A 57671-nucleotide genomic window follows, 5' to 3' on the forward strand; every position below is an offset into this window, starting at 1 on the left:
AACGATCGCAATTATCATCCCCGAGCGTATCAACAGTTTTTTTGCGCAAGTGATGGATGGAATCGAAGAGATAGCACAGGAGCATGGCTATCATCTTTTAATCTACAATACGCATGAAGATATGGAGCGTGAGCGGAAGATCGTGAATTTGCTTCTGAATGGCAGGGCTGATGCGATCGCGATGTCTGTGACTAGCCAAACTAGTGACAACTCGCATTTGAAGAAACTACACGATAGAGGGCTTCCAATCATATTTTTTGATCGGATAAGCTCGGAGATTCCCACTACCAAGTTTATTACCAATGATTACGAAAGTGCTTATGAAGCTACTCAGCACTTAATAAATCAGAATTGTAAAAAAATTGCATTTTTTACCTTGTGCGTAGATTTGTCCATTAGTAAGGAGAGACAGCGTGGATTTAATGATGCTATCGCAGATGCAGGAATTGAATTGGACCCTTCCATGACGCTTTATTGCGGCCATGATGAACAGAGCAACATAGAGAAAATTCAGGAGTTACTCAATTCAGCAAATAGACCTGATGGGATAGTTACCTCGGTAGAGAAGTTAGCCTTTGCTACCTACCAAGCTTTGAAGCGAACTAATTTGAGAATGCCTAATGATTTAAAATTGATCAGTTTTTCAAATTCTTCTATTGCTGGCTTATTGAATCCTTCGCTAACTACGATCACTCAGCCTGCTTCTATGATCGGCAGCGAATGTGCAAAGTTGCTCATTAAAAAATTGACAAAGCCAAATCACTATGATTTAATAGATCAGGTAATTACAATACCCTCTAAAATAACAATCCGAGAGTCAACATGTCAGGAATAGCTTAAACCTGATGCTATCCTTAGATGCTGCTCCAAGTTTGGAGTAGCATTTTTTTTTGGAAAAAAGTAGTAGAAAAAAAACGGAGACCAGTTGTTGATTCTGGTCTCCGTTGGTTCATGAGTTGAAGATTGATTATTCTTCCGTTTCTATAGTAGTAAGTGGAGGAATGTTGTTTTCAAATCCATTGTATCCCTCATTTTGGTTGAGGTGACCTTTAGTATTAGAATTAATTGCATTCTGTGGAATAGGCCATAAAACATGATACGGACTCAGTGTATACGTATCCCCGTGTCTGGTAAAGACTCCTTTATTGTAATAGTCTGTCACTTCCATGATTCTATCATAGTAGAAGTTATCCTTAGAGAAGTTAGCCTCATTGTAGGTCTTGCCGTTGTAAGCAGCTTTACCAGTCATTGCAAATATTCTGGCAATTCTGGTTAACTCAGTTTTTCTAGGCTCTTCATAATACAGCTCCCGAGCTCTTTCATCCAATACAGTTCCAATGTTGATTTCTGATGCTTCATATGGTGCTGCACCTGCTCTAGTTCTTACTGCATTGATATCATCTGCTGCTCCAGCTAAGTCTCCTAACCAATATTTAGCTTCAGCTCTCAACAAATAAGATTCTGCCAATCTGAAAATATACCAATCGGTAGGCCCGCCTTGTGGCTGATTACGCTGTGCATCTGGGACGAATAGTTTGTAATGTGGCCATGAGAACCAACTTCTAATGGTATCTACTACTAGCACCACTCCATCTTCGTTTCTGAATTCCAGGTTTTGCCCGTAATATGGGTCATTTGAAGAAATATCAGGGTTGTTGTAAACCAAGTCTTCCATGTCCATCCAGTTACCAGGAGCGTGTCTCAAGTCATTTTCATCATCCCAAATCATGCTTTGGTGATACCAAGTTGCCCTTAATCTTCCGATTCCTCGACCGAATTCTGTTACCTGGTCAATAGGAATAGCTGATCTGTCCGAGGTTCCTTTGTTTCCGGTAGGTGTATTGATATTACTACCCCAGAATGGAACTGCATTACGCATCGTAATAATTCCGCCAGAGTTTCCATCTGTATCAACTCTGTCCATTACCAAAAGAATTGTTTCAGTGTTACTAACAGGAGACTTGTTTTCCGGTCTGTGAAGGTCCCAGATTACGTTTTTAGTAGGGTCATTGGCAGATACTCCAAATCGCTGTTTCATAAGGGCATAGGGACCGTTATTAATAAGACGATTTGCTACATCAAGTGCATCTTGAAATTCTCCTAGAGCTAGGTTGATCTTGATCAGCAGGTGTTGTAATGCTCCTTTTGGCACTCGCCCACGATCCATTACTTCTGGGATCCACTCTTCGCCCCATTCCAGATCTTCTTTCATTTTTCTCAAAATCACTGTACGTTCGGTAGAGTAGAAGTCAAGCTTTGGTTCTACGATTTCCTCTAGAATCAAAGGTATGTCACCAAATTGCTGAGTCAGTCTATAGTATCTTAATGATCTATGGAAATAGGCAGTGGCTAATAAGTGATTTCTTTCAGCCTCTGATTCATAATCCTGTGGCTCATCTATTCGGGATACTACCGTATTTGCATACTTTACTCCCTTATAGCCTTCATACCAGTACCATCCGATTCTATTGGTATTGACACTATTCAAATTTGCATCAGGAGTTATGAGCAAATTCATATCCTGAGCTGGGCCGGATTTATCTGTAGTGCCCTCTACCGCTACTTCGCTGAAAATATGCTCAGTAAGAATAGGAGAACCATCACCGGTGTATTCATGGCGCATATTACGCTCACATGCTACTAGAGCTGCCCAAAGGCCGCTAACTTCATTATAGGTGTTTTCTGGGGAGTAAAAGGAAAGAGGCTGAGGTTCTAGCCAGTCTTCATTACATCCAGAAGTGACAACTACAATCAATCCTGTCATAAGGATCTTTATATAATTTATTTTACTTCTAATTTTCATGTTAAAGTCTTTTAGCTTACAGTGTAACGTCGATTCCTAGGGTGAAATATCTCGGGATAGGACCAGAGTTTTCAGGATCCCAGAAGTCCCATTGTGGTGCAAAATGCCCAACGTTTCTGATATTACCGTACACACGTAAATTGGTGATATTTGCTTTTTCTGTCAGTTGCTTAGGGAAATTGTAGCCCATGGAGATATTTTCGAATCGAATAAAGGATCTCTTACGGTAAACACTAAATCCACCGGCTCCTCCTTCACTAGAGTTCAACCTTGCCCATTCGTTACTAGGATTTTCCTCCGTCCAATATGGTGTGATGTATGAGCTGGTTCTGTCCAGGAATCCATCTCTGTTTTTCATTTGGTTGAAAGAACCATCATGTCCCCAATAGGAGTAAACCATTACTGACACATCAAAATTGTTGAAAAGAACAAATTCATTTCTCAAACTCCAGCGGAACCTAGGCTGGGTAAAACCTTGAAACTGACGGTCTGCATTAGTAAATAAGCCATCACCATCTACATCTACTACTTTAAAATCGCCTGGTTTAACACCATAGTCAGCAGCAGCTTCAGATTCGTTTAATTGCCATATACCATCTGTTTTGTAATTCCAGATTTGATCGATAGCGCGTCCGATAAACCAGCCATTACTTGGGTCATCCAACTCTTCACCATTCTCATCAAGGTCTCCGTAAAGGCTCACAATTTCATTTCTATTCAATTGAAAATTAGCTGTAGACCTCCAGATGAAGTTGTTTCTCTCATAATTGGTAGAGTTTAGGGTAAGTTCAAACCCTTTGTTGTCCACCTGACCTAGATTGTCCCATACAAAGTTGAATCCTAGGAAATCTGGTAGGCTTCGCTCTACTAGTAAGTCTCTGGTGGACATTTTGTACATCTCAATAGTACCTGTCAGACGAGTTTTCAGAACTGAGAAATCAATTCCTAGGTTGAAGGACTCTGTTCTTTCCCACTGTAGGTTAGTGTTTTGCATTCTGTTTACATACAGTTGGTTGACCAAATACAGTTCTCCGCTAGGTCGCTCATAGAAATACTTTCCTGTATTCAAATCAGAAAGTGCTACATATCTACCTATATCACGGTTACCATTGCTACCCCAAGAGAAGCGCATTTTACCGAAATCTAACCAGTCAATGTTGATGAAGTTTTCGTCAGAGAAAACCCAGCCAACAGCTGCAGAATAGAATAGCGCTCTCGGGTTACTTTGACCAAAGGCGGAATAACCATCTCTTCTTACCGATATAGTGGTAGAATATTTACCGTCGTATGAGTAGATTAATCGACCCATCAATGCATCTCCAGTACTGTATTCATCATTACTGGAGATGATCGGATTGATACCACCACCAATATTGTGATAGCCTAAGCGGTCATGTGGTTCAAAACCATTATTGGTCATCGTATTGTCCCAAGACTGGAACTTCTCTGCGTTCACTAGGAAAGTTGCATTGAAATCATGCTTCTCAGCAAAAGTTTTCTGCCATGTTAGGATGTTATCCAGTTGCCAATAATAGGTCTTATTTTGTCTTCTGGATGCAATTCCACCTCTTTGACCCCATTCTGCATGGTTAGCAGATTGGTGATTGAAGTACTCGTAGTAAGTAAATCGTGGAGTGAAATTGGTTCGGAAATTGAAGCCAAATGGTAATTTGATATTGGCATAAAGAGTAGAATTTATATTGAGGTCTCTATCTACTCTATCGATATGGCTTCTGTCATAGAATGGGTGCGTTCCACCACTTTGCTCATCATTCGGTCTCCACTTGTACGTACCGTCTTCGTTGTATTCTGAACCCCAAGGAGAGAGCGTTCTTAGTAGATTCCAGTTTACTGTTACTTGACTTTCGTCCTGATGTGCAAATTGGATATTGGTACCTACCGAAAGCCAATCATTGACTTTTCCTTCCAGATTCAATCTTGTTCTGATGGTCTCAAATTCATCACCGATGATAATCCCCTCATTATTCAGATATCCAACTGACCAGTAGTAGTTGAAATTTTCATTTCTACCGGAAAGACTTACTGTGTAATCTTGGCGAAATCCAGTTTGGAAAATTTTGTCATACCAATCAACGGAATTTCCATTTTGGTAATTTTGGATTTCTGCTGGCTGCATGTTAAGTCTTTGTAGCCAAACGGTCACCGGGTCTCCTGAAGATCCATCATATGCCATCCACTGTTCCAAAGAAATATTACTTGGGAGTGTTCTTGGGTCAGAAAACTCAAACGGGTCATAACCACCTGCATTGATACTTTTGAAAACATCTTCTCTCCAACTTACAAATCCATCTGGGCCATATACCTCAGGGAAGGTTGCCATGGTTGCAAGGCCAGCATTTGCATTGAATTTGATTGTTGGTTTGCCAATCGTTCCTTTTTTGGTTGTGATCAGGATTACGCCGTTTGCTGCTTTTGCACCAAATACTGCTGCAGCACTTGCATCTTTAAGCACTTCGAGGTTATCGATATCATTTGGGTTGATATCAGCTAGCTCGCCGTAATAGATCGCTCCATCCAAAACCAGTAGAGGAGAGTTACCTGCATTTAGGGAAGTCTGACCTCTCACCTGAAGTGATCCGCCACCTTTTGCCGATGTACTCAATCCCACATTCAATCCCGCAGCATTTCCTCTTAGGATATCCTGAACAGAATTCGGGTTTTCATTTTCTAATTTATTTGGATTCACAGAGGATACCGCACCCGTGATATCCCGCTTTTTTGCTGTACCATATCCGATTACTACCACTTCCTCTAGATCGGAAGTATTTGGATTCATAGTCAAGTCGATTACCGACTGATTTCCGATCTCCATTTCTACAGGATCATATCCTATAAATGAGAATACCAATACACCATTTCGAGGAGCGCTTATAGAATATTTCCCATCGAGATCTGTAGTGGTGCCAGTTGCAGTTCCTTTCAGAAGGACCGTTACACCAGGCAGAGGCATGTCTGTTTCGTCTAAAACAGTACCAGTGATTTGTACTTCCTGTGCATGCGCCATAGTGACGCTGATGCACAGAGAAAATACAATCAACCAGAGGCTTTTGTAAATTTTGTACCGCATAAGTAGAGGGTTAATTGTTATTATATATATTGACTAAAGTGTTAATATTTTTAATTAAGAAACATTAACTTTCTAAAGTAAAATAATATGGAGCAAAGGCCCTATATCTTTGCTAGAAATTTACCGCAATCGATTTCGAAAGCGCTGGAGGCTATTTATAGGTTATTGTTGTACTTTGCTTTGATGAAGTGACATCAATAGAAGATGTTCTAATATGCATCCTGTAGTGTCATGTATATGGATTTGTTTATCCTTTCTAGGATGAAATTAGCAGCGAAATGCTTATGTTTTGAATAAGTGAGATGTCAAAAAAAGTATTTATTCTTTAGTAATTAGTGTGATTAAAAAAGTAATATTAGAATTGGCTAAATAATATTTAACCGGTGATTAATAAGAATTTCGCTTATTTTATTGTTTAAAAAAAGTTATTTAATACAAAACAAAAAAGAACTACCACGTATTCCATGGTAGTTCTTTACATATTATATTCTGTTTATTTAGAAAATACTTAATATCCTGGGTTTTGAGGGAATGCACTTGATGTACCTTCAGCCCGGTCAATTTGATTTTGAGGAATTGGTCTCAAGGTGTGAAATGCTTGAATATTTGGAGCTCCCTGAGGATTATACATCTTCACTCGCTCTACTAAAATTCCCCATCTTTTCAGATCCAACCACCTAGTCTGCTCGCCGATCAGCTCTCTTGCACGCTCTTCAGTAATGAATTCAAAAGTCAGTTCAGACTGGGTGATTTCCATTTCAGCTTCTTTGCCAGGAAATGCTGCTCTTCTTCTTACCATGTTAATGTTTTCAGTAGCCAATCCAAGTTTACCTTGTCTGAATTGAGCTTCTGCAAGAAGTAGGTATGTGTCTGCAAGTCGCATAGCAATGTAATCTCGTCCGCCTTCAAATTGCGTACGATCCACACGTCCCGGATCTTTATGTTTCTTCATAGGTGGGAACAATCTCTCTGTGTAAAAATCTGGAATCAACACTTGGTATGGATACTTTGCACGCTCAGCTTCAGACATATTGTAGCCTGGCAACCAAATGGTAGTATCTCCTCTGGCATAGGTTACTGTTGATTTGGATTTGTCGAACGTGGTATTAAACGTACCAGGATTGTTAGATAAGAAGACATCCTGGTAGGTGTTTTTGTATCTAGAATCATTTACACGGTCTGCAAAGATAGTATTCAGTGTGTAGTCAGTAGATTTATAACGTTTGAATGGTCTTCCATTTTCTATGTCTCTTATCATCCCCGGCTGCACATCGTATTCCATCAGGAAGAACACGTGAGAGTTATTTCCTCCTCCATTGGTCAAAGGATCTCGAGTATATTGAGTAGACCAAATTACTTCACTGTTTATCTCGTTTCCAAAGGCGTGAACGTCTCCAAAATCAGGAAGTAATTCAAAACCATAATTACTGATCACACTCTGTAGGTTGGACTCTGCTTTGGAATAATCGGCAGATTCGCCTGCTTCAGAAGTGCCTTTGGTAAGATAAACTCTACCTAGCAGATGTTCTGCTGCAGGACGAGTTGCCCGGCCATAATCTGTGGATCTTTCTTTATCTTCTAAATTAGGAATTGCCTCCTCTAGGTCTTTAATAATAGCAGCATAGATTTGTGCGACCGAAGCTCTAGTCACCTCCTTAGTAGGAACTGCTGTCTCTTGAAGTTGAAGATCTACACCTCCAAATAATTGTACAAGAATGAAGTAGTGGTGAGCTCGGATAAATTTAGCTTCGGCTACTCGTTGATCAATTTGAGCTTGAGGGATACCAGTAAGATTCGCAGATCTGTCTATTACGGCATTACAGGTATTTATTCCTCTATATAATTCATCCCATAATTCACGTATATGACCATTTTGAGAATCAAATTGGTTAGTATAGAAATTCATGAATTTCCAAGAACCATCTGCGCCATTAGTGAAGATGTCCGTACCGAAGATCGTAAGGTTATTTCCTCTCTCTGTACCATACCATGATCGCATTGTACTGTATGCAGCATTGATGCCGTCATTCATTCCTTTTGGCGTGTTCAGGTAATCGTTGCCGATCGGGGAAACAACATCTTCATCAAGGAATCCATCACAGGAAGCAGCGAATGAAAGTCCTACAATAAGGGCTGAAGATTTTGCCCAGTATTTTATATTTTTTGCTAGTTTTTTCATAATTGATTAGAATTTAGCATTGATACCAAATGTGAAAGAAGTGACAGCAGGGGATACATTAGAGTTAACTACACCTCCACCTACGCCTTGCTCGCCATCGATAAAGACTTCTGGATCAATCCCTTTGTGCTCAGAGCGATAATTAGCGAAGATAAATGGCTGCTGAATACTTGAGTAAATTCTCAAGGCTGTCATTCCTATTTTCTTAGCTGCTTCTGGTGAGAAATTATAACCAAAATTGATGTTTCTTACTTTGATGAATGTACCATCAAAATATTCCATTGAGCTTGCGTATTTCGCACTTTCCTGGTTCACATTTGGTCTTGGGTAAGAATTAGTTGGATTGGTTGGAGTCCAGTAATCAATATCCAAATTGTTATATCTACCCGCGAGAGAATTGTTTTGAGTATGGAACTGAGATCTAAGCATAGATCCAAATCTTCCATATAGGAAGAATGATAAATCAAATCCTTTGAAGTTAAATCTGTTTGTAAAACCCATTGCAAAATCAGCTACGGCAGAACCCAAGAATTGTCTATCAAGGGAGTTGATTACTCCGTCATTATTGAAGTCTTCAATTTTAATCTCACCCGGAACACTTCCGAAAGACTTAGCCTCATCCAATTCAGAAGTTTGCCAGATGCCTATCTTTTTCAAGTCATAGAATATCGTCAATGGCTGACCGATAAATCTTCCTGCGGAGATGTCATCACCGTTTGGTAAGGAAATAATTTCTTCTGTGTTTTTGGTGAAAATGATATCAGAAGACCAGGTGAAGTTTCCTTTTTCCACGTTTAGTGTGGAAATAGTCAATTCAATACCACGGTTTTGTGTCTCACCAATGTTAGTCGTAAACCCACCAAACCCAATAGAGTTTGGAAGTGGCTGAGGTGCTAGAAGATCACTTGTATTAGTGATGTAATATTCTAATGAACCAAATATTCTGCTGTTCCAAATCGCAAAATCCAATCCTAAATTGAGTGTAGTGGAAGTTTCCCATTTCAAGTCTGGATTACCAATTGTACTTGGTCTATAGCCAAAAGCGGCCGTATTGTCATAAGCGTAACTTGTTCTACCTAGCAAGGCTTGAGTTTGGTAAGGATTGATAGCCTGGTTTCCGATAGATCCATAAGATGCTCTAAGCTTCAACTGATCAAAAGTTGATGAGTTTTGCATAAATGATTCTGAATGAATATTCCATCCTAATGCAACTGAAGGGAAATAAGCAAATCTATTGTTGGCACCAAATCTAGAGCTACCATCAGCTCTAAGTGTAGCCGTTAAAAGGTATTTGTTTTTGAAGTCATAATTTACTCTACCCATGAACGACATCAGCGACCATTCTACAAGGTTGGTGTTTGCACCGGTAATTTGTGATGCATCCCCCAATCTATGGAAGAGCTGAGATTCTGCTGGTATACCTAATACGGAAATATTGCTTTGTTCAAATCTGTCTCTCTGGATGGACTGAAGACCGGTGATGTTTATGTTGTGAACATCATTAAAAGTTTTGGTGTAATTCAGGATATTTTCAAACGTATAATTGAAAGTAAATCGATCATCTACACTTCCTGTAGCAGCTCCACCACGTCTAGCATTAGTCTGAGAACCGGTGAATCGGCCATTTCTACTTATTGTAATATCTGGGCCAAATACCATTCTATAGCTAAGGCCTGGAAGAATATCATACTGAGCAAAAATACTGTTGAATATTCTGTAGTTTTTAGTCAAATCAGCTTGTGCACCTGGTACAATTTCAGCAAATGGATTAGTTCTTAATCCATCTTGAGTAGGGAGGAAAATTAAATTTCCTTCGTCATCATATGGTCTTCCAAGTGGGTTCTCTGCGAGAGCTCCTCCAAGTGGATTGAAGTTTTCTCCATTTCGCTCGCTGTATGAAACAAGCGTAGAAGTTCCGAATTTGATGTTTTTGGTAATCTTATGATCAATATTAGCTCTGAATGTGTATCGGGTATAATCCTGATTGATGATTACACCTTCGTCTTTAAAGTAGTTACCAGAAACGAAGAATGTGGTTTTATCACTACCACCACTAATACCTAATTGGTAGCTTTGAATAGAGCCGTTCCGTAATAGACCAGCAGGGTAATCTGTAGTTCTGCCTTGAGCAATTCCGTCAAGCTCAACGGGTTCAAAAATAGAAGCATCTATTTCTGGAGTTGTGGGACCTTCTGGGATTTCTCCACCAGCTCTACGTGATTCTCTCTTGTATTCAGCGAATTCAGGGCCATTGAATACATCAATTCTTCCCAACTCTTTGTTGATACCATAATAAGCATCTAGAGAAACAATAGTTTTACCAACTGACCCTCTTTTGGTGGTGATCAATACTACACCATTTGAACCTCTAGATCCATAAATAGCTGTGGCTGAGGCATCTTTCAATACTTCCATGGACGTAATATCCTGTGGGTTGATATCGTCAATTCCTCCCGCAAGAGGAATTCCATCTACTACATAAAGTGGCTCATTCGAAGCATTGAATGATCTTCTACCTCTAATTCTTACTTGTGGAGCAGATCCTGGCTTAGATCCTGGCTGTGTCACATCGACACCTGCCGCACGTCCTTGGAGCGCTTGTCTAGCATCCGTAATAGGAAGTTCTGCTATTTCTTTCGAGCCTACTGAGGAAATAGCTCCAGTTAATTGACTCTTTTTAGCCGTTCCATATCCTACAACGACTACTTCCTCCAAGTCTGATAGATCAGGAGTCAGATTCACATCGATTACTGTTTGGTTTCCTACTACTATTTCCGTGGCAGTGTAGCCAATAAAAGAGAAAACAAGGGTGCCATTAGCAGGACTTGAGATGGAATACTTGCCATCTAAATCTGTTGTGGTTCCTGTCGTTGTTCCTTTTACAAGGATGGTAGCACCTGGCAAGGGCTGACCTGTTTCATCGTAAACTGTACCACTAATTTGTGCATTTTGCGAATATCCATGGGTAATGGACAGCAGCACCAAAAGTAGTACACTTAAATAAGTGTAAAGTTTTGACTTCATAATTTTGGGTTTTATTAAAAGAAAATTGGCTTTTAGATTCTATACCAAAGAATTCATCCTTTTACAGATGAAACTCAGAATATACAATCTTCAGTTAAGGTATGGTATTACAGATAATTTCTCTTAAAAAACTTTCCTCTATTTACGCAATCGATTGCGCTGTTAAACGGTGCTAAAATTCTTTGTTTGGTTTATATCCGCGTTAATTGGGTGATTTTGACCTTTTTTGAGTGAAATGCATTCCTAGTTATGTTGTTCTTTAGGGCATATTTCCGGGAATTTATTTTTGAAAAAAATCTAATTTTTGACTGGCTTCGAAGTCTTCATACCCCATTTGCGAAGCTACTTATTTGTTGCAAGTTCTTAGGAAGACTTCCTATACTTTGCACTGTCTTACTTTGAGTTTAACTACAAAAAGGCCAGCATTAGCTGACCTTCTGTAGTTAAGTACATTAATAGTACTTAAAATTATAATTTATTGTTTATGCTAGAAATTCTTTATTAAATTTTTTAAAGATGAATCAAACCTTTGGTGGCTCCCAGCCTTTTTCATATGATCTAGTCCAAAGCGCTGATGCTTTTTTGGAGTTTTTAATATGACCATTGCTAGGGTCGCAAATCAAACTTTCACCTGTTCTATAGCTGATATTTGCCAAATGACAGAGTAGGGTACTGACTGCACCTTCTTCGATATTGGAGTTTTGCTTTTCCAATCCGCGTACTGCATTGAAGAAATTGACGATGTGAATTGTGCTCATGTCACCGCCACCGCCAAGTGCAGTTCCAGCTTCATTGCCGCCGGACATATTGCTTTTTACTTCTTTTCCGGATCTGTCAAATTGCTTATAGCCACCTCGATCTACATAGACGGATCCTTCTGTGCCGTAGATGATTGTACCACGATCTGATCCGTAGGTTTTATAGCTGTTTCTACTTTTGCCATCCCATTGGATCACAGAACCATTTTCGAATTTGAAAGTCGCGTCCATGGTATCATACATCACCCAGCCATCATCTGCATAGTGTCGCTTATCAGCAGTCACCTGTACTTCACTTGGGTAATCGACCTGAAGTGCCCAGCGAGCTACATCCAGTTCATGTGTGGCATTGTTTCCAGTCTCAGCAGTTCCATAATCCCATCCGTACCAGTGCCAGTTGTAGTCCCAAGTGTCGTGAGTATAGGCTTTTCTAGGAGCTGGACCTTGGAACATTTCCCAGTCCAAACCAGCAGGAGCTGCGGCTGCTACAGGATTTGGTACTGCGCCACGATTGTTGCTATAAAAAGCTTTTGCCATAAATGCTTTACCGATCGCCCCATTATGGATGGCGGAAATGATCTCACGGCTTTCTGGTGCTGAGCGCTGCTGATTACCCATTTGCACCACTTTATTGTACTTCTTTTGCAGAGCTATTAGCAATTCTCCTTCATGTGGATTGTGGGAGCAAGGCTTCTCCACGTATACATGCTTTCCTCTTTCCAAAGCCAGCCAAGTACCTGGTGCATGCCAGTGGTCAGGAGTTGCGATAATTATCGTATCTACTTCTTTATCATCCATCACTTTCATGACATTTTGCTCCAATTTGGGAGTATAGTCAATGTGCTTCTGGAAATTCTTAGCGGCTTTAGGCATCTGAGATTCCATGGCATCACAGAGGTACAGCAGGTTTACATTGCTGGATTTCAAGCCAATTGGCTCGTAGTACGCGCCAAGACGCCTTCCTAAACCTGCTATAGCGACGTTTAGTCGTTCATTTGCACCAATGATATTCGCATATGATTTTGCAGTAAAAGCAGCTGAACCTAATGCAGAAAATCCTATGGTAGCAGCAGCGGATTTTTTGATAAAGTCTCTTCTGTTATTTTTCATGGATTTTGGGTTTTAGTTTAAGGTTTTGATCTTAATGTTTTTGAAACTTACATCGTCTCCGTGGTCTTGAAGAAGAATGTGCCCTTCTTCAGCTTCGCCAAAGTTATCCCATTTCTCATATTTACTGATTGCTACCAAATCAAGGTATTCCTGAGATCCTCGTACATATTCTACTACTTTCACGCCATTTAAGTAATGTGCTACATTATTGTCTGGGGTGACTACTACACGTCCTTTGTTCCATTCGCCGACTGGCTTGATGAACCTAGCATTTTTGTCTGCTTTGATTAAGTCATAAAGTGAGGCCATCGTACGATTTCCGTCTCTTCCCATTTTGGCATCAGGGTGATTATCATCATCCAAAACTTGGTATTCTAGTCCAATGGCCGAACCTTTATTGCCCTCTGATAAAGTCACGAAATACTTAACACCCGAATTTGCTCCTTCGGTCAATTTGAATTCAAAAGCTAAATCAAAAGCCGAAAATTGCTCAGTAGTGACGATATCTCCAGCATTGGCAGATTCACGACCATCTGATGCAGCAATATTCAACTCTCCGTCTTTTACCGACCAACCTGACTCTGGGAAAGTTTCTTTGTATGCACCTCTCCAACCTTCAGAGTTTTGACCGTTGAAAAGTAATTTCCATCCATTTTCTTTCTCATAATCTGTCAATGAGTTTAAGCGATTGTTTACTACAAAAATATCTTTGTCAAACGCCATTGATTCCAGATTCTCAGTTTGAATTTTCACATTTTTAAATGTGGTTTTTCTCCCAGCATCCTCTGCGTTACGAATGCTGTGCACTTGTAAACCGATAAATCCTGTTTTGTCCATATCATCGACAACATAGGCTACAGGCTGACCATTTACCCAAGTTTTGATTTCATCACCAATAGCTTCGATTCTGTAATGATTGAATTCACCCATTTTGAAAGCAGTCTTTGCTGCTGGGTTGAGGTCCAACGGATATAACCAGCCTCTTCTGGCTTCGTCATATAATCCACCTGACCATGCTCTTTCGGAAGGATCTGCTTCGATTTGATAGCCATACACTAATCCATTTCCATCTCTGGCAGCCGGGTCAAATTGACCTCGTGCCATCACACCAGAGTTACTGGAAGAATGCTCGATTTTGAGGTCAAGCTCCAAAATAAAGTCGCCGTATGTTTCTTCAGTAATCAGGAAAGTATTAGGGGAATCAGCCACAGCAGAGCCTACAATAGTCCCATCTACCACTTCAAAAGTGGCAGTGCCTGCTACAGTTTTCCAACCGCTTAGGTCATTTCCATTAAATAAATCTTTCCAGCCATCGTCAACTTTTTGCTCGCCTGCACAGCTGACAAGGACCGCAGATGTAATTAAAACCGCGAGAATGTTTCGGGTATATTTCATAAAATTCAGGTGTTGTTGTTCAATATAAAAGTCAAGATTTAGTGCGATTGCAGCAAACGCAATTCTGTTAAGTTACGCAATCGTTTGCGAGTAGTCCTTTCAAAAATTGATGAATCAAGAAGCTGGAAGGAAGAATGGAAAAGAATCTTATGATCGTTGATTTCCTGATTATCTGCCTTTTAGTTTACTTTGGCTTTTCCCGATCTCGATTTGTGAACCTATCCCGAAGAATCAACGCCAGGTTTGAGAAGTACTTCTCATTGGCATTCATTACTTTTGCGCATGCTTGATTTTAATCTCAAAGGAAAAGTTTTTATCACCTGTAAGGATCGCTCTGTTTCTTACTTGGAAAAAGAAGTACGTGAACTGGGATTTGTGCCCGAAGCTGTCACAAGAACAGGAATAGAATTAAGAGCTACCATGGAAGAATGCATGGATCTCAATCTTCATTTGCGCACAGCCTCCCAAGTTCTGTATGAAATCAAGTCTTTTTACCTGCGAAATGCAGATGATATCTACCGCAGATTTAAAGCAATTCCTTGGGAAGATTATCTGGATGTGGATGGCTATTTCTCTGTAAATTCTGTTGCAGAAAATGAAAGTATCACAACTCCGCTAATTGTCAATGTCAAAGCTAAAGATGCTATTGTTGATCGATTTCGTGAGCTGAAAGGGCGCAGACCGGATTCTGGTTCGGATTTTAATGGCTTGGTTTTCCAGGTTTATTGGAAGGAAACCCAGTGCTCGGTTTACATCAATACTTCAGGAGATACACTTGCAAAGCATGGTTACCGTAAAATCCCAGGAAAAGCTCCCATGATGGAAGCACTGGCAGCCGCGACGATTTACGCTACGGAGTGGAATACCCGAGTTCCTTTTATCAATCCCATGTGTGGGTCTGGGACGCTTGCGATAGAAGCGGCATTGATGGCGACGAAGCGTTATCCGGGGCTTTACAGAGATCATTATTCATTTCAGCACCTATTGGGCTACGATGAGCAGGCTTTTCTGGCAAAGAAAAAGAAGCTTGAAAGTAAAATCATGGAGCTTCCTGACTTGAAAATTATTGCCTCTGATATTTCACTACAGGCGATTTCTTTTGCGCAAGAGAATGCGATTACTGCGGGAGTGGATCACATGATAGAATTCCAGGTATGTGATTTCGCGGAAACAGAAATTCCTGAGCGTCCTCGTGGCGTGATCATGTTCAACCCGGAATATGGCGAAAGGCTAGGTGAGAACGATGAACTGGAACTAACCTATAAGAGAATGGGTGATTTCCTGAAGCAAAAATGCGCCGGATACAGAGGGTATATTTTCACCGGAAATCTTGAATTGGCTAAAAAAATAGGACTAAAAGCAAGTCGTAGAATTGAATTTTGGAATGGAACTATTGACTGCCGCTTGCTGAAGTACGACTTGTATGAAGGTAAAAAAGAAGAATAAATTCAGAAAGCTAAAGTCAGAAGTCTGAAACTTTCAGATTTTTGACTTTAGCTTTCAAACTTTTATTGGTGTTCGTCCCGCAGCAGATCATTCACAGTCTTCACAGGGTTGAAGGTGATCAGAGGGACTTCCACGAAGATGGTATTCCATCCAGCCATTGCACCGTTCCAAAGCCCAGGTAATTCAAGCGCTTTGAGATCTTTCCCGCTTTTTGATTTCTCTGTGATAAATCCTGTCATCATATCTCTGTATTGCAACAGGTCAAATGACTCTCCTTTGTAATTTCTGGTAGCACATACCAAATCAACGGGGTTGAAGTGGGTAGCAGCTTTGAAATGTTCTTTTGCGGCTGGATCGTTCAAATCGATCTGGGCAGTTTCTAGGATTTGAAGTGATTGGAATCCATCTTCTTCCATTACCCAGAATGGGCCTCCTCCTGGTTCTCCAGTGTTTTTTACCATTCCACAAATCCGTATAGGACGGTCAAGTTTGACTTTCAAAAATGCAGCTTTAGCCTCAATGGAGAGGTGAGAAAAATCCTCTGGGACTTTCACCCCCAAATCATTTGTCAATACTTCTTCTGCTTTAGCTACGGATTGTTCGTTTTCTCTTTTATCTAAGTCACTAAGTGCGGCAAAGACTTTTTCCTGAGCTTCCAGAAGCATTCCGCCTATGGCCATTTTATAGGTTTTAGTCTCGCCTTTCAATCTATCAGGAACCACATTATCCACGTTTTTGATAAAGATCAGGTCAGCGGATACATCATTAAGATTTTCTAGCAGAGCTCCATGTCCAGCAGGTCTGAAGAGGATACTTCCATCTTCTTCCAAAAACGGTGTATTATCTGTGTTTACAGCGATGGTATCGGTAGATTTCTTCTGCTGAGAGTAGCTGATTTCGAAGTTTACTCCAAACTCTTTCTCTATTTCCGGAAGTATCTTTTCTATTTCCGCTTTGAATTTGGGAGCATGCTCAGGAGAAACTGTGAAGTGTATTTTGACTATAGACCCTTTCCCGACAGCATATTGCACTCCCTCGATCAGATGCTCATAGGCAGGAGTTCTTCTACCGTCTTTGTAGCGGTGAAATTTCAATAATCCTTTGGGTAGATTTCCGTAACCTAGCCCTTCATCCAAAAGTAGAGCAGCCAGAATGCTTTTATAATCTTTGGTGTCAAGCGCATGATATATGCTACTTCCCTGACCTTCTAAGACTTCATCAAGATCTTCATAAAAGGCAAACTTCTCGATGTTGTTCATGAATTTCTGAACAAAAGCAGATTTGCTGATATCGCCATCACCTTCCAGAAAAGCGAAAAGATCTTTAAACATTCGGGATGCCGCCCCACTGGCAGGAACAAATTTCAAGACTTCAACTTTGGATGCTTTTTCTGGATAGGTCATTAAGAAATGCCTTAGCTCCTTATCACTCAAAACTTTTATTCCATCTCCAGGTGTGGCTGGAGCTGTGATGTTGAGAAAAGGGAAGCCGTTTTCGAAATGTTGAATTTGTTGTGCTACGGTATCAGGGTTCATTCCCTGAGACAAAATCTTTGATTTTAAGCCTGCGTCCATAAGGTATCGGGTTCAGTGTAAAAGTGTAATATAATAGGCTTTCTGCCTTTCCTCAAGCAGTGGGCACGTTTTTTTTCAAAGTATTTTAATATCTGAAATGGGAGATTTCTGATGTTATTAGCATGGATGTTCAGCCCAATTTTTTTACACTGAATTTGATTTTTTCCTGTGGCTTTTTTTGAGCGATGAGCGAAATTGCATTTTCTGTGAGTTGCAGAATCCTGGGATATCCACCAGTTACTTGGGCATCCTTCATCAAAACCAATAATTTACCTCCTGAAGTAAGTTGGACTGTACCCGGAAATACAGGGGCCGTTGCCATCTCAGGGATATTGTTTGGAAGTAATTCCGTGAGTTGGATTGCCATTCTGTTTTTTAGATCCGAGATCGTAAACTCACTGGTTTCAAGCTTTTCCTGTGAATGTTTATCTAATAAGTCCCATTGCGGTCCTGGATACGCTGTTATTATTTTTTCCTGTAGCCAACTGGTATCTCGTTTTACTTTGGAAGCAGTAAATTTTGGAATTTCCTGATTGGTGAAGTAGGAGATTCGTTCTTCCTTTTTTGCAAAATCTGACTGGGTAATTCCTCCAAACCAACTTCTGGAGTTCATTATTTTTTCAGTCTGAAATCCATTTTTGATGCCTAAATAGAGCACTGCCCCAATTTCCATAGAGCCGATTTCCAGAAGATCATTTGCTTGAATAGGCAGTAAATTGGGATTAGAAAGAACGTTTCCATTAAGCTTTATAGCTACTTTGGCACCAGCAAGACAAATCAAAGTAGGTGATCCAAATTGCACTTTCAATCCCGGCTGGCAGATTTCCAAAGCTGCGTCTGATTCTTCGTTTTGAAGCAGATAATTTACCCAGGCAAACGAGCGTAAATCCAAAACCCCAGAATTGGGAACGCCAAACTGGGCAAATCCAACTCTCCCTAAATCCTGAATGGAGGTTCCAGGACCGGTTTTTAGGATTTTCATATAGCCGATATCCCGTATCATCTGAACTTTGGTGGTTTTGGATTTCTTTTTAATCGCTCAAACTCCTGAAAAGTAATTGGAGTGAATTCTATCCTCTCTCCAACTTCCGCAAATACAGGGATGTCTAGAGTAGGGTTAAATAAAGGTATGGGAGTTTGACCTACCAAGTGCCAGCCACCGGGACTGGAAGATGGATAGATTCCAGTTTGTTCGCCGCCGATTGCTACAGAACCAACAGGGACTTCTCGATCTGGAACGCTTTTTCTTGAAGTATAAAGTATTTCTGGAAGTCCATTTAAATACATGAATCCAGGCAGAAACCCATAGAAATGGAGTCTGTAAAGTGGCTTGGAATGCAGCGCTATGACTTCTTCTACGCTTATCTTTTTAGTCTTTGCTAAGGACTCCAGATCTCGGCCAGTCTCTGAAGCATAGCACACAGGTATTTCCCAGATTTTTTCTGGCAGCGAATGTGTTGATTTTTCCAAAGAAAAAGTTTCCAGCCAGTTTTTGATTTCAAAATCTATTCTCGGTTTTGAAAATAAAACCGATAAGGTTTTGAATCCCATTCGAAGCTCACATAGTTCAGTGCTGAAGTCTTTTTCAACTGCCGATTTTAAGCCTAGTTGCTCTCGTAGCAATTGATCTGACACGTTGGATTCCCATTCAAATTCACAAATCAAAGGAGAGATTTGTTTGAACTTCGGTTTCATGTCCAGAATTTTTTTCTGATTCTTGGCAAAAAGTCCTGTATTCCTGGATTGTCTCCATGGAAGCAAATGGTGTCAGGCTGGAAAGGTAGTTTTTTGCCTGAATCTGATAGCAAATAGCCTTTTTCAAGCAAAGATTTGAGCGGTGGTGAGATCTCACTTTCTGAAATTAAATGAGACCCAAATACTGACCTTGGTACTAACTGGTAATTATCCATATACCTTCTATCTCCAAAAACTTCAACTCGTTGGCACAAATTCTTCTGCTTGATGTACTTTTCCAGTTGAGAATGTGGGGGAGCAAAAATCGGGGTATTATGGAAATGACTAGCGATAAAATCTGTGAGACTATCCGCCATTTCGGCGTCCGCTGCGGCTTCATTGTATAAGGCTCCATGGAATTTGATGTGATCCATTGTGATTCCAGATTTCTCTGCCAATTGTTCAAATTTTAATATTTGAACCAATATTGACTTCTTAAGATCTTTATCAGAAATCTTCATAGTCTTCCTTCCGAAATTCTTTGGATCAGGATAGGAGGGATGAGCACCAACTTTTTTCTTGTAAATCAAAGCTAATTCCAAGCTTTCATTAATTGAGTTTTCATCCCCAAAGTGACCTCCACATGCAATACTGGCTGTATCTATGAATTGAAAGATCTGTTTTTCGTTTGGCATGCCTTCACCTAAATCACAATTTATGTCTGGCAGTTTCTTCATTATAGGGGTAAAAATTGAGTAAAATTCAAAATACAAAAAGTAAGCTAAGACAGCGCGTATTTACCATAACTTATTGTAATACTTTATCAACTCATTCAGTTGCTTGTAGTCTAACTTTCCTTTGACGAGTTTGAGATGATGAATAATTGCTAGTGCTTTCTTCATTCGACTTTCCGGATTTTTCACCTTTGTCACAGTATAAACCATCATTCGTTGCTTTCCTGGAGTTAAACTTTTGAAAAAGGTAGCACCTTCCTCATCCTGATCCATCAGCACTTGAAGTTCTTCTGGCATTTCATGGCCATATTCGCTGTGATCTCGATCTATTTTAATTGAAAAAGAGGTCTCTTCGGATAGGTTCAACCGCTTGCGCAGCTCTTGATTAATCAGGACATACCAATAATTCTTTGCTTTCATCAACGCCATATGAAATGGTCCTTCGTTTTTTATCCATATCAAAACCCGACGATGATTTTCATCCATCATTTGCTTGGAGATACCATCGGAAATTGGAATGTGGTATTGCCAATGGTTGAACTCAAATGCAGCTAATTTCCCTTGAAATTCTATCATTAAAAGTATTTTGCAATAGATAGTTGGAAGTCGATTTCACCCTCTCTTTAGGGTACTTAGATTATTTAACTCGGAATATTAAAAGTGATTAAAAAAGAAGTCCCTTTTCCTACTTCACTTTTTACGCGAATAGATCCACCATGACTTAAAATGATGTTTTGCGTATTGGTAAGCCCAAGACCGGAGCCGGCTGCTTTGCTGGTAAAGAATGGTTCAAATAGTCGTTCTAGATTTTCCTTGGGAATTCCTTCACCATTATCCTTGATTTCAATTCGGCATTGATTTTCTTTAATGGATGTTTTTAAAATGAGCTTACCTGCTTTTTCTGGAATGGCTTCTATTGCATTTACAATAAGGTTAATCAATGCGATTTTAATTTTTTCTCCATCTACACTTATGTCGCAGATATCAGTTTGATATTGTTTTTGAATGGTAATTCCCTTAAAATCTATCCGGTCATTGACATGCTCCAGCGCTTCATCTAAAAGGGTATTGATCGAATGATTTTTAGCATCCAATTCTGTGAATCTTGTGCTATCCAACAGTTGAGTGACCAGGTGATTTATTCTGTCGCAATTCCTGCGGATAACGTCAATCAAATCTCCACTTTCTACTAAAACTGACTCAGGTAGCTCCATATGAAGCTGGTCAGCGGAAAGGAGAATGGTAGTCAAAGGGTTTTTGACTTCATGTGCCAACAGCCTCGCTATTCTACCTGTAGAAGAGAATTTTTTAAGATTATGTTCTTCCTCTTCTTTCGCTTTGATGGCACTAAGATCTTTGATAAGAACTTGATAAATATTTACCTCTTGCTTGACTATACTTATCAAGCTATTGATGGAATGGCCATGTTCGATAGTCAAGAGGGCTTCCATATCGTATAGCTCCTCGCCATTTAAGAATAATTGCTCCAATTCTTGACGTGAAGATTCATCAGGCAATAAGTCTTTGAAAAAATAGGTTTCATCAGAATTTGGATCATGTGCTTTGAGTCCGAATTTTTTCTGAAAGGCAGGATTGACTTCTAAAATTTCACCCTCGTAATCCATTAACAGAAATGGATCAGTGGCGAGCTCGAATATTGATCTAAACTTAACTGCTGCACTAGAAAGAGACTCCATCAACTGCGCATCTCGAATAGCATATCTCAGCGTTCTATCTAGAGTCTGCGCATCAAATTCACCTTTAACCAGGTAATCTGAAACGCCAAGGTTGAGCGCTTCTTTGTCGATGTTTCCTGTACTCATACCCGTGAGCATGATTACAGGAGCGTGTTTTCTAACTAATTTTATCTCGCGGATAAGTTCTAATCCTGTGTCTTTACCTAATCTGTAATCGACTAAGAACAGGTCAAAGCTTTCATCCAGTTTTGGAATGGCTTCCTCAAGACTAGTAGCTCCCTCAACTTCATAGGTAGTATCAGTGATTTTTTTGAGAAGACTAGATGCCAACAAAAAATCATCTGGATCATCGTCTACATAAAGTACTTTTATATTTTTTCCACTAAACATATTTTTTGATTAGTCTGGTAACAATACAGTTTTCGACCAATAATTTTCAATTTCTTCTGTGACCTTCACTAATTCCTCAAAGGATCCAGGCTTGGTGATAAAGCTACTTGACCCCATTTTGTAGGTGGCCTGAATATCATCAATATTATTGGATGTAGTGAAGATTATGACTGGAATAGATTTAAGGTCTTCGCACCTTTTAATTTCAGCAAGCGCTTCTTTACCACCTACTCTAGGCATATTAAGGTCAAGAAGAATAATATCTGGCCTGGGGTATTTCAGCAGGTCATTATATGGAGCGATGCGCTTTAAATATTTCAAAAGAGCCTCTCCATCATCCACACAAGTAACTTTCTCCTTTGGTAAAGTTCTTTCAAAGGCTTTTAAGATTAATAATTTATCATCTTCATCGTCTTCTGCGACTAGGATTTGGATGGGTTTCTCGAAGGACATGAGCATAAAGTCTGTGACGAACAAGGGTTAGATTCTGATGAAAAGATAAGTATGATTTTTAGAAATAAACCTAGTACTAACAATTACGGTATTACGTACTGATAAATGGCAGGATTATATAGAATGTGGAGCCATTAGAAGGACTGCTCTCTGCAAAAATTACTCCACCATTTTTCTCGATGATTTTGCGAGTAATCGAAAGTCCAATTCCGGTCCCTTCATATTCATTCTTGCCATGTAACCGCTGGAAGATCGAAAAAATTCGATCCGAGTATTCTTTGTTAAACCCAATTCCATTATCTGATACTTTAATTAAATGATATTTCTCTTCTAAATCAAGAGTTGGGAATTTTTTCACAAGTTCAGTGCTCGCCTCTTGAGCCGTAATTGAGATTTCTGGATTTGTGTCTGGTTTGGAGAATTTGATTGAATTTGATATTAGGTTTTGAAATACCTGTCGGTATTCTGTTTCAGCACCATAGACATCAGGTAATTTTCCTACGGTTATTTTAGCAGATTTGTCCTGAATGGCAACTTCTACGTCTTCAAGGATCTCCGTGATGACTTTTGATAGTTCTACTTCCTTAATTTGGTCATTTTCAATTTTACCGGCTCTGCTGTATTCTAAAAGATCGGTAATTAACCGTCTCATCCGAGTAGAAGCTGCTGTGATACGGTTTAGGTATAGTTCTCCATCACCTTCTAGTTTATCTGCAAATTGTTCTTTAAGGAGGTCTGAAAACGCAGTGATTTTTCGTAGAGGTTCTTGCAAATCATGTGAGGCGACGTATGCAAATTGTTCCAGCTCTTTATTTGAGTGGTCCAGGAGGCTTATCTGATCTTTGAGCTTTTCCTGAAATAAAGTTCTATCACTATCTGCAGCCACTTGAGCTTTATTGTATTGGTAGATAGAGAAAAAAGTCACCAATCCAATAGTGATTGAGAAGATAGAAATAAGGCCTACTATAAAAGGTAACGCATTAATATTATTGATCAAGCTTTGGTTTCTTTCTTGGAAAAGATTGTTTTCAACTTCATTGATCCGTAAAACCACATTTTTGATCATTATATAGCCACTAAGGGCATTACTGGCTTTACTGGGATCTAGGAATCCGTCTAGGTCGCCATGTTCTTCGATGTAGTCAATGGTAGCTTCGAAGGTCCTGACTCTAGTGTTTATTAAGCCTCTGAGTTCTTCAATATTATTCTGTTGCACGCCATTGTCCACTGTCAAATTCTGCAATTGTGTCAACAAAAGATCTGCATCAATATTGGATTGCCTGTAGTTTGTCAAAAACTCTTCATTTCCAGTGATCACGTAGCCCCTGATGTTAGTTTCTCTTTCAATAATGCTGGAATACAACTCACCTGCTCTCTGCAGTACATTTGAGGTGTGCATGACCGCATTGGTATAAAATTCTATTCTTCCCGCTGTCCAATAGGAGATAGCACTTCCCACCACAATCAGGATTAGAGTCACGATCGAATATATTTTGACCTGACGGATGGATGGGTTTTCGTTTTTTGTCATATAGATTTTCCTTGAATTGGGGAATTTGTTACTCAAAAATACCGAAGGGTTTTTCTTAATTATTTAATCAATCGTGATTATTAGGCTATTTAGCGCATTTGGCGACGGTTTCATTGATTTGTGTTAAAAAGGCATACCACTTGAGTTAGAAGTTATAAACTAAATAACCAACCTAAACAACAACACTATGAGTTCTTTATTGTATTTCATCGCAGTCATTCTGGTTATAGGCTGGCTCGTAGGAGTCTTCGCTTACAGCGCCGGAGGATTAATCCATGTACTACTGGTAATAGCAATTATTGCTGTGATTTTCAGATTGATTTCTGGTCGATCAATTTAGATGCAAGCGAATACTTGCTAGCCCAAATAACTAAATTATAAAGGTCAAATGGAAACTCATTCGAGATTTGACAGTTATACAAGCAAAGGAGTTCAAGTTTAAGTTCGATTGCAAACAATTCAAGAGACCTTAAATTGAAAACTTCAAAGAAAAAAAATATTTAATCTCTAAACTTAAAAAACACTATGACTAAATCAGCAGTAAATAAAACACTATGGTTAAGCGGACTTATAACCGGAGCATTGGTAGGAGCATATCTTTATAAAAATAAGGATGATTTTGGACCGCAAAAAAAGAAATTGAATAACCTTATTGGTGACTTTCAATCCCTTCTTGGAGATATGAAGACAAAGTTTTTGGAAGTTAAGTCTGAAGGGGTAGAGGCAACTAAATCCGCTATTCAGGCAGCAAAAGAAAAAGTAGAAAAAGTGAAGTGAAAATAGGTTTAGAATTTGAAAAGGTGCGGCTTGTTGTTGCGCCTTTTCTTACATCTTTTCCATATGTAAAATTACTACCTGACAATTAAAAAAAATGAATGTACCTAGGATTGAGGAGCTAAGAAGACTACGTGATGAAGAATAAACTAATATTAGTTATAGATGATGAGCCTGAAATCAGATCGCTTTTATCCAGATTTTTAGGCAGAAAAGGTTTTTCTGTCCTTGTCGCTGGTACACTCAAAGAGGGAAGGAAATTATTCAATGACTCTAAGCCTGAATTAGTATTCTTGGATGTAAACCTTCCTGATGGCAATGGCTTGAATGAATTAAAACATATCAACTCCAGTGAATTCCGATCCAAAATAATCATGATGAGTGCTTTTGATCATAATGAAGTAAAAATGGAAGCTATTCAATATGGAGCATTAGATTTCTTAAGTAAACCCTTCAACATTGCTCGCTTGGATCAGGTAGTCCAGAGCCAGTTATTAAACACCTCCAACATCAAATAAATCATGGCTAAAATTCTCGTAATAGACGATAACATAGATATTTGTCAGCTTCTTGAAAGATTTCTGACTAAAAAAGGGTTTGAAGTAGAAACAACTATTTCAGGGAAAAATGGCCTTGACATGGTCAAAAAGACTTTTTTCGATCTTATTTTTTGTGATTTCAAGCTCAGAGATATGGAGGGTAGAGATGTGCTAATGAAAGTTAGAGAAATATCTCCAGGCACTCAAGTGGCAATTATTACAGGCTATGCTGATGTGAAAATTGCCGTTGAAGTGATCAAAAATGGTGCGTTTGATTACGTTACCAAACCTTTGATTCCTGATGAAATAATCAACCTAATTGAACGCGCACTAGCTGCATCTAAAGCAAATAAGTCAAACACAGAAACTTTTTCCAAAGCGAATAATCTCAAAAAAGATTCTAATTCGAAAGCTCAGAAAACAGAGTCCAAATTTCTCAAAGGTACAGGAGCTGAGTCAAAGAAATTATATAAAGAGGTGGCCTTGGTAGCACCGACTAGTCTTAGTGTGGTGATATATGGAGAAAGTGGAGCTGGTAAGGAAAATATAGCTCGTACGATTCATGATCAAAGTGAGCGTGCCGGTAAACCATTCATCGCGGTAGATTGTGGAGCCTTGACCAAAGAGCTTGCTGGAAGTGAATTATGGGGTCACGAAAAAGGAGCTTTTACCGGAGCCTTATCAGAAAAACCCGGACAATTTGAACTAGCTGATGGCGGGACAATTTTTCTGGATGAGATCGCTAATTTGTCTTATGAAACCCAAGTGGGTTTATTGAGATTAGTTCAGGAGCGAAAACTGAGAAGAATAGGAGGGACTAAGGATAAGTCAATTGATGTAAGAATACTAGTAGCCTCCAATGAAGACCTTCGAAAATCTGTTTCTGAAGGTAAATTTAGAGAAGACCTTTATTTTAGATTCAATGAATTCAGCATTACAGTGCCTCCTTTGAGACACAGGACTGCCGATATCGAAGCATTTGCCTATCATTTCCTTGAGTTATCAAATGCGGAGTTAAATAAAAAAGTATTTGGTTTTGAAGAACAAGTGATGGAGGTGCTGAAAGAATATCCTTGGCCTGGTAATCTTCGTGAAATGCTTAATGTGATCCGCAGGGCTACCTTATTAACTGACGGAGGTAAAATGTCTGTTTCAGCGCTTCCTCCAGAAATTGTTTACTCACAAAAGTTTAATTTCATAGACTCAGATTCTGGAAATTCAGTTTCTAAGCCAAGCAAAATGCCATTGAATCTGAAGGATGCTGCAGCTGAGGCCGAAGCCGAAGTTTTGAAAAAAGTATTAGAAGAAGTAAAATACAACAGGACTCAGGCAGCGAAGCAATTGGGAATAGATCGAAAAACCCTCTTTAACAAAATGAAGCAATATGATTTATAAGTAAAACATACATTTTGGCCCGGACTTAGTTCCGGGCTTTTTTTTGAAATTGTTTGCACTGCCAAAATACCAGAATTGAAGAAAGTTCTTATTCCAATAATCTTAATTTGAAGTTAAAGTAGTTGCCTATTCAGCATCTTTTTGAGTACACTTCTATAGTTACATACATACCTGATGAGCTAATTTTTCAACGGATTGGGGAATTTTTTTCGGGAAGGTTTTGAAGCTGATAGGGTTCTAATAAGCCTGTTTATAGATATAATTTGTCCCATGAAACGATTTTCCAAAGACTATTAGTCAAAGAGGTTAGTTGGCGTTAGTTCCTATGGGTGGGCTGATCATGGCACGCCCCTTGGATGATTAATAGTATAATTTTAAAACTTAATCTAAAAAAAGAATAACATATGAATACTCAAAAAGCAACACTCGGAAATCATTTGAAATTGGATAATAAAGCCATGAAAAATGTATCAGATAAAATGAATGATTTGCTGTCTGATTATCATATTTTCTACCAAAATGTGAGAGGGTTTCACTGGAATGTGAAAGGCGAGAACTTTTTTGACCTACACATCAAATTTGAAGAGCTATATACTCAGCTGTATGAAAATATAGATGAATTGGCTGAGAGAATTGTGACTATTGGATTCAAACCTTTACATGCATATTCCGATTATTTGAAAAACACCATTCACAAAGAGATCACAGATGTATCTAATGGTGATGAATGTGTGAAGCATGTAATTGATGGACTAGGAAGTTTAGCTCAATCTCATAGAAAAGCTGCTAAGGCGGCTGAAGAAGCTGATGATATCGCTTCAGCAGATTTGCTAACTACATTTGTAGGAGATCTTGAGAAGAGAATGTGGATGTTTACCATGTTTTCTAAGTAATACAGAAGAACTTTATACCCAAATAGTAAAAGCCACAGCGAGAGTTGTGGTTTTTTGTTTTTTAGGTATTTTCTCGAAGAAATTGTTGAATGAAACAGCTAGTTTTTAAACCAGGCGGCTATACTTTTTCTTTCCTTAGTGGATGATGGATGTACCTCATGTTCCATTTCATCACTTCGGAAAAATACAATCCTGCCTCCGATAGGAGAGATGTTTTGTACATTACCTGATTCAGGATATAAGGATAACTGCCCTTCATCTTCATCCTGCCAATCTTGATTTAGGTAAACGATAATAGAGAACTTTCTACCTTTCTCATTCTTGAATTGGTCTACGTGCCGCTTGTAAAAACTCATTTTCTCATAATTGGAATAATGGCTTTCAAAGCTTTTGATGGAAGTGAAACAGGTTTTGTTCAGGTGATCAATGAATTTCCTCACTTTCTTTAAATAAATGATTTCAAATGGATTGACACTGCTCTCCTGAATCCAATTTATTTTATCACCTCTTATTTCATTGTCTTGTTTATTAATGGTCGAATTTCCGACACCGGCAAGTTTCATTTTTCCAGATTCTGAGAGGATTTGAATGGTGTCTCTTAAGCCGATTACTGTGCTTGGTAATATGAAGTCATTGCTACATCCATATTTATTATCAATGAGGCCTTGTATTAGCTCTTCAAATTGATTTCGTTCGAGAATTTCTTCCTCTTCCATGTTGAACTAGTTTAATTATTAGCCAAGCATGTTGAGTTCCAAAATGAGCTGCCGAAAGTACACTATTAAAACCCTAATTCAATCTTATTTAAGATTAATAATCAAGTGTGTTACTCTCCAAAGGTTGAGAGAGGTCTTGATTGCGGGAAACCAAATTTATTAGACTTTGATTTTTCTTAAGGCAAACAAAAAGCAGCAGTGTAGACTGCCGCTTCAAAAAATAGTTTGAAAAGCTTAATATGGAAAACAAGATTTCATATCTAAGCTAGTGCTTTTTCGCAAAATTCAACACATTTCTGAACTTCCTTTACTGCATTAGACCCTTCTGGTACTTGGTACTCTAACTCTATGGTTGCCGGGAACTTATACTTGTTTTTAGAGATCATATTCAATAGTTCTGGAATAGGAGTGTTGCCAGTTCCCCAAGGCAAGTTTCCTTTCCCGTTTTCAGGCGTTTGCCTATCCTTTGTATGCATACTTAGGATGTGACTATGCTGTTTTTCTATCAAAGGAATCAGATCGGTATTTCCAGCAGCGATGTAATGCCCGGCATCTAGATTCAAGCCGTTTCTTTTGCTTTGTTCCAAAGCCGTATCCCAAAATGTGAAAGTCTCCTGCTCATGTCCATGATAACCGACCGACATCTTATATTTCTCTCCCAATTTCCCTAAGCGAAGTGTATGTTCATCATTCGATGGATGCTCTAATGTGACATGCGTAGCACCAAGAGCTTTTGCAGCTGTCATACCGTAAGCTATTTCCTCATCAGAGGCATTTCTACCGAAAGCATTTGGCTTAAATGCATAGATACTAACTCCTGCATCCTTGTACATTTTTCTCATTTTCTCAAACGGAGCAGTGCCTACTTTACTTCTCCACTCTGCTACCTCCTTGGAATAGGATTCTGCTTGAGCATTCAAATCAGCCATTTTCGCTTTCTCCTCTGCAGTTAATTCTTCGCCCCTTCTTTGCTTCGCTCTAAGTGGATACATTTCCTGCATATTGATAGGATTTATTGGCTTTCCAGCAAATGACTCCGCCGGATCTCCCATGAGCTCTATAGCAGATAGACCTGAATCCACCACATATTTTAGCGTTGCTTCTGCACTTTGATCCGGCATGGAGCGAAATGAATAAGTGATGCAGCCTAATTGTACTCCATTGATCAAAGAGTTTGGTTTGTTGAAGGACTTGATTATAGCTGGAGCACCTTGAAGCCATGATGGAGCTAAAGCGAGTCCACCTACTCCAAGTGCAGATTTTATCAGGAATTCTCTTCTATTTTTCATATGATTTATGGGTTTGAGTGTTAAGTGAGACTTCAAATTAGTATTTACTTTCTCTTTTTTAGTGGAAAGTTTACACCTAATTTCAATTTCAGGCTGATTGGTCAAATACTTGTTTGAAGATAGCTGTTGAAATAAATGTTAGAGATGGATTACAAAGAGAAAAATATAGATGAGCGAATAAAACGAGGTGACTTCCTTGGTGAGCTTCAGTTCATTACCTCCAGAAGCGGAGGAGCTGGAGGGCAAAACGTCAATAAAGTCGAAACCAAAGTCCAGTTAAAGTTCGATATCCCTAATTCTGGACTTTTAAGTGTAGAAGAAAAGGCAATGTTATTAGAGAAGTTGCGTACAAAAACTGACCAAGAAGGTGTGCTCCAACTCCAATCTCAGGAAAAGCGCTCTCAGATTCAGAATAAGGAACTGGTGATCAGAAAGTTTGAGGACCTGTTACGCAAAGCATTTTTTAAGAAACGCGTAAGAAAAGCTACCAAACCTAAAAAAGGAGCAATAGAAAAACGGCTAAAGGCCAAGAAAAATCAAGCCGAAAAAAAGGCTAACAGAAGCTGGAAAGCATAATAAAAGTGACTTCTTCTAACGAGTATAACGTATTAGAATTCTTTTATCAATAGCGTATAATTTTTGGTAGAATCCGGTTTATAGATCTGAATGGGGAAATTCCTTGTTGGTTTCACAATTCTCAAAGAATAAATCGGATCAGGATTAATGACTACTAGATTTTCGTCTTGTGTATAAAGGAGGTTATTATTTTTCTCGATTCTGTTCCGAAAATCATCTAAGTTTTTGAACTGCCTAAACTGAATTACTTCAGATGATTTGTTTGAGTCTTGTCCAAGTTCAAATTCAAGATCGCTTTCAAACGTTGGGAGATCTAAATTGAAATCGTATATCTGTGAGCTATTACTTTGAGAAAATGCTGAAACAAGGGTAACTGCAGTGAAGAATGTAAATAAAAATAACTTTTTCATTTTCAGTGATTTAAGTGGGATATCGGCCTTGTCTTAATACTTAGGTCATGATTTACGCTACGGGAAATTTTAGACTTTGGTTTCGGTCAGTTTGATTTTGAGCTTTATATTGATCTATTACATTTCCTAGATTTTTCAATAGTCAGCATATTAATCTGCCTTTAGGAACATATGAGAAATTGATTTTCATTTTGGACTAGCTTTTAACTAGCTATTTATCAATAAGTAATAGGGTTGCTTTGAAAGTGATTTAGCATTGAATGCTTAGTTCATTATGATTTTTCCCCAAACTATAATCATTCCTGTTAGAACTATGAACAGGACTGTGGCAAGAGGTTTTATCAGTTTTCAGTTTTGGTAATAAATCTGAGTAATGGTTCGATTTTCAAATTCAAGTCTTCTAAATATGAATACCGGTAGAGGCTGTTTATTGATAAAATTTAGTTCAATTTGTAGCTGCAAGCGAGCATAAAGAAGATCTTAATTTAAGATCAGGCAATTATTACAAGATAGTTGATGTCGGGTAATTTCTCATATTTCCAAACAATGCTTACTTGAGCGAGTTAAATTTGAATATCCTTACCAAAAGCTTTTTTTGTAAGTTTTTTATAAAAGAAATCTCATAAATGAAAGATCAAAAAATATTTATAGTTGGTGCGGGTGTAGCAGGGTTGGTTGCGGCGATTGAACTTGAAAAAGCGGGTTTTTCACCAGTTATATTGGAAGGAAGTGATAGCGTAGGAGGTAGAGTAAAAACAGATTTAGTAGATGGTTTTCTGTTAGATCATGGTTTTCAGGTTTTGTTGACGGCTTATCCAGAAGTGAAAAGGTACCTTGATCTGTCGAAATTAAATCTTAAGTATTTCGAACCGGGAGCGGTAATTTTTGGAGAGAATGAAACCTTCATTATTTCTGATCCTTTGCGTAATCCGCTGAAGGTGGTTAGCATGGCTTTTTCCCATGTTGGAAGCTTTTTGGATAAGGTCAAAATGTTTAACCTTACTCAGATGCTAAAAAATAAATCAATTGAAGATATATTCAATGAGCCTTCTGCAACTACCCATAAATATCTAATTGATTATGGATTTTCGGATCAGATAATCTCTAACTTTTTCAAGCCTTTTTTTCGAGGAATATTTTTGGAAAAGGACTTAAAAACCTCCTCCAGAATGTTTGAGTTTGTGTTTAAAATGTTTTCTCAAGGCCTTGGTGGCATACCGGAAAAAGGTATGATAGAGGTTCCAAAAATGCTCAAAAGGCAACTGGCTAGCACAGAATTTAGATTTAATACCAAGGTTTCTGATTTGGTTGGTAAAACAATTCAGCTTGAAAATGGCGAGACTTTGGAGGCTGATAGAATTATAGTAGCTACACAGCCAGATAAGTTCATGAAGCAGATGGAGGGGCAATTTGCACCTTCAAGGTCGGTGATTACCCTGTATTTCTCTCTGCATAAATCATTTATGAATAGAGCTATGCTGGGCTTGATTCCAGGGGAAAATCACCTGATTAATAACATGGTGTTTATGAGTGATGTATCGTCTGCTTATTCTACTACTGGTCGGGCATTGCTTTCTGTTTCAATTTTGGATTCTGATCTGAAAGAGAAGGAGTTGATCAAAGCAGTTCAGGCAGAGTTGGAGTCAATTTCTAGAATCAGTGCTGAATATTTCAAGTTTGTAAAGTCATATTATATCGATTATGCAATCCCTACTGTAGAAGATATGAAAGGCACTATTCCTTTTACTGAGAGCAAGATTTCTGATCACGTATTTTTAGCTGGAGATTATTTATTGAATGGCTCGATCAATGCTGCTATGGCATCCGGGCGAATTGCTGCTGAGGCGGTAGTTCATAGTTTTACGCCCGTTTATTGAGGTTCTGAGAATGTAGCTCTGGAGTGTAGCCCTACTTAGCAGATAGCTTTTTCTTCTCGGGTGAAGAAAATATTTTATCTTCGCCACATGGAAAATACACCTCCTTGCCCTGCATGTCAGTCTCCTTACGGTTATGAATTAGATGGTAAATTGATTTGTCCGGAATGCAGTTTTGTGTGGACTTTGGAAAATTCTAATGATGAAGAAGCTGAAGGACTAGTAGTTAAAGATGCGAATGGAACTGAATTGTCAGATGGGGATTCTGTGACTATTATCAAGGATCTACCGGTAAAAGGTGCACCCAAACCAATTAAAGCCGGCACTAAAGTGAAAAGTATTCGTCTGGTAGAAGGTGATCACAACATCGACTGCAAAATCGATGGGTTTGGATCTATGGCGCTGAAAAGTGAATTTGTGAAGAAAGCGTAGGGATTTACGATTTCGGAAGTACGATTTGGGATTGCTGGAATAGACTTAGACGCTTGCTTATCATTCACTCTCAGGTTCTGGGGCGGTGTAGTTATAGACTATATCTCCGTCTTCTGATTCGAACAAAAACTGGATGTTTTTTTGCTGAAAAGTTTCTCTCATATCTAAATCAAGCTGCTCACAGACTGTCAATGAATCAAAATGATGATTATCAACAGCTTTTACTATTTGCCCAATTCTAACACCCGCCTCATATGCTTTAGATGCAGGAGATACTTCAGTTACTTTATAGTCACGATACTTGAAGTCAATTGGTGAACCATAGACTAAGTTTGCATTTTCGTATGGTTTTAAATAGAATTTATCGCGGACCAAATCTAGAACAATTACAGCCTTAGCTAGGATAGCCGCTCCAAGGTTTGAATTTCCTTTTGAATCGAATGTTTGTGTAGTAAGGTTATCAAAAGTTGTGTTTCCAATAACCAACTTTGAAATATTAACTGTATAATTTATGGTGTCTTTTTGGCCGCCGAAAAGCCCTCTGCCTTCATGAATGTAGGTTGTGTCTAGAATAGATTTTTGACTTAATTCACCATGTTCGAGCATTTGCTGAAAAGTGTTTTTGCTCAGTTTCAGAAAATCATTTCCTGACCCAGTATCGAATATGACATTTTCTTTTCCTTTTAACTCTGGGTATGAAATATTGATATGAGGTCTTTTTCTACCATGGTGATATTCCATTTCTAAAGGAATACCAAAATTTTCCTGTAAAGCTCCAATAGAATTTGCTACTATTATTTCTTTATTCCTTAAGTCTATTTTAAGCACTTTTCCATCGAAAAACTCAAGGCCTAAATACCCGTCTACATTTTTGTCGCAAGGGGTAAAACTTTGAATTGGGCGCATAATAGCTACTTCCATATTTTCAGTAACCATAGTTCCTAATTTTAACTCTGGCAACATTACTTCATCTACTATTGAAAAGTTATTATACAAGTCTAGCGAAGGTTGAGTACCAATGGTATCTAGCTTTAGCTTTTCCTGAAGTTCTGGAGAAATGGATGTTCCCGCACCGGTATCGAACTGAAAAGTGTAGGATTTTCCTTCAATTTCGACATTGAAAAATATGGACTGTCTGATGACTTCAAAAGGAATTACCTCGGTTACATTCCTCACATATTTGCTATAAAAGAAAGCGCCAACTGTCATTAGTATTATAGCTACAAAAAGTCTTTTTATCATAGTTGAAAAATTAAAAAAAAGTGAGAACTAGATCTTTCTACTTCTCACTTCATACTTTATACTTCTCATTTCTTACTTACCAATAGGCGTTTCATCTACTTTCACATCTCCGGCTACATACTGAAGGGCATCAAGGAAGTAGGCAAGGATATCGGCGTTTTCGAAGCTTTGGGCATTATGAGAAGTAGAGATGTACATCGCTCTTCCTTTGCCGTCTTTTCTGATCCAAGACACATAAGTTTTGCCTGAAGTCTTTTCTTGACCTTTACGCTGACCTTCAATCTCTGCATTATTGAAGTAAGTCAAGGGATGAAAATCCAGCTCGTCATAAGCATTCTTGTAGAAGTAAGGCTCATCCACGTGGTTGAATCCATCCGCTGGAAGCGACTTAGTCAATGGGTGAGTAGGATCTTCAATTCGTACCTGGAATGCCTGCTGCTTGGTGTGATAGTCGAAACTGCCTCCAGTAAGTTTGGAAAACTCCATAGAGTTATTTAGCATGGTATTTCCACCATGGACTACTAGAATTCCTCCTCCTTTTTTCACGTATTGGATGATGTTATTCTCTAATTCTTTTGCCTTTGCCCAAACGGCCACACTATCCATGGAAGCATCTTCGCTGAATACATCGACAAACAGATTTCTGTATTTAGGCTTAGAATTGGTATTGTCAAATACGACAGCATCAAACTCCTTAAGCTTGTCTTTTTCCATCATGGCAACGTCCGTGCTGGTAGTTACATCAAATGCACCGCTTTTTTCTCCAAGAATTTCAATCATTGCTGCAGTGTGAGGATTTACCCAGTGCCAAAAGCCTGTATGCAGAGAAAACACTAAAATTTTCTTTTTCTTTTTGAATGGGAAGTTGGCTTTTTCTGGTGCCAAATCGGTGATTTTGTCTTTCCAGTCTTGATCCAACGGGATCTCTGTAGGGTTTTGTGCAAGAGCGAAATTTACACTGGCTAGGAAAACGATTCCGTAGATAATAATCTTCTTCATGGGGTAATTGGATGAACGGGTTAGTCGATAATTGAGAATTCTATATCTTTAAAATTCAATCCCAATAACCTGAATTTTATATGATATTCAAAAGAATTTTCTGCGTACCAGTGTTTTACCTATGTTTAATGGGGCTGGCGTATGGGCAAAAAGTAACGTTAAAAGAGGATGATAACGGAATTGATTTCGTGATTGGTAATCAGGCTGTTCTGACTTACCAAACTGCCACAGAAGACGTTCCTGAAGGCATTAAAAAAGATTTTGCAAAATCTGGTTTTATACATCCTTTAACATCACCATCGGGGCAAGTACTTACACGAATCCAACCAAAAGACCATTACCATCACTATGGAATCTGGGGGCCTTGGACACGCGCTACTATCTCTGGAAGAGAGGTTGACTTCTGGAATTTAGGTGATGGAAAAGGAAGAGTCGATTTTGCCAAAGTACTTTCAAAAAAAGAAGCAGGTGGAGCAGCTGAACTAAACGTGAGGCAAAATCACATAGATCTTAAAGCTCCGGATTCTGAGCGAATCGCTATTGAAGAGGACCTGCGAATTAAAGTGAAACCAGCTGATAAAGGTCGGTATATGGTAGATTACACCACTACAATCCAGACTAAAATACCTGGAGGAATACTGCTTGATGATTATCGCTATGGCGGTGGAATTGGATTCCGAGCTACTGAGAAATGGGGAAAGGATAATAGCACCATTCTCACTTCAGAAGGCGATGCCCGCAAGACTGCAGATGGTACTAATGCTAAATGGATCATCGTACAAGGCAAAACGGATGACGTATCAGGAGAAAGCGGAATTCTTTTCCTGAGCCATAATACTAACAAAGCCTTTCCTGAACCGCTTCGTGTTTGGCCTGAAGACCAATACAACGGCGAAGGAAATGTATTTATCGAGTTCACTCCGATCCGACATGAATCTTGGGAAATTAAGCCAAATCAACGGTATTCGTTGAAATACAGAATGATTGTCTACGATGGTAGGATGACTGCTGAAGAAGCAGAATCCTATTGGAGAGCTTTTGTCAAGTAATTGGGAAAGTAATCAGTAAATCCTTTATTCACAGTTTGGGATTAAGCATTTACTGCGAATTAGAAAATAAAATACTCGCATCAATAACCCCCATGAAATATGAAATCAAACAGGTACAAATAGTCACAAACGAGTATGATTATTCGATCTTGCGAGATTCCATATAACCTTTAAAAAATAACCTTATGAAAAGAAGAGAATTTATTAAGAACAGCGCCCTAGCAAGTGCAGCGATCGGATTTCCAACGATTGTTCCTGCTTCAGTTTTCGGAAAAAATGCCCCTAGTAATCAGATAAATATTGGTCAAATCGGTTGTGGTAGAATTGCACGTGACCACGATTTACCCGGAGTAATGCAGCATGACATTGCAAGAGTTATTGCAGTTTCCGATTTGGATAGCAACCGCATGGCTGATGGGAAAAAACTAGTTGAAGAATATTACACCAAAAAAATGGGCAAAGCCTATTTGGACGTGAAACAATACGGCGACTACAAGGACATGCTCTTGAATAAGGATATAGATGCGATAGTAATCAGTACTCCGGATCATTGGCATTCACAGCCGGCAATGGAAGCTTCATTGGCTGGTAAACATGTCTACGTACAAAAGCCAACTTCACTTACGATCAAAGAAGGAAGACAATTGGTAAATGCTGTAAAAAAATCAGGTACTGTATTGCAATTAGGTACTCAGCAGCGATCCAGCGAGCAATTTAGAATTGCAGCGGAGCTAGTTAGAAATGGTAGAATAGGTAGACTTCATACGGTGAAAGTTGGTCTGCCTGGAGATCCAGCAGGTCCTGAGGCTGCCCCTATGCCAATTCCTTCTAATTTGAATTACGATATGTGGTTAGGTTCTACTCCGGAAGTGCCTTATACAGAGATAGGAGTTCACCCAGTAACTGGCTATGGCAGACCAGGATGGTTAAGAAGAGAGCAGTTTGGTGCTGGGATGATCACCGGTTGGGGGCAACACCACTATGATTCTGCAGCTTGGGGAATGGATACTGAATTAACTGGTCCTAGATTTATTCAGGCCGTAGCGGAGTTTCCACAGTCAGGTCTTTGGGATGTGCATGGAGATTTTTATGCAAAAGCTGAATATGACAATGGTATTACTATGTATACTGGCGGTGGATATCCAAATGGTATTCGATATGAAGGTACGGAAGGATGGATTTGGGTGTCAAGAGGTTCTTATGTTGCTTCTACTTCCGATCCTGTGGAGCAAGGGCGAAGTGCAAGAGCTTTGGATGCTTCAGATCCAAAAATTTTGCAATCAGTAATTGGTCCAGATGAGATTCAATTGATCCGAAGTGACGAGCATCATGGCAATTGGCTTGGAGCAATTCAGGGAAATAACGAATTGCTTTCCCCAGTAGAGATAGGCCACCGTTCTTGTTCGGTTTGTTTATTGACACACATTTCCATGAAGTTGGGAAGAAAATTAGAGTGGGATGCTAGCATCGAGAAGTTTGTCAATGATGATGAGGCTAATTCTATGCTGGAGAGACCTCAGCGAGCGCCTTACGGCACTAATTATGTAAAAATCTAATAAGCTAATATTTTGAAAAACACTGCTATAGCAGCTCTTGCGGTAGGGATTTTGTTTTCCTGCGAAAATAAAGAAACTGTGACTGAAGCTCCTGAATCAACAGCTGAGATTACGATAATGTCCCTTGATCCGGGACATTTTCACGCTGGATTGATTCATAAATCAATGTATCCACAAGTGGATTCTACCGTTTATGTTTTTGCCCCGGAAGGACCAGAACTGAAAGATTATATGAATCGGCTTTCTGGCTACAACAATCGGGAAGAGGATCCAACTGCCTGGAGTTTACAGGTAAGTGCTGGGGAGGATTATTTGGGGAAAATGATCTCCACCAAGCCGGGCAATGTGATGATGGTGGCTGGGAAAAATGATCGCAAGATTGATTACATCTCTGCAGCTATCTCCAATGGGATCAATGTATATGCAGATAAACCTCTGGTGATTAACAAGGATGGATTCAAAAAGCTGCTTAATGCTTTTGATCAAGCATCTCAAAAGGATTTGTTACTGTATGATATCATGACAGAGCGCTTTGAGATCAGTACGATTTTGCAAAAAGAGCTAAGTATGGATAAAGCCGTTTTTGGGGAATTGGAAAAAGGTACACTCGAAAATCCAGCAATCACTAAGGAGTCAGTGCACCATTTCTTTAAATATGTATCTGGAAATCCTCTGGTAAGACCTGATTGGTTTTTTGATACAGACATAGAAGGAACAGGGATCGTTGATGTGACTACCCATTTGGTGGATTTGATCCAGTGGGAGGCATTTCCGGGAATTACTTTGGACACCACTGATGTCGAGATGCAAGCAGCCAAGCTGTGGTCAACAGATTTGGATTTGGAGCAATTTAAATTGGTAACTGGTAAAGATGAATTCCCTGAATTTCTTCAGAAGAATGTAGCCGACAATAAGCTGAGTGTGAATAGCAATGGGGAAATGAATTACACCTTGAAAGGCGTTCACTCTAAAGTGAGTGTGATCTGGAATTTTCAGGCACCAGAAGGTGCTGCCGATACGCATTACAGTATGATGCGAGGTACAAAAGCTAACCTGGTAATCCAGCAAGGTGCGAAAGAGAATTATGTCGCCACCTTGTATGTGGAATTATTGGATGGTCAAGATGATGCTTTGACTAACTTGGTAAAAGAGAAACTTCAGGATCGTTTTCCTGGATTGGATCTAGAGAAAATCAGCAGCGGTAATTACAAGGTGATCATCCCTGAGAAGTATCATAATGGTCATGAAGCGCATTTTGCTCAGGTAACTGAGAAGTATTTGGAATATTTCACCAATAAGAATATGCCTGAATGGGAAGTGCCAAATATGATAGTCAAATACTTCACTACGACTGAAGCTTTGGAAAAAGCCGAAGAAAAATAAACTTATCCTGAACAGGACCATCAATTAATAGGTTGGTTAGTTAAGCTCTCATTTATGGAATTAACTAATCAACCTATTTCTGTTTCAAAACCAACTGTCGCAATTGCTGGTGCAGGGGGATATGTGGGCCGCTGGTTCATTTACCATTTCCGCCACAAATACAATATCATTGCCCTTAGTAGAAAAGAGGTAAAGGACAATCCTTACCCGGAAGTGACTTGGAAGCAAGTGGAATTGTATTCAATTTCAAACACCACCCAAGTGCTGAATGGGGTAGATGTTGCGATCTATCTAGTGCATTCAATGAATGCTTCTACTCGTCTAAATCAAGGGAGTTTTGAAGATACAGATTTGCTACTTGCAGATAATTTTAGCCGTGCGGCTCATTTAAACAAAGTAAAGCAGATAATCTATTTGGGAGGTTTGCTGCCAAAAGAAACTGGCGAAAGTCTATCCAGACATCTAAGAAGTCGACTTGAAGTTGAACAGACTTTAGGATCTAGATCTGCAAAGCTAACGGCTATCCGTGCTTCGATTATTGTAGGACCAGGAGGTTCTTCTTTTGATATGATCAAGAATCTGGTTACGAATTTACCTGTTTTAATGTGCCCACAGTGGACAGAATCCTTGACTCAACCCATTTCTTTGAGAGATACTTTAGACATTATTGATACCTGTGTCGGGAATGAGAATGTATTTGGTAAAGCGATAGAAATTGGAAACCCAGAAGTGATTTCTTATCGAAAAATGCTAGAATTGACTGCCGTACAGCTTGGGAAAAAGCGGCTGGTGTTTTCTGTTCCAGTGTTCTCTTTAGGGCTTTCTAAGCTTTGGGTAGGCTTTTTTGGAGAATCTCCACCTCAATTGGTTTCTCCATTAGTGGAAAGCTTAAAGCATACGTTAACTGTTTCTGAAGAATTGAAATTTCAAGAGAAGCATATTGATTACCTGACTTATACAGAGTCAGTTAGAGCAGCATTAGATTCTGATATCGAGCTTAAAACTCCAAGCTTTTATCCTTTGGACAAAGTGAAGAATACAGTGAGAAGTATACAGCGCATGGCTAATACCCATGGAGATACAGCGACTTGGGTTGCCCAGCGTTATAATATCTGGCTGCCCTCATTCTTTAAGTTCTGGATCAATGGAGAAATGCTCGAAAGTGGCGAGATTGTGTTTTATCTGTTGTGGACCAAAAAGCCTATGCTGCAGCTGACCATGATCCCAGATAGAAGTGAAGAAAGTCGACAGTTGTTTTATATTTCAGGTGGCTGGCTGGTGAAGCGCTTTGATCATGGCTGGTTGGAATTTCGGGGAGTTTTGGATAATAAATATATTATTTCAGCCATCCATGAGTTTGTCCCAAGACTTCCTTGGCTGATTTATGTGAATACCCAAGCTAAAATTCATCTATGGGTGATGAATAGATTTAGAAAATATTTAAAGAATCGAGTGAATTAAATGCATGGCTTTTTGTGTTAGTATTCACCTACACCATAATCTAAATTTTTATAATCAAATGAAAAAATTAAGCTTTAAAAACGGAGACAAACTCCCAATAATCGGATTAGGAACTTGGAAAAGTAAGCCAGGAGAAGTAAGCCAGGCTGTTTACTGGGCAATAGAAGCTGGTTACAGACATATAGATTGCGCGGCCGTTTACCAAAATGAAAATGAAGTGGGAGAGGGGATTGCAAAGGCAATTTCTGAAGGATTAGTGAAGCGAGAGGAGCTTTTCGTGACTTCCAAACTTTGGAATAATTCCCATAAAAAAGAACAGGTTTTGCCTGCTTTGCAAAAGACACTTTCCGATCTCAAATTGGATTATGTGGATTTGTACCTGATACACTGGCCTCTTGCTTTTAAAGCTGGAGTTGGCTTTCCAAAAGAAAGAGAGGACTTTTATACCTACGATGAGGTCTCTATCGCTGAGACTTGGGTAGCTATGCAAGTGGTAAAGGAAATGGGATATGCCAAACACATCGGCGTCTCAAATTTCAATCAGGAAAAACTCAAAGAATTGGTGAAACTTGGCGGTCAGCTTCCTGAAATGAATCAAGTAGAGATGCAGCCTTATTTGCCACAGGATGGATTGGTTGAGTATTGTTTGGAGCATGGAATCTTGATGACTGCATATTCTCCGCTGGGATCACCTGATTCTAGGGCAGAAAAACATGAAAATGACCCAAAATTATTGGTTGATCCAGTAGTAAAAGAGATTGCCGATAAACATAAAGTTGGCGCGGGTCAAATTCTAATTGCCTGGTCAATTGCAAGAGATATTGCTGTGATACCCAAATCCGTGAATAAGGATAGGATAAAAGGAAATTTGGCAGCTGCCAAAATTAAATTAGATGACCATGATTTGATGGAGTTAAGAGACATTGGGGTTAGCCATCGGTTTATTGATGGATCATTTTTCACAGGAGATAACAGTCCTTATGAATCTTCAGACTTATTTGACCAAGTCTAATAATTGAGGATTAAGCATAAAAAAGGCTATTGGTTTGTTCCAATAGCCTTTTTCTTGAAATAGCTTTTTTACTTAATCGTCTACCTCTAATGCCTCAAGTATATCCGCCAGTTCATCAAAATCCTTAAGTCCTGGTTTGATTTCTTTTCCGCCAGTTAGAGAAATTCCATAAATCCCTAGTTCAGCGATAAGTTCTTGCACGTTATCTGAAGTAATTCCTACTCCTAAAATAACCCGGCAATGCTCACTAATTAGTTTTATTGCTTTTTTATCCTCCTCATTTAGTTCTTCGTGGAGGGAAGTGATATGGAAAATAATTCCAGAGTCATTGAGTTTCTCAGCTACTTCGAGTTCAATATTGCGAACCTCTTCTAAATCCATTTTATAAATCAAGCCAAAACCTTTTCCCTCCAGATTAACTAAAGACTCTATTCTGTCATGCTCAATCCACTTTATAGTTGGATAGCTTTCTAAGGTATCAAGGACTTTGTCTGACTCATAGCTCAGAAATTCGCCTACAAATTCAAGTCCTGAGACCCAGCCTGTGATTTCATTATAAAGAGTAGAATTAATGTATTTTTCAGATTCTTCTTCCAAAGAAAAACCTAATAAATCCACGTACATTCCCGCGCAATACCTAGCATCGGAAAGATTAGTGATGCCGCTTATTTTTACAAAAGTGCTTAGAGCCATGATTCAATTTTTTGAAGGCGCTAAGTTAAACAGGATGATTGGCTAGAAAAAAGTAAATCGGAAATGTATGCCCATGGACTTAGCCTAACTTTAGGAAAATACTAGTATTTTTAGTCATTGAAAAGTAACTATGAAAAGAAAGCTACCGCTTGTTTTATTACTTATACTTACCCTTTTTACTTCTTGTGACCGAGAATTAGAAGACTCACAAGCGGATCTGGGCTATGAATTTCAACCGCTGGAAGTTGGATTGTTTTGGGTCTATGAAGTAGATCAGACAATATATTTTGGTGAAAATGATTCGGAGCAAGAGCTGTTTTTTTATAAAGATCGGATTCGCAGCTTTTATACTAATGCAGAAGGAGAATTGGTATTTATTGTAAATCGCACTAAATCTTCCGATGAGATTACTTGGACTAAAGTTTTGGAGTATACCCTCATTCAAAGAGACTTTTCCTTGGTGCGTACAATAGAAAACCAACCATTAGTTGCCTTAGTTTTTCCTCCAAAAGATGGGAAAGTTTGGAATGGGAATATCTACAGAGATGAGGTTGCCGATGATTTTGAGTTAATTAATTCCGGGAATTCCATTCGCGTCAATCAAGAAGATAGTGACGATGAAGTAACTTATAGAGATATTCGGTTTGAGATTTATGATCTGGGTATAGGCTTGGTGGAAAAGTACGATGAGGTCTTAACTTATTGCTCCAGAAATGATTGTCTAGGTGATAAGCTGATTGATTCAGGTTTTAAGGTTCAAATGAAATTGACCGATTATGGAAAGGATTAAACTTTTAGTATTTATTCTACTTGGAATGGCTTTTTCCGGCACTTTGGCTGCGCAAGATCGCTATGCTGTGTTTTATAAATTCAAGCCGCAAGAGAGCCTTTCACTAGAAAGACCAAGTGAATTCCTTTCTCAGAAAGCATTGAGCCGAAGAATTAAAGAAGGAGTGGCACCGGATAGTTTGGATTTACCTGTTTCGCAGAAATACCTGGATGCTGTATTTGAGAAGGCTAGCTATATCCTCTATTCAAGCAAATGGTTTAATGCTACTTTATTGGTAACTGATGCAAGTAATGTTACAGAGATTGAGGCTCTACCTTTCGTAGATCGGGTTGAGTTGGTTGGGAGAGGGTTTATCCCTAATCCTAATGCCCGAATAGGAAAAAGGATATATGCTTCGGTAACATATCGATATTGTCCACCAGTTGCCGAAAGCGCTCGAGTTTTGGCCACCGATGAAGAGCGTTACGATTTTCAAAATAACTTACTAGGCATAGATAAAATGCATGAGGAAGGATTTACAGGTAAAGGAGTAACGATTGCTGTCTTTGATGCTGGGTTTCCTGGAGCACAAACAGCCAGTCCCCTTGCACATTTGCAAAGCAATGGACAGATTATCTCAACAAAGGATTTTGTGAGGCCTTGGAATGAAAATGTATATGCGGATAATCAGCATGGCACGAATGTGCTTTCTTTAATAGCTTCCAAAGAACCAGGAAAAATGCTAGCAGGAGCTCCTGATGCGGATTATATTCTCTCCATGACAGAAGAAGTAGCTACTGAATATTGGGTAGAAGAGTACAATTGGGTACGGGCAGCTGAGTATGCAGATAGTCTAGGAACGGATATTATCAGTAGCTCTGTTGGATATTGGGATTTTGATGATCCAGATATGAATTATACGCTGGAGGATTTGGATGGAGAGACTACTATAATAGCAAAAGGAGCTACTATAGCTGCAAGTAAGGGGATTCTGGTAGTGAATAGTGCTGGAAATTATGGTCCTGGCGCATCCACACTTACTTCACCCGCCGATGCCAAAGGAATATTGGCTGTAGGGTCCGTGAATAGTGAGTTGCAGGTTTCAGGATTTAGCTCTCGTGGTCCAACAGGCGATGGGAGAATTAAACCCGATCTAGCTGCTTTTGGTCAGGGTACAGCTCTCATAAGATCGAATGGAGAAGTTGGCTTTTCTAACGGAACTTCTTTCTCAGCCCCTCAAATTTCGGCTTTAGCAGCCGGACTTTGGGAAGCTAAGCCGGAATGGACAAAGGATCAATTAATTGAAGCTTTGTTGAATAGTGGGACTCAAGCTGATGATCCTGATAACCAATTAGGCTATGGTATTCCTAATTTCTTTAGAGCATACTATGGTGAAATTCTTAGCGTGGAGGCAAATGAAGAGACTTTAGCTTGGAGTATATATCCTAATCCTTTACTTGGAGATCAATTAACTATTTATTTTGGAAGCAGCTTAAGTGCAGAATTTACATTGATTGATCTGAATGGTAGAGCTTTAGAAAATGAAGCCCTAAATAGAGCAAGCCTAAAAGAACCTTTTCAGATTCTATTGCAGGGAATTAAGCCAGGATTTTACGTGATCCAGATGCAAGATGGAGTTTTGATCAAGCAAAGCAAACTCATTAAACAATAGAAATAAGGTGATCCATACCTTGGCCTTTTTACAATATTAAAACAAAACAGATGTCGCCATTAATTGCCCCATCCATATTAGCAGCAGATTTTGCAAATATTCAAAAAGAAGTAGAAATTCTAAACTCTTCGGAAGCGGATTACATACACGTAGATATAATGGATGGTGTATTTGTCCCAAATATTTCCTTTGGAATTCCAGTCACTGAAGCAATTCATAAACACGCTAAGAAACCATTAGATGTTCATTTGATGATAGTTAATCCCGATAATTATTTGGAGGTTTTCAGAAATGCAGGGGCGGAAGTGATTTCTGTACATTATGAAGCTTGCCCGCATTTGCACAGAACCTTACAAGCTATTCATAGTCTTGGTGCGAAAGCAGGAGTTGCCATCAATCCTCATACGCCGGTAGAACTTTTGTCAGATGTGATTCAGGATATCGATCAGGTGATCGTCATGTCAGTAAACCCTGGTTTTGGTGGGCAAAAATTTATTGAGAATACCTATTCAAAAGTGTCCCGCTTAAAAGATTTGATCCTAGCTAAAGGAGCAGCAACAAAAATCGAAATTGATGGGGGAGTAAATTTGATTAACGCGCCAAAATTGATGGCCGCTGGAGCTGATATATTAGTTGCTGGAAGTTTTGTTTTTAGTTCAGATGATCCTATTCAGACAATCCATCAACTAAAGAGAATTGAGATGGTTTGACATTCTGATCAACCATTTATCATAAATTATCTTAAAAAGGCCCCTGAATTCTTGATTTTTTAGCTTTTGAGCGTTTTATTAGTCATTATAAGGAAATTAAAATCACAATGATTATGAAAAAAGTATTGCTTTTCGGAGCGTTGTTCGCGTTCCTAGGGCTTGCTGCTTACGCACAAGAGGAGGAGAAAGTTACAGATGAAGACTTGACTAAATATGCAAATGTAGAGGTGACATTTGATAATTATGTAAATTCAAAAACGGAAGAATTGAAGGCTATGATCTTGGAAAATGAGATTTTTCAAGGTGGAGCAAGATATAATGAAATTAAAGCTGCTTGGGGAGACGAGGCTAAGATGACAGAGGCTGAAGTTACAGATGAAGAAAAAGCAGCTTTTGAGGAAGTGAAGGAATTTCAAGGATCTCTTCAAGGAGTTTTGAAAGAGTACAAAACTGGTTTGATCATGGACGAGGAGATCTTGGGAGCTGGCACTTACAATAAGGTATTGGCAGCGACCAAAGAAGACCCAGCTATCCAGGAGAAATTGGACACAATGATCGCCGAGATGAAGGCAAAACAAGAAGCTGAGAAAGAAGACACAGAAGAGCCAACTGACGGAAAATAAGAGTTTATTTAAGTTAATATGAAGATGCCTCCCAATTGGGAGGCATTTTTTTTTAAATTCACACCAAGAGTCACAAGCCTTCGTTTAAATAAATATGGATTTTAAAAAGCTACCCCTCTCTCTTATTCTTTGTTTTGCCTTTTCAGCTGTGTTTGCGCAGGATGAAGATATTTTTGGAATTTCTCAAAAAGGCAAAAATCCTAAAAGTGAGTCTGGATTGGGTAACATTACCCGAAACGTGCTTGAGATGTTCAGTGTGGAGCTTTCAGGCGGTGGTGCCTACCAGGAATTCGGTACAAGCTTTTATTCTGCTAATACGAGTCTTTATCCATCTTTCTATCGATTTCAGAATTTAGATGGAGATCCTCTGGATATTTCTGAAGAAAATCCTTTGGATATGAAAGGTGGAGACTGGGTTTTTCCCAATTGGAATGGAGGAGTGAGGATTAATCTTTTCAACCTTCTCACAGTCGGCGGTGGATTTGGTCAGGAGTGGGGGAATCTAGCTCCCATGCAAGGCGGGGATTATCAATTTGATTTTGAAGGAGCGACCTATCAAGTAAATAAGCTTTATGGTACGGTAGGCTTAGTTCTTTATGATGCGAATAGAAGAAGAGCTTTTTTGAATTGGAGGTACAGGAATTATTCATCTTCCAATATGTATATGCAGTCAGAGCTTAGACAGCGAGCTAGACAGAATTATCCATGGCGATTTATTTTTGAAGCTGAATTCGGCAAGCTGAATCTTAAGAAGGCATATGATCAGGCACTAGTTAGTAGCTCTGGTCCATATGTTCCAAGATTAGCTGTTTCCGATAAAAATTATTATGGGTTAGGTCTTAGAATAGAGCGAGACTTCTCCGAGTATACCAAGATGTTTGTAAAAGGAGGAGCGGATTTCCGCAAGTTTACCTATGCAGCATCTGATTTTTCAGAGTTCCAAAACCTTGATCAACAGGTATATGCAATGCAAGTAGGATTGGCTGTTCGCTTCCCTGGAACTAAGCGATGCAAAATCGCAGGCTGTGGGGTCGTGATGAAGCATATGCACAACGGAATTGAGTACAGAGGAAGTGGTATTTTTAATTTTCAAGACAGGAAAGTAGGACAGTGGTATTAAAGTCTTGATTATCGCATTTGGACTTCGTAATCTCTTTTCAAATAGAGTAGGTTTTTACTATCTTGCAGGCTTAATCGACCCCGTGAATAGCATTATATGGCTCAAGGAGAAAACGAGAACATCATACCCATTAATATTGAAGAGGAAATGCGTGGCGCCTACATCGATTATTCGATGTCGGTTATTGTTTCAAGAGCGCTTCCTGATGTCCGTGACGGACTGAAACCAGTACATCGTAGAATCCTTTTTGGGATGCAGGAGCTGGGAGTATTACATAACAAACCTTATAAGAAATCCGCCAGAATCGTCGGTGAGGTACTAGGTAAGTATCACCCGCATGGTGATTCTGCCGTGTACGAAACGATGGTTCGTATGGCGCAGCCTTGGTCTCTGAGGTATCCTTTGGTGGATGGTCAGGGTAACTTTGGTTCTGTCGATGGAGATAATCCCGCAGCGATGCGTTATACCGAGGCAAGGCTAAAGCGTATCGCTGAAGAGCTTTTGGTGGATATCAACAAGGAAACAGTAGATTTTCAATTCAATTTTGATGACTCCCTAAAGGAGCCAATCGTATTACCAGCAAAAGTCCCTGCTCTCCTTTTGAATGGAGCTTCAGGAATAGCAGTTGGTATGGCGACAAATATGGCGCCTCACAATTTGGGAGAAGTAATAGACGGAATCGTCGCATACATTGACAACAATGAAATCACTGTAGAAGGATTGATGGAGCATATTATTGCACCAGATTTCCCTACGGGTGGAATTATCTACGGTTACAATGGCGTGAAAGCTGCCTTTGAAACTGGCCGTGGTAGAGTAGTAATGCGTGGCAAAGCCAATGTAGAAACCAAAGATGGTGGTAACAGAGAGATGATTATCATCACAGAGATTCCTTACATGGTGAACAAGGCTAGCATGGTGGAGAAAACTGCTGCGCTCATCAATGAAAAGAAAATCGACGGAATTTCGGCAATTCGTGACGAGTCAGATCGCTCCGGAATGCGAATCGTTTACGAGTTGAAGCGCGATGCGATTTCCAGTGTTGTACTTAATAATTTATACAAGCATACACAGTTACAGACTTCATTCTCAGTGAATAATGTTGCCTTGGTAAAAGGTAGGCCACATACTCTGAATCTGAAAGATATGATCGTGCATTATGTCAATCACCGACATGAGGTAGTGATTCGTAGAACTGAGTATGAACTGAGAGAAGCTGAAAAAAGAGCACACATTCTCCAAGGTTATTTGATCGCTTTAGATCACCTGGATGAGGTGATTGCTTTAATTAGAAATTCTGCAGATCCAGAGACGGCGAGAAATGGTTTGATCGAACGGTTTGAGTTGAGTGAGATTCAGGCAAGAGCTATTCTCGATATGAGATTGCAACGATTGACAGGAATGGAGCGCGACAAGATCATCAATGAGTACAATGAGATCATGGCTTTGATCGAAGAGCTCAAAGAAACTCTTGCCAACGAAGATAAGAGAATGGAAATCATCAAAGAAGAACTCGCTGAAATGAGAACTCGCTATGCTGATGACCGAAGAACCGAAATCGAGCATAACGCCGAAGATTTCAGCTACGAAGACATGATTCCAAATGAGGAAGTGATTATCACTGTTTCTCATGAAGGATATGTGAAGCGTACAGCGCTTACAGAATACAGAACTCAAGGTAGAGGTGGAGTAGGGTCTCGTGGTGTTAGCACCAAACAAGATGATTTTACGGAATATTTATTTACCGCGTCTACCCATAATTACCTATTAATATTTACAGATAAAGGGAAATTATTCTGGTTGAAAACCTATGCTATTCCTGAAGGGTCCAAAACCTCTAAAGGAAGACCTATACAGAATTTGATTAGTATTGAGCAAGATGATAAGATTCGCTCCATTATTCAGGTGGCGGATTTGAATGATCAAGATTACCTGAATAACCATTTCTTAGTAATGGTCACCAAACAAGGTGTTATTAAGAAGACAACTTTGGAGCAATACAGTCGACCAAGAACAAATGGAATCATTGCATTGAACATCCGTGAAGACGATCAGTTGGTAAATGTGGAGATGACTAATGGAAGTCAGCATATTGTGATTGCAGCTAAATCAGGTAGAGCTATTCACTTCAACGAGGAAGCTGTTAGACCGATGGGTCGTACAGCTACCGGCGTAAGAGCTATCAGGTTAAATGATGATAAGGATTATGTGATTGGCATGGTATGTGCATCTGAAGAGAATGCAACCCTGCTTGTAGTTTCTGAAAAGGGCTATGGAAAGCGCTCCAGTCTAGACGAATATAGAATCACCAATCGTGGAGGCAAAGGAGTAAAAGCAATGAATGTAACCGAGAAAACCGGAGCACTAGTTGCAATCAAAGAAGTAGTAGAAACAGATGATTTGATGATTATCAATAAGTCTGGAATCACAATCAGAATTTCTGTAGATGGTCTTCGCGTCATGGGGAGAGCTACACAAGGAGTTCGATTGATCAAAATAGGAGAGAATGACGAAATCTCTTCTATTGAAAAAATATCAAAAGAAGAGGATATCGAAGTTTTAGAAGACACCTTGGAAGTAACAGACGAGAATGCTGATGCAACTCCTGACGAACCTAAAGCTGATGATTCTGAAAACTCTTCCGATGAATCAAGTGAAATTAACGAATAACCAACCAAACAAGAAAAATACGCTAAAATGAAGAAGCTAATTCTATCAATGGCCTTGATCGGTGCAACGACCCTGGCTTTTGGACAAAAAAAAGTCGTTCGTTCTGCTGAGAAGAACTTTAAATCTGGAGATCTCGCAGCTGCAATGACCGATATAGAAGCTGCAAGCTCCGATCCAGAAACTGGAAGTGATCCCGCAACTTATCTATTGAAAGCCCAGATTGAAACCAAAATGTTTGGTTCTGACTCAAGTAACACCGCTTCTACGGTAGAAACTGGGCATGATGCTTTGTCTACCTACTTTAAAGCCTTTGAGATGGCAGGAAGTAATAAGGAAGACGGAGTAGGTGAAGAGGTTTATACAGATGATATGCCAGGTGTTCCTGATAACCTTAGACCTTATTCTATCTATACCCTTAAAAACATAGCTTTTGATAAGGCTCTGGAAAGGTATAATGATGATGATCAGGAGATGGCTTATGAGTTCTTTGATCTAGCTGGTGAAATAGACCGCACAGATACTACTGTTCATTACAATGCAGGTTTTATAGCTAATGAACTGGGTAAATATGAAGAAGCTAAGAAGCATTTCGGATACTTATTAGATGTAGAAGAATACAATAAACTGACGGTTTATTATCTAATGGTTCAGATTTTAACCGGAGAAGATAAAAATCCAGAGGCCGCATATGATTTGATAATGGCAGCTAAAGAAGATTACCCTGAAGATAAGATACTTGCTGAATATGAGATTCAATTGCTTCTTCAACTGAACAAGATGGACGAAGCTATGGCATCTATAGAAGAGGCATTGAAAAATGACCCAGATAATGCTGGTATCCTTTTGAGATCAGGTTACCTAAAGGAGCAAGCTGGTGATATGGATGGTGCTCTTGAAGACTACAAAAAGTCTGTCGTTGCAGATCCTGAGTTTTATGATGGAAACTATTATACTGGAGCTCTTTTACTTGAGAAATCAAGGGAAATCGTTGTAGAGCTAGGTGCACTTTCTGATGAAGAGTGGGAAAAAAGATCAGAGTCGATGAATAAGGAGTCTAATAGTTACTACGAAGAATCAATACCTTATTTTGAAAAAGCTCTTGAAATCAGACCTGATAATACTGATATTATGGCTATTCTTTATCAGGTTAACATGAGATTGAAGAACGAAGCTGAAATGGAAAAATACAACAAAATGTTGATTGAGTTGAAAGGCACAAATTGGCAAGAAAACATGTAATTCATTTAGCAATATTTGAATTAAAGCCTCTGAATTTCGATTCAGAGGCTTTTTTTGTTTCAACTATAGGTGTCATAGATGCTAGGATAATCAAGTGTTTTACCACCAGAATCAAGAATAAAAATAGATAGCCGAGTTTTTTGCATTATCTATATCTTTGCCCCCAAGAAATTCAAAGTATCTATGCGATTGCAAGGAGCACATGTATTAGTTTGTTTATTTTTTGGATTATTAAGTTTTCAAGCAAATGGTCAATCGAAAAAATTCATTGAGTTTTCCTATGATCAAGGTCCTATCATAGGCAACAATAAAGACTGGGCCGATGAATTAATAGAAAGAATTGATTACAAAGGTTTTGATGTGCGATTTGGCTGGAGAAGTAGGGAGAATAACCACTACAATTATATTAACCGATTCCCTAGCTATGGAGTAGGTTTCACATCTGCTCTGAATTATCATTCTGAGATTGGAAGGCCGTTAGGGATTTATGCTTTTGGAGATGTTCCTTTTGGTAAGATTAATTTTGATAGAAAGCTGAATTTTAGCTTTTATACCCAAATTGGCTTAGGGTTAAACATGAATCCCTATGATGCAGAAACAAATTCAATAAATGGATTCGTAGGATCTGCTGTAAATGCTCACATTCATTTTGGATTAAAAGCTTCCTATAATATTTCTAATTCATTTAATGTTTTTACTTCAGTAGGCACCAAGCATTATTCAAATGGTTCTATCAAGAAACCCAACTCAGGAATTAACTTTATTCCTATTGCACTAGGAATTCAAGTTCAACTGGATCAAGAAGAATTTCAGCCTGGTCCAAAACCTGATTTTCCTCCCTTGGAAAAAAGGTTTTACTGGGACATCGCTGCATATACCGGCTTGAAGAGCTATGAAATTGGTGAAAAGGCCTATTTCAGAGGAGGATTGGGGCTCAACTACCTTTGGGAGCTTTCCTACAAATACCGGGTAGGATTAGGGGTAGATTGGTTTTATGGCGCTGGAGCAAAACAACGATTCCCTAGCGAAAATGTGAGATTTACAGATGTTAACTCCTTTGCTATCGTTGGTTCTTGGGAATGGAAATTGACAGAAAAACTTTACATGCCCATTGCAATCGGAGTTTACCTTGATAAAGCAGCTCTTAACCAGGAAACTGCTAGTTTCTATGAGCGAATAGGTGTGAGATATAGGATGAATCAAAATTTATTTGCCGGTGTACAGATTAAGGCTCATAAGGCTAAGGCAGACTTTTTTGAATTTACTTTGGGATACACGATTCCTGGCAAAGTGATAAAAACTACTAGTCGTTAACCGTTTCTTTTTCCTTTAATCAAAAAATGTTTTTATTTCCATCAGGCTTATTCTAGCTTGTAAGGATAAATTATGCCCATTTATGACCAAGCCTGTTCTGCTCAGAATTTCAGCATTTCTTTACCTCTCGATTTTTAGTTTCATTGCTTTTGCTCAGTCTGTCCCCTCCTCAGAGATTTATCATCAGTTACTTCAGCTTAAAGAAACTAAGCGAGTATTGTATGTGGCTGCGCACCCTGACGATGAAAATACCCAGTTGATTTCTACGCTTCGGAATGGTGAGCATGTGCAGGTTGCCTACCTAAGTTTGACGCGTGGCGATGGTGGTCAGAATTTGCTTGGCAAAGAACTAGGGATTGAACTTGGTCAGATCAGAACCCAAGAATTGCTCCGTGCTCGAGAAACAGACGGAGGAAGACAGTTTTTTACCAGGGCAATGGACTTTGGTTATTCTAAGAATCCAGATGAGACTCTTCAGAATTGGGACAAACAGAAGGTGCTATCTGATGTGGTTTGGGTTGTTAGGAGTTTCCAGCCGGATATAATCATCACTCGATTCAACACCGTGCCAGGAGGAAATCACGGCCATCATACTACTTCGGCTATTTTGGCAGAAGAAGCCTTTGATCTGGCAGCTGATCCAACTGCATTTCCTGAGCATCTGAAATATGTACAAACCTGGCAGCCAAAAAGGATTTTTTGGAACTCATACAATTTCGGAGGTGAGTTTGAAGCCAATCCAAACGAAAAATATGCAGTTTTTCAGGTGGGGGATTTTAACAGCCTGCTGGGAAAAACATACAGCCAAATCGCTGCAGATAGCCGTACTATGCACAAGTCTCAAGGATTTGGCGCAACTCCAAGAATAGGTTCTGCAGAGGATAATCTTCAGTTTATCAAGGGGGAATCATTCCAAACTTCCGCGTTTGAGGGAATTCCAAATCGCTGGGCTCAGATAGATGGGGGTAAGGAAATAGAGGCTATGATTCAAAGTGCCATTGAGAAATTCAATTTTATTGAGCCATTAGTAAACCTGAAAGCTCTGACTGATATTCGATCAAAACTTTTGGCTCTTGGCTCGAAAATACCGTGGGTTGCAGAGAAGGCAAAGAAAATAGATGAGCTGATTTTTGAGACATTGGGATTGAAGATGGAGTTTGTAACAAATCAAGAGCTTGGTTTTGCCGGAGAGGCTATCAAAGCTAACCTAGTTTTCAACAACCCGTCAGTAGTCTTAGTAAACGACATTTCGCTACAATTAATGGACAGTTATTATTCTGTTGATAAAAGAAGTGCTGTAAATAATGAACCTGTCCAAATTCCAGTTGAATTTGAAATACCAGAACACACCCCTCTTTCACAGCCTTATTGGTTGGTTAATCCTGTAGTAGATGCTATCTATAATGTGAAAGATCAGAATATGATAGGAAAACCTTTTAACGACATGAAGGTAGGCGGTGATTTAACTTTCAAAATAGATGGACAGGAATTCAAAGTAGAGATTCCTTTAGAATACAAATACAATGATCAGGTGGACGGAGAAGTGAAGCAACCTTTTACCATTGTCCCAGAGATCGACCTGAAAGTGTCGGATCAAAATGTCTTTTTGATCCCCGGGGTGAATCCAGTCGTTAGTATTTCTGTCAATTTCAATGGAGAAATCAAAGCAGGTGAACTGACTTTTAAAAACCTACAAGGTTCGGAATTTGAAATCCTGGGAACCGAAGAAAACATCGCTCAAAAGAAGAGAATTTATCAAGTTTCTTTCAAACTAGATAAAAATGAAAAAAGGGAAGTCATAGCTCAGTTTAAAACTTCTGACGGTAAACTATTTGATCAAATAACTCATAGAATTTCCTACAAACATATTCCAAACCTTACTTATTTTTCTCCGGCTTCTATCAATCTGATACAGGAGAACTGGGAAGTATCTGGTGCTAAGATAGGATACATAATGGGCGCTGGGGACGATGTGCCAGCGGTACTTTCTTCTTTAGGTTATCAGGTGACGGAAATCAATGACTATTCTCTAGCAAACCTTTCACTATATAAAAGCATCGTAGTTGGAATCAGAGCATACAATACCAATGCAGACCTAGCTGCCAATCAGGCAAACTTAATGGCCTACGTGAACAATGGGGGGACCATGGTCGTGCAATACAATGTGAGTAGACCGCTCCTTACTGAGAACCTTGGACCTTATCCTTTTTCTATCAGTAGAGATCGGGTGACTGTAGAGAATTCCCCCTTCGAAGCGGATTGGGATCATCCGGTTTTAGCTGGTCCTAATAAAATCACTGCTGCTGATTTTGACGATTGGATTCAGGAAAGAGGATTGTATTTTGAGGCTAATATTGCTCCTGAATATTCTACTCCGCTGTCTTTCCAAGATCCGGGAGAAGATCCTTTGAATGGCTCGCTGATCTATGCGAAATATGGTAAAGGGACATACATTTATACGGGAATCTCCTTCTTCAGAGAGTTGCCTGCAGGTGTACCAGGTGCCATTAAATTATTTATAAACTTGATCGAGCAATAGTTTTGGAGGAGAAACGAATACATTGGAAATACCTTTACGCAGGATTGATAGCTTGCCTTCTATTGCTTATGGTGTTATTTAATTGGCTTAAAGTCACCTACGCATGAGCACGTTAGATTGGGTAGTACTCTTTGGTACTATGGCGCTCATAGCGACTTATGGTATTTATAAAACGTATGGTCCGAAGAGTCTGGATTCCTATTTAAGGGGTAAAAACTCCATGAATTGGTGGTCAATCGGTTTATCGATCATGGCTACTCAGGCTTCTGCTATCACTTTTCTAAGTACTCCAGGCCAGGCTTATGAAGATGGGATGCGATTCATTCAGTTTTACTTTGGGTTGCCTTTAGCTATGATCATTATTTCGGTTGTTTTCATTCCGATTTATTACAAACTGAAAGTTTATACTGCATACGAGTTCCTGGAAAATCGATTTGACCTAAAAACCCGAACCCTTGCAGCACTACTGTTTATTCTGCAGAGAGGTTTAGCAGCAGGAATAACCATATATGCCCCAGCAATTATATTGTCCACTTTGCTAGGTTGGAATTTGACATTTACCAATGTTTTGATTGGTTCGGTAGTAATTCTTTACACCGTCTCAGGTGGTACTGAGGCAGTTTCCATTACCCAAAAACAGCAAATGGCTGTGATGATGGGAGGGATGATTCTTGCTGGAATTATTGTCATCCAATTGCTTCCAATTTCTTTTCAGGAAGCCATGCATGTGGCTGGGAAAATGGATAAGCTGAATATGATCAACTTTGAGTTTGATATTTCAGATCGATACAATGTCTGGTCGGGGATGACTGCTGCGGTTTTTCTCTTCCTTTCTTATTTTGGTACGGATCAAAGTCAGGTACAGCGCTATCTTTCTGGCCAAACGCTGTCTCAAAGCCGAATGGGACTGATAATGAATGGTTTTTTGAAGATCCCTATGCAATTCATTATTCTATTTATCGGAGTGATGGTATTTGTGTTTTACCAGTTCTTTTTACCGCCGGTAGTATTTAACAAAGTACAAACGGATAAGCTGCGAGAAAGCGAATATGCTAGTGAGTTTGAAGGTTTGGAGGCAGAATATGCGGAGAAATTTGAACTCGGTAAATCTTCCTACTTGGAAATGCTAGATGCGATAGAGCAAGGTGATGAAGGTCGGGAAACAGAAATTCGAGAGAAAATCTCAGTTTTAAAGTCTGAGCAGGAAAATATTCGCGAAGAGGTAAAAGAGCTGATTGTGACGAATGATCCTGTGGCCGAGACCAGAGATACCGATTACGTATTTATGCGTTTTGTGATGGACAATCTGCCTAAGGGAGTTATTGGGTTGCTTTTCGCTGTAATCTTCTCTGCAGCGATGTCATCCACAGCTTCTGAGTTGAATGCACTTGGCTCTACGACTACTGTTGACTTGTATAAGCGGTCCATCAATCAAGGAGGGTCTGATAAGCATTATTTGACTTCTTCCAAGTTATTTACTGCCTTTTGGGGAATAGGAGCGATACTCTTCGCCACTTATGCATCTTTGTTTGAGAATTTAATTCAGGCAGTCAACCTACTTGGTTCGCTGTTTTATGGTACCATACTGGGGATTTTCTTGGTAGCATTTTTTATGAAATGGGTCAAGGGACAAGCGGTATTCCTAGCAGCGCTATTATCACAGGCGCTGGTCTTATTTGTTCATTTTAGCAATGGAGATGTGATGGATGGAAAACTTTGGGATATTGGTTTCCTTTGGTACAATCCAGTTGGATGCTTGGCTGTAATGCTATTTGCAGCGCTACTGCAGCTGGTGTTGCCTTCTAAAAATGCCAGTCAATCTTAAAAAGTGAAAGCCTCCCAAATCGGGAGGCCTCTGAAATCAAAGCATCGGGCATCTAGAATCTAGCCTCGGCAATTCAATTATTTCAAAGACTTGATAAGCCTTTCGTTCAATCCAACATAATCTGGATTTCCTGCTTCCTCAGCCAAGTCAATTGCTTCTGTTGCTGTTTCTACTGCTTCGGTCTTTTTGCCTAATGCCGCTTCGATCTTTGCTTTGAGGTGCATCGTCCAGTATTTTGGATCTGCACTTACAGACTCATTTATCCAATCGTAAGCCTGATTCAAATCTTTATCATTGGTGTAGTAATAGCTCGCCGCAGAATAAAGCAAACTAGGATCTGTACTATCACCATCGATCACATATTCTTTGATCTGAGCCATTACGAGCGGATCTACTTCTGTTTCTATTCTGAAGTCAACCCGGGTGTTTTCCCATTTTAGGGATAGGTCAGATCCGGTATCAGTCATGTTAGCAAAGCTAATTTCAAAGGTTTCATTCTTCTTGCTAAGTTTGGCTGGCTGAGCTTTGAATCGAAGAATGTCATCGCTTTGCTGGTAGCCGATAGCTCCCCAAAGTTTTATGTTTTTTGAAAGAATCATGGTCCATTCAGATTTTCCAGGGATGGAATAGAGTGCATATTGACCGGCTGGGATGTTTTTTCCATCAATGATCACATCTGTAGAAAATGACAGCACGGTAGCACCATTGGCTCCCGTTCTCCAAACTTGGCCGTACGGAACAAGTTCTCCAAAAATCTTCCGGTCTTTCGTACTTGGCCTGCTGTAATCCACCGTCACGTCAGTAAGCCCAACTTTTTGAGCGATCTTAGCTGATGGGGAAGCCTGAGGCATTTGGATTTGCTGCGCAAAAGAGATAGCGCAACAAAGTAAAAAGGCTAATGTGAAAGCTATTTTTTGTTTCATTGAATTTGAAGTTTTAATTTGGTTTAAAGCTACTTAAGCGTAAAATTTGATAGTATGTTTTGAAATGTAATGCAATTTGACAGTTTTTATAGTAATAATGTAAAGTGCATCCTGCGTT

The 57671-nt window shown here is 39.3% G+C and carries 46 protein-coding genes (1 of these 46 only partly in view); 25 read left to right on the forward strand and 21 right to left on the reverse strand.

Features of this window, described 5'->3' with window-relative positions:
• Positions 1-835 carry the 3' portion of a LacI family DNA-binding transcriptional regulator gene (locus ACPUEN_RS02920; RefSeq protein ID WP_425638331.1) on the forward strand. It extends 188 nt beyond the left edge of the window, so the window shows 835 of its 1023 coding nt (coding positions 189-1023); its start codon lies off the left edge, out of view; the stop codon is at positions 833-835.
• Positions 836-967: 132 nt separating this feature from the next.
• On the opposite strand, the gene ACPUEN_RS02925 is transcribed toward ACPUEN_RS02920, so the two are convergent.
• The 6 genes from ACPUEN_RS02925 to ACPUEN_RS02950 form a co-directional block, all read right to left on the reverse strand.
• Positions 968-2803, reverse strand: a complete 1836-nt coding sequence (locus ACPUEN_RS02925) for a RagB/SusD family nutrient uptake outer membrane protein (RefSeq protein WP_111610456.1) — start codon at positions 2801-2803, stop codon at positions 968-970.
• 16 nt (positions 2804-2819) lie between these two features.
• Positions 2820-5891, reverse strand: a complete 3072-nt coding sequence (locus ACPUEN_RS02930; RefSeq protein ID WP_425638332.1) for a SusC/RagA family TonB-linked outer membrane protein — start codon at positions 5889-5891, stop codon at positions 2820-2822.
• 508 nt (positions 5892-6399) lie between these two features.
• Entirely contained in the window at positions 6400-8070 is a 1671-nt protein-coding gene (locus ACPUEN_RS02935; RefSeq protein ID WP_425638333.1) for a RagB/SusD family nutrient uptake outer membrane protein, read from the reverse strand.
• A gap of 6 nt (positions 8071-8076) precedes the next feature.
• Positions 8077-11094 (reverse strand): SusC/RagA family TonB-linked outer membrane protein, encoded by a 3018-nt coding sequence (locus ACPUEN_RS02940; protein ID WP_425638334.1) that lies wholly within the window; start codon positions 11092-11094, stop codon positions 8077-8079.
• 521 nt (positions 11095-11615) lie between these two features.
• The gene (locus ACPUEN_RS02945) at positions 11616-12962 is read right to left on the reverse strand and encodes a Gfo/Idh/MocA family protein (RefSeq protein WP_425638335.1); all 1347 of its coding nucleotides are present in this window, start codon (positions 12960-12962) and stop codon (positions 11616-11618) included.
• A gap of 12 nt (positions 12963-12974) precedes the next feature.
• Entirely contained in the window at positions 12975-14357 is a 1383-nt protein-coding gene (locus tag ACPUEN_RS02950; RefSeq protein ID WP_425638336.1) for a 3-keto-disaccharide hydrolase, read from the reverse strand.
• A gap of 282 nt (positions 14358-14639) precedes the next feature.
• On the opposite strand from ACPUEN_RS02950, the gene ACPUEN_RS02955 reads away from it, so the two are divergent.
• On the forward strand, positions 14640-15803 hold the full coding sequence (locus ACPUEN_RS02955; RefSeq protein ID WP_425638337.1) for a THUMP domain-containing class I SAM-dependent RNA methyltransferase: 1164 nt from the start codon (positions 14640-14642) through the stop codon (positions 15801-15803).
• Between the two features lie 62 nt (positions 15804-15865).
• Here the strand turns inward: ACPUEN_RS02955 and ACPUEN_RS02960 are convergent, their stop codons facing one another.
• The 8 genes from ACPUEN_RS02960 to ACPUEN_RS02995 all read right to left on the reverse strand — a co-directional run bounded on the left by ACPUEN_RS02960 (position 15866) and on the right by ACPUEN_RS02995 (position 23856).
• On the reverse strand, positions 15866-17377 hold the full coding sequence (locus tag ACPUEN_RS02960) for a DUF4301 family protein (RefSeq protein WP_425638338.1): 1512 nt from the start codon (positions 17375-17377) through the stop codon (positions 15866-15868).
• Between the two features lie 130 nt (positions 17378-17507).
• Entirely contained in the window at positions 17508-18380 is an 873-nt protein-coding gene (locus tag ACPUEN_RS02965) for a biotin-dependent carboxyltransferase family protein (RefSeq protein WP_425638339.1), read from the reverse strand.
• Complete coding sequence (gene pxpB / locus ACPUEN_RS02970; RefSeq protein WP_425638340.1) at positions 18377-19072, reverse strand: 5-oxoprolinase subunit PxpB; 696 nt, start codon at positions 19070-19072, stop codon at positions 18377-18379. The genes ACPUEN_RS02965 and pxpB overlap by 4 nt, the downstream gene beginning before the upstream one ends.
• Positions 19069-19788, reverse strand: a complete 720-nt coding sequence (locus tag ACPUEN_RS02975; RefSeq protein WP_425638341.1) for a LamB/YcsF family protein — start codon at positions 19786-19788, stop codon at positions 19069-19071. The genes pxpB and ACPUEN_RS02975 overlap by 4 nt, the downstream gene beginning before the upstream one ends.
• A gap of 60 nt (positions 19789-19848) precedes the next feature.
• Positions 19849-20361, reverse strand: coding sequence for a YdeI/OmpD-associated family protein (locus ACPUEN_RS02980; protein ID WP_425638342.1), 513 nt, complete (start codon positions 20359-20361; stop codon positions 19849-19851).
• 65 nt (positions 20362-20426) lie between these two features.
• Entirely contained in the window at positions 20427-21872 is a 1446-nt protein-coding gene (locus tag ACPUEN_RS02985) for an ATP-binding protein (protein ID WP_425638343.1), read from the reverse strand.
• 9 nt (positions 21873-21881) lie between these two features.
• Positions 21882-22325: a response regulator gene (locus tag ACPUEN_RS02990; RefSeq protein WP_425638344.1), complete on the reverse strand. Its 444-nt coding sequence runs from the start codon at positions 22323-22325 to the stop codon at positions 21882-21884.
• A 91-nt stretch (positions 22326-22416) separates the two neighbouring features.
• A complete protein-coding gene (locus ACPUEN_RS02995; RefSeq protein ID WP_425638345.1) occupies positions 22417-23856 on the reverse strand; it encodes a sensor histidine kinase in 1440 nt (479 codons plus the stop codon).
• A 187-nt stretch (positions 23857-24043) separates the two neighbouring features.
• Here ACPUEN_RS02995 and ACPUEN_RS03000 point away from each other — a divergent pair, with 187 nt between their 5' ends.
• The 5 genes from ACPUEN_RS03000 (at position 24044) to ACPUEN_RS03020 (ending at position 27457) form a co-directional block, all read left to right on the forward strand.
• Positions 24044-24196, forward strand: coding sequence for a lmo0937 family membrane protein (locus ACPUEN_RS03000; RefSeq protein WP_111610442.1), 153 nt, complete (start codon positions 24044-24046; stop codon positions 24194-24196).
• A gap of 185 nt (positions 24197-24381) precedes the next feature.
• On the forward strand, positions 24382-24633 hold the full coding sequence (locus tag ACPUEN_RS03005; RefSeq protein ID WP_111610441.1) for a hypothetical protein: 252 nt from the start codon (positions 24382-24384) through the stop codon (positions 24631-24633).
• A 134-nt stretch (positions 24634-24767) separates the two neighbouring features.
• Positions 24768-25148 carry a response regulator gene (locus tag ACPUEN_RS03010; protein ID WP_111610440.1) on the forward strand — a complete coding sequence of 127 codons (381 nt, stop codon included), beginning with the start codon at positions 24768-24770 and terminating at the stop codon, positions 25146-25148.
• A 3-nt stretch (positions 25149-25151) separates the two neighbouring features.
• Positions 25152-26564: a sigma-54-dependent transcriptional regulator gene (locus tag ACPUEN_RS03015; RefSeq protein ID WP_425638346.1), complete on the forward strand. Its 1413-nt coding sequence runs from the start codon at positions 25152-25154 to the stop codon at positions 26562-26564.
• A 404-nt stretch (positions 26565-26968) separates the two neighbouring features.
• Positions 26969-27457 carry a Dps family protein gene (locus ACPUEN_RS03020; RefSeq protein WP_111610438.1) on the forward strand — a complete coding sequence of 163 codons (489 nt, stop codon included), beginning with the start codon at positions 26969-26971 and terminating at the stop codon, positions 27455-27457.
• Positions 27458-27555: 98 nt separating this feature from the next.
• Here the strand turns inward: ACPUEN_RS03020 and ACPUEN_RS03025 are convergent, their stop codons facing one another.
• The gene (locus ACPUEN_RS03025) at positions 27556-28173 is read right to left on the reverse strand and encodes a 2OG-Fe(II) oxygenase (RefSeq protein WP_425638347.1); all 618 of its coding nucleotides are present in this window, start codon (positions 28171-28173) and stop codon (positions 27556-27558) included.
• Positions 28174-28433: 260 nt separating this feature from the next.
• Positions 28434-29462: a sugar phosphate isomerase/epimerase family protein gene (locus ACPUEN_RS03030; protein WP_425638349.1), complete on the reverse strand. Its 1029-nt coding sequence runs from the start codon at positions 29460-29462 to the stop codon at positions 28434-28436.
• A 144-nt stretch (positions 29463-29606) separates the two neighbouring features.
• Here ACPUEN_RS03030 and arfB point away from each other — a divergent pair, with 144 nt between their 5' ends.
• The gene (arfB, locus tag ACPUEN_RS03035) at positions 29607-30038 is read left to right on the forward strand and encodes an alternative ribosome rescue aminoacyl-tRNA hydrolase ArfB (protein WP_425638351.1); all 432 of its coding nucleotides are present in this window, start codon (positions 29607-29609) and stop codon (positions 30036-30038) included.
• 32 nt (positions 30039-30070) lie between these two features.
• On the opposite strand, the gene ACPUEN_RS03040 is transcribed toward arfB, so the two are convergent.
• Positions 30071-30448: a hypothetical protein gene (locus ACPUEN_RS03040; RefSeq protein ID WP_425638352.1), complete on the reverse strand. Its 378-nt coding sequence runs from the start codon at positions 30446-30448 to the stop codon at positions 30071-30073.
• A 626-nt stretch (positions 30449-31074) separates the two neighbouring features.
• Between ACPUEN_RS03040 and ACPUEN_RS03045 the strand changes: the two genes are divergently transcribed.
• Together ACPUEN_RS03045 and ACPUEN_RS03050 are read left to right on the forward strand one after the other, a co-directional pair.
• Positions 31075-32325 (forward strand): NAD(P)/FAD-dependent oxidoreductase, encoded by a 1251-nt coding sequence (locus ACPUEN_RS03045; protein ID WP_425638353.1) that lies wholly within the window; start codon positions 31075-31077, stop codon positions 32323-32325.
• Between the two features lie 87 nt (positions 32326-32412).
• Positions 32413-32754 carry a zinc ribbon domain-containing protein YjdM gene (locus ACPUEN_RS03050; RefSeq protein ID WP_425638355.1) on the forward strand — a complete coding sequence of 114 codons (342 nt, stop codon included), beginning with the start codon at positions 32413-32415 and terminating at the stop codon, positions 32752-32754.
• 60 nt (positions 32755-32814) lie between these two features.
• On the opposite strand, the gene ACPUEN_RS03055 is transcribed toward ACPUEN_RS03050, so the two are convergent.
• Positions 32815-33996: a retropepsin-like aspartic protease gene (locus tag ACPUEN_RS03055; protein ID WP_425638357.1), complete on the reverse strand. Its 1182-nt coding sequence runs from the start codon at positions 33994-33996 to the stop codon at positions 32815-32817.
• A gap of 72 nt (positions 33997-34068) precedes the next feature.
• Positions 34069-34995: a ThuA domain-containing protein gene (locus tag ACPUEN_RS03060; protein ID WP_425638358.1), complete on the reverse strand. Its 927-nt coding sequence runs from the start codon at positions 34993-34995 to the stop codon at positions 34069-34071.
• An 80-nt stretch (positions 34996-35075) separates the two neighbouring features.
• On the opposite strand from ACPUEN_RS03060, the gene ACPUEN_RS03065 reads away from it, so the two are divergent.
• The 5 genes from ACPUEN_RS03065 (at position 35076) to ACPUEN_RS03085 (ending at position 41456) form a co-directional block, all read left to right on the forward strand.
• Positions 35076-36044, forward strand: a complete 969-nt coding sequence (locus ACPUEN_RS03065; protein WP_425638359.1) for a PmoA family protein — start codon at positions 35076-35078, stop codon at positions 36042-36044.
• Between the two features lie 185 nt (positions 36045-36229).
• On the forward strand, positions 36230-37600 hold the full coding sequence (locus ACPUEN_RS03070) for a Gfo/Idh/MocA family protein (protein WP_425638361.1): 1371 nt from the start codon (positions 36230-36232) through the stop codon (positions 37598-37600).
• 9 nt (positions 37601-37609) lie between these two features.
• Positions 37610-38983: a putative oxidoreductase C-terminal domain-containing protein gene (locus ACPUEN_RS03075; protein WP_425640238.1), complete on the forward strand. Its 1374-nt coding sequence runs from the start codon at positions 37610-37612 to the stop codon at positions 38981-38983.
• 54 nt (positions 38984-39037) lie between these two features.
• Complete coding sequence (locus ACPUEN_RS03080) at positions 39038-40444, forward strand: epimerase (protein ID WP_425638362.1); 1407 nt, start codon at positions 39038-39040, stop codon at positions 40442-40444.
• A 58-nt stretch (positions 40445-40502) separates the two neighbouring features.
• Entirely contained in the window at positions 40503-41456 is a 954-nt protein-coding gene (locus ACPUEN_RS03085; protein ID WP_425638363.1) for an aldo/keto reductase, read from the forward strand.
• A gap of 72 nt (positions 41457-41528) precedes the next feature.
• Here the strand turns inward: ACPUEN_RS03085 and ACPUEN_RS03090 are convergent, their stop codons facing one another.
• Positions 41529-42149, reverse strand: coding sequence for a phosphoribosylanthranilate isomerase (locus tag ACPUEN_RS03090; protein WP_425638364.1), 621 nt, complete (start codon positions 42147-42149; stop codon positions 41529-41531).
• A 130-nt stretch (positions 42150-42279) separates the two neighbouring features.
• On the opposite strand from ACPUEN_RS03090, the gene ACPUEN_RS03095 reads away from it, so the two are divergent.
• From ACPUEN_RS03095 to ACPUEN_RS03140, 10 genes are all read left to right on the forward strand, one after another.
• Positions 42280-42939, forward strand: a complete 660-nt coding sequence (locus tag ACPUEN_RS03095; protein ID WP_425638365.1) for a hypothetical protein — start codon at positions 42280-42282, stop codon at positions 42937-42939.
• A complete protein-coding gene (locus ACPUEN_RS03100) occupies positions 42926-44590 on the forward strand; it encodes a S8 family serine peptidase (RefSeq protein ID WP_425638366.1) in 1665 nt (554 codons plus the stop codon). Before ACPUEN_RS03095 ends, ACPUEN_RS03100 begins: the two co-directional genes overlap by 14 nt.
• 50 nt (positions 44591-44640) lie before the next feature.
• Complete coding sequence (gene rpe / locus ACPUEN_RS03105; RefSeq protein ID WP_425638367.1) at positions 44641-45300, forward strand: ribulose-phosphate 3-epimerase; 660 nt, start codon at positions 44641-44643, stop codon at positions 45298-45300.
• Positions 45301-45413: 113 nt separating this feature from the next.
• The gene (locus tag ACPUEN_RS03110) at positions 45414-45923 is read left to right on the forward strand and encodes a hypothetical protein (protein ID WP_425638368.1); all 510 of its coding nucleotides are present in this window, start codon (positions 45414-45416) and stop codon (positions 45921-45923) included.
• A 94-nt stretch (positions 45924-46017) separates the two neighbouring features.
• Positions 46018-47043 carry a hypothetical protein gene (locus ACPUEN_RS03115; RefSeq protein WP_425638370.1) on the forward strand — a complete coding sequence of 342 codons (1026 nt, stop codon included), beginning with the start codon at positions 46018-46020 and terminating at the stop codon, positions 47041-47043.
• 96 nt (positions 47044-47139) lie between these two features.
• Entirely contained in the window at positions 47140-49713 is a 2574-nt protein-coding gene (gene gyrA / locus ACPUEN_RS03120; RefSeq protein ID WP_425638371.1) for a DNA gyrase subunit A, read from the forward strand.
• Between the two features lie 27 nt (positions 49714-49740).
• Positions 49741-50952, forward strand: coding sequence for a tetratricopeptide repeat protein (locus ACPUEN_RS03125; protein ID WP_425638372.1), 1212 nt, complete (start codon positions 49741-49743; stop codon positions 50950-50952).
• Positions 50953-51135: 183 nt separating this feature from the next.
• A complete protein-coding gene (locus ACPUEN_RS03130) occupies positions 51136-52266 on the forward strand; it encodes an acyloxyacyl hydrolase (protein ID WP_425638373.1) in 1131 nt (376 codons plus the stop codon).
• Between the two features lie 82 nt (positions 52267-52348).
• Positions 52349-54805, forward strand: coding sequence for a PIG-L family deacetylase (locus ACPUEN_RS03135; protein ID WP_425638374.1), 2457 nt, complete (start codon positions 52349-52351; stop codon positions 54803-54805).
• A 103-nt stretch (positions 54806-54908) separates the two neighbouring features.
• A complete protein-coding gene (locus tag ACPUEN_RS03140; RefSeq protein WP_425638376.1) occupies positions 54909-56630 on the forward strand; it encodes a sodium:solute symporter in 1722 nt (573 codons plus the stop codon).
• 77 nt (positions 56631-56707) lie between these two features.
• Here the strand turns inward: ACPUEN_RS03140 and ACPUEN_RS03145 are convergent, their stop codons facing one another.
• A complete protein-coding gene (locus ACPUEN_RS03145) occupies positions 56708-57553 on the reverse strand; it encodes a DUF2911 domain-containing protein (RefSeq protein WP_425638378.1) in 846 nt (281 codons plus the stop codon).
• Between the last annotated feature and the right edge of the window lie 118 nt (positions 57554-57671).

The organism is Algoriphagus yeomjeoni (assembly GCF_049821175.1).
In the GTDB taxonomy this organism is placed as follows: domain Bacteria; phylum Bacteroidota; class Bacteroidia; order Cytophagales; family Cyclobacteriaceae; genus Algoriphagus; species Algoriphagus yeomjeoni_A.

What these genes read in the sequence shown, in the direction of transcription:
- ACPUEN_RS03110 (WP_425638368.1), top strand. Translation starts at nt 45,414, where the DNA reads ATGAAAAAAGTATTGCTTTTCGGAGCGTTGTTCGCGTTCCTAGGGCTT.
- ACPUEN_RS03140 (WP_425638376.1), top strand. Translation starts at nt 54,909, where the DNA reads ATGAGCACGTTAGATTGGGTAGTACTCTTTGGTACTATGGCGCTCATA.
- ACPUEN_RS03030 (WP_425638349.1), bottom strand. Translation starts at nt 29,462, where the DNA reads ATGAAAAATAGAAGAGAATTCCTGATAAAATCTGCACTTGGAGTAGGT.
- ACPUEN_RS03085 (WP_425638363.1), top strand. Translation starts at nt 40,503, where the DNA reads ATGAAAAAATTAAGCTTTAAAAACGGAGACAAACTCCCAATAATCGGA.
- ACPUEN_RS03130 (WP_425638373.1), top strand. Translation starts at nt 51,136, where the DNA reads ATGCGATTGCAAGGAGCACATGTATTAGTTTGTTTATTTTTTGGATTA.
- ACPUEN_RS03095 (WP_425638365.1), top strand. Translation starts at nt 42,280, where the DNA reads ATGAAAAGAAAGCTACCGCTTGTTTTATTACTTATACTTACCCTTTTT.
- ACPUEN_RS03010 (WP_111610440.1), top strand. Translation starts at nt 24,768, where the DNA reads ATGAAGAATAAACTAATATTAGTTATAGATGATGAGCCTGAAATCAGA.
- ACPUEN_RS03070 (WP_425638361.1), top strand. Translation starts at nt 36,230, where the DNA reads ATGAAAAGAAGAGAATTTATTAAGAACAGCGCCCTAGCAAGTGCAGCG.
- ACPUEN_RS02935 (WP_425638333.1), bottom strand. Translation starts at nt 8,070, where the DNA reads ATGAAAAAACTAGCAAAAAATATAAAATACTGGGCAAAATCTTCAGCC.
- ACPUEN_RS03045 (WP_425638353.1), top strand. Translation starts at nt 31,075, where the DNA reads ATGAAAGATCAAAAAATATTTATAGTTGGTGCGGGTGTAGCAGGGTTG.
- ACPUEN_RS03135 (WP_425638374.1), top strand. Translation starts at nt 52,349, where the DNA reads ATGACCAAGCCTGTTCTGCTCAGAATTTCAGCATTTCTTTACCTCTCG.
- ACPUEN_RS02985 (WP_425638343.1), bottom strand. Translation starts at nt 21,872, where the DNA reads ATGTTTAGTGGAAAAAATATAAAAGTACTTTATGTAGACGATGATCCA.
- ACPUEN_RS02975 (WP_425638341.1), bottom strand. Translation starts at nt 19,788, where the DNA reads ATGAAGAAACTGCCAGACATAAATTGTGATTTAGGTGAAGGCATGCCA.
- ACPUEN_RS02930 (WP_425638332.1), bottom strand. Translation starts at nt 5,891, where the DNA reads ATGCGGTACAAAATTTACAAAAGCCTCTGGTTGATTGTATTTTCTCTG.
- ACPUEN_RS03145 (WP_425638378.1), bottom strand. Translation starts at nt 57,553, where the DNA reads ATGAAACAAAAAATAGCTTTCACATTAGCCTTTTTACTTTGTTGCGCT.
- ACPUEN_RS02955 (WP_425638337.1), top strand. Translation starts at nt 14,640, where the DNA reads ATGCTTGATTTTAATCTCAAAGGAAAAGTTTTTATCACCTGTAAGGAT.
- ACPUEN_RS03090 (WP_425638364.1), bottom strand. Translation starts at nt 42,149, where the DNA reads ATGGCTCTAAGCACTTTTGTAAAAATAAGCGGCATCACTAATCTTTCC.
- ACPUEN_RS03000 (WP_111610442.1), top strand. Translation starts at nt 24,044, where the DNA reads ATGAGTTCTTTATTGTATTTCATCGCAGTCATTCTGGTTATAGGCTGG.
- ACPUEN_RS02940 (WP_425638334.1), bottom strand. Translation starts at nt 11,094, where the DNA reads ATGAAGTCAAAACTTTACACTTATTTAAGTGTACTACTTTTGGTGCTG.
- ACPUEN_RS02925 (WP_111610456.1), bottom strand. Translation starts at nt 2,803, where the DNA reads ATGAAAATTAGAAGTAAAATAAATTATATAAAGATCCTTATGACAGGA.
- arfB (WP_425638351.1), top strand. Translation starts at nt 29,607, where the DNA reads ATGGATTACAAAGAGAAAAATATAGATGAGCGAATAAAACGAGGTGAC.
- ACPUEN_RS03080 (WP_425638362.1), top strand. Translation starts at nt 39,038, where the DNA reads ATGGAATTAACTAATCAACCTATTTCTGTTTCAAAACCAACTGTCGCA.
- ACPUEN_RS02990 (WP_425638344.1), bottom strand. Translation starts at nt 22,325, where the DNA reads ATGTCCTTCGAGAAACCCATCCAAATCCTAGTCGCAGAAGACGATGAA.
- ACPUEN_RS02960 (WP_425638338.1), bottom strand. Translation starts at nt 17,377, where the DNA reads ATGGACGCAGGCTTAAAATCAAAGATTTTGTCTCAGGGAATGAACCCT.
- ACPUEN_RS03125 (WP_425638372.1), top strand. Translation starts at nt 49,741, where the DNA reads ATGAAGAAGCTAATTCTATCAATGGCCTTGATCGGTGCAACGACCCTG.
- gyrA (WP_425638371.1), top strand. Translation starts at nt 47,140, where the DNA reads ATGGCTCAAGGAGAAAACGAGAACATCATACCCATTAATATTGAAGAG.
- ACPUEN_RS03065 (WP_425638359.1), top strand. Translation starts at nt 35,076, where the DNA reads ATGATATTCAAAAGAATTTTCTGCGTACCAGTGTTTTACCTATGTTTA.
- ACPUEN_RS03040 (WP_425638352.1), bottom strand. Translation starts at nt 30,448, where the DNA reads ATGAAAAAGTTATTTTTATTTACATTCTTCACTGCAGTTACCCTTGTT.
- ACPUEN_RS03060 (WP_425638358.1), bottom strand. Translation starts at nt 34,995, where the DNA reads ATGAAGAAGATTATTATCTACGGAATCGTTTTCCTAGCCAGTGTAAAT.
- ACPUEN_RS02945 (WP_425638335.1), bottom strand. Translation starts at nt 12,962, where the DNA reads ATGAAAAATAACAGAAGAGACTTTATCAAAAAATCCGCTGCTGCTACC.
- ACPUEN_RS03055 (WP_425638357.1), bottom strand. Translation starts at nt 33,996, where the DNA reads ATGATAAAAAGACTTTTTGTAGCTATAATACTAATGACAGTTGGCGCT.
- pxpB (WP_425638340.1), bottom strand. Translation starts at nt 19,072, where the DNA reads ATGAAACCGAAGTTCAAACAAATCTCTCCTTTGATTTGTGAATTTGAA.
- ACPUEN_RS03025 (WP_425638347.1), bottom strand. Translation starts at nt 28,173, where the DNA reads ATGGAAGAGGAAGAAATTCTCGAACGAAATCAATTTGAAGAGCTAATA.
- rpe (WP_425638367.1), top strand. Translation starts at nt 44,641, where the DNA reads ATGTCGCCATTAATTGCCCCATCCATATTAGCAGCAGATTTTGCAAAT.
- ACPUEN_RS03020 (WP_111610438.1), top strand. Translation starts at nt 26,969, where the DNA reads ATGAATACTCAAAAAGCAACACTCGGAAATCATTTGAAATTGGATAAT.
- ACPUEN_RS02980 (WP_425638342.1), bottom strand. Translation starts at nt 20,361, where the DNA reads ATGATAGAATTTCAAGGGAAATTAGCTGCATTTGAGTTCAACCATTGG.
- ACPUEN_RS02950 (WP_425638336.1), bottom strand. Translation starts at nt 14,357, where the DNA reads ATGAAATATACCCGAAACATTCTCGCGGTTTTAATTACATCTGCGGTC.
- ACPUEN_RS02965 (WP_425638339.1), bottom strand. Translation starts at nt 18,380, where the DNA reads ATGATACGGGATATCGGCTATATGAAAATCCTAAAAACCGGTCCTGGA.
- ACPUEN_RS03005 (WP_111610441.1), top strand. Translation starts at nt 24,382, where the DNA reads ATGACTAAATCAGCAGTAAATAAAACACTATGGTTAAGCGGACTTATA.
- ACPUEN_RS03050 (WP_425638355.1), top strand. Translation starts at nt 32,413, where the DNA reads ATGGAAAATACACCTCCTTGCCCTGCATGTCAGTCTCCTTACGGTTAT.
- ACPUEN_RS03015 (WP_425638346.1), top strand. Translation starts at nt 25,152, where the DNA reads ATGGCTAAAATTCTCGTAATAGACGATAACATAGATATTTGTCAGCTT.
- ACPUEN_RS02995 (WP_425638345.1), bottom strand. Translation starts at nt 23,856, where the DNA reads ATGACAAAAAACGAAAACCCATCCATCCGTCAGGTCAAAATATATTCG.
- ACPUEN_RS03100 (WP_425638366.1), top strand. Translation starts at nt 42,926, where the DNA reads ATGGAAAGGATTAAACTTTTAGTATTTATTCTACTTGGAATGGCTTTT.
- ACPUEN_RS03115 (WP_425638370.1), top strand. Translation starts at nt 46,018, where the DNA reads ATGGATTTTAAAAAGCTACCCCTCTCTCTTATTCTTTGTTTTGCCTTT.